The organism is Streptomyces sp. NPDC026515 (assembly GCF_055567595.1).
The window spans coordinates 1-55634 of sequence record NZ_JBVHQD010000018.1; the positions used below are offsets into that span (position 1 = coordinate 1).

Below are 55634 nucleotides of genomic sequence, written 5' to 3' on the forward strand. Positions count from 1 at the left end.
CGTGAGGGAAACGCCCGGTTACATTCCGAACCCGGAAGCTAAGCCTCACAGCGCCGATGGTACTGCAGGGGGGACCCTGTGGGAGAGTAGGACACCGCCGAACAAATTTTGGGAAAGGCCCACGCCATATGGCGTGGGCCTTTTCGCGTTTATGCTCGACCTTATGCGCTACGACCTGGTCATCTTCGACAACGACGGCGTCCTCGTGGACAGCGAGCCCATCTCCAACCGGCTGCTCGCCGCCTATCTGACCGAGCTGGGACACCCCACCTCCTACGAGGACTCCATACGGGACTACATGGGCTCCGCGATGCACCGCGTCCACGAACTCGTCGAGGCGCGCACCGGGCAGCGACTGCCGGACGACTTCGACGATGTCTTCCATGCGCGGGTGTTCGCGGCCTTCGAAAGGGAGTTGAAGCCCATCGCCGGGGTCGCGGAGGTCCTGGAGCGGCTGGCGGCGGACGGGGTGCCGTACTGCGTGGCATCGTCCGGGAGTCATGAGCGGATCCGGGTGGGGCACCGCACGACCGGCCTGGACCGCTGGTTCGACGTGTCGCGGGTGTTCAGTTCGCAGGACGTGGGGCGGGGGAAGCCGGCGCCGGATCTCTTCCTCTACGCGGCCGAGCGGATGGGGGTCGCGCCGGAGCGTTGTGCCGTCGTGGAGGACAGCCCCCTGGGGGTCCAGGCCGCCGTCGCGGCGGGGATGGACGTGTACGGCTTCACGGCCATGACGCCGGCCGAGCGGCTGCAGGGTGCCACCCAGCTCTTCTCCGAACCTGGACAGCTGGCTGACCTGCTGGAATGACGGGGGGCATCGGCACGGCGCTGACAATTGTCATACCCAGCTCCGGACGTTCGTTTCTACTGGGAGACCCGTCCGGACGCGAAGCTGAGGGCATGACGAAGACGACGAACACCGGGTCCCGGAACAGGCAGCGGGTCGGCATGGTGGAGAACCTCCGGCCGCTGATCGTGGACGTGGCGGTGCCCCTCGGGTCGTACTACTTCTTCAAGGGGGCCTTCGGGATGAGCACCTTCGCGGCGCTCGCCTGGAGCAGCGTGGTGCCGGCCGTGCGGACGGTCTGGAGTGTGGCCAGGGAACGCCGGGTCAACGGGCTCGCGGCGCTGATCCTGGCCGTGAACGTGGTCGGGCTGGCGCTGAGTTTCGTCGCCGGTGACCCGCGGCTGATGCTCGCCAAGGACGGCGCGGTCAGCAGCACGGTCGGCATCGGGATCCTGGTGTCGGTGGCACTGGGCAGGCCGATGATGACGGCGGGGCTGAAGCCCTTCCTGGTCAAGGGGGACACGGCCCGGGAAGCCGCCTGGGAACGGCTGGCCGCCGGGAGCGCGGTCCGGTCGGCGGAGTTTCTGCGCAAGGAGCGGGTCTTCTCCCTGATCTGGGGAGTGGTGCTGGTGGTGGAGTGCGTCGTCCGGGTCGTCGGCGCCTACACGATCCCCGTGGACACCATGGTCTGGCTGAGCTCGCTCCTCCTGGTCGTCGCGATCACCCTCGGCATGGTTGTCTGCGGTGGAGCGGCGGCCGAGCCGATGGCGTGCCTGATCACCGACGAGGCGCAGCGCCGGGAAGCCGGGCAGGAGCAGGAACGACAGCTGGTGGGCGCCGCCTGAGCGGCGCGAGGGTAAAGCTGAAGGAAATTCATCTTTGGCTGGATCTACCCACGAGTACGCCGGGGCCCTACGCTCGCCGCCATGACAGATGTGCTGCGGCGCGGCAGGGCCTCGTTGGCGTTCAGCTTCTTCACGCAGGGCGCCACCTTTGCGCTGCTCGTGACGCGCATCCCCGCCATCCAGGACCGGTACGGCGTATCCGACGCGCTGCTGCCGGTCTTTCTCGCCGCCGTGCCGATCCTGGCCGGCGTGGGCAGTGTGACCACCGAGCAGTTGGTGAAGCGCATACCGCCCAGCCGGCTGCTGCGCTGGTCCCAGCCCGTGGTGATGCTGGCGCTGCTCGGGGTAGGGGCCGGCGACGAGGTGGCGGAGCTGGCGGTCGCGCTGGCCGTGTTCGGGCTGGCGGTCGGGGCGCTGGACGCCTCGATGAACATGCTCGGGGTGAGTCTGCAGCGGACGTACGGACGCAGCATCATGCTCAGCTTCCACGCCGCCTACAGCCTGGGCGGGATTCTGGGGGCCTCGCTGGCGTGGGCGGGGGCGCACTGGCATCTCGCGCTGTGGGTGTCGTACCTGCCGGTCGTCGCGGTGCTGTTGCCGGCCGCGCTGGCGGGCAGCCGCTGGTACGTGGACGGACGGCCGGCGGAGGCCGCGGAGGACGGTGCGGGCGCCGGTGCGGGCGGTGGTGTGGTCTTCAAGCTGCTGCTGCCGCTGTGTCTGGTGATGACGTTCGCCTACATCGGGGACTCCACCGTCTCCAACTGGAGTGCGAAGTATCTGAAGGACGTGCTGGGGAGCAGTGAGCAGCTGGCCACCGTGCCCTACAACGTGTACATGGTGACCACGCTGGTCGGGCGGGCCATCGGGGACTTCGGGGTTCGGCGGTTCGGGGCCGTGGCGGTCGTACGGCTGGGCGCGCTGGTGGCGGCGGTCGGGTTCGCGGTGGTGGCGGGTGCGTCCGGGGCGTGGGTCGGGATGGCCGGGTTCACTCTGCTGGGGCTGGGACTGTGTGTGCTGGTGCCGCAGACCTTCGCGGCGGCGGGGCGGTTGTTCCCGGGGGATTCGGACGCGGCCATCGCCCGGCTGAACATCTTCAACTACGTCGGTTTCCTCGTCGGTTCGCCGTTGGTGGGTGCGCTGGGCGACGCGTGGAGCTACCGCGGGGCGATGCTGGTGCCGATGGTGTTGGTGCTGGTGACGTTGGTGTATGCCCGTTCGTTCGCGGTGCGCGCGGACCGATACGGTGGCGGGCATGAGCGGCCGCGCACAGCTGATGTGGGACGAGGCAGTAACGGGCTATGACTTCGGTCCGGGTCATCCGATGGATCCGGTCCGGCTGGCGCTGACCCGGAAACTGGTCGATGCCTTCGAGCTCGACCGGGCGGTGAAGGTCGTCGCGGCGAAGCCGGCCGGGGAGTCGACGCTGCGGCTGGTGCACCGGGAGGACTACGTCGAGGCGGTCAAGGCGGCTTCGGCGGATCCCGCGGCGGCCGATCAGTCCTACGGACTGGGGACGGTGGACGATCCCGCGTTCGCCGGGATGCACGAGGCGTCCGCGTTGATCGCCGGGCAGTCGGTCGGGGCGGCCGAGGCGGTGTGGCGCGGCGACGCCGACCACGCCGTGAACTTCGCGGGCGGGTTGCATCACGCGATGCCGGGGGCGGCTTCCGGGTTCTGCATCTACAACGACGCCTCGCTCGCCATCGCGCGGCTGCTGGAGCTGGGGGCCGAGCGGGTCGCCTACGTGGACGTCGACGTGCATCACGGCGACGGCGTGCAGGCCGCGTTCTGGGAGGACCCGCGGGTCCTGACGATCTCGCTGCATGAGCATCCTCGTACGCTGTTCCCGCAGACCGGCTGGCCGGAGGAGGTCGGGGCCGGTGCGGGGGAGGGCTCCGCGGTGAATGTGGCGCTGCCGGCCGGCACCGGGGACGCGGGGTGGCTGCGGGCGTTCCACTCGGTGGTGCCGGAGCTGGTCGCCGGCTTCCGGCCGCAGGTGCTGGTGACTCAGCACGGTGCCGACACGCATTTCGAGGATCCGCTGGCGCACCTCGCCGTCTCGCTGGACGCGCAGCGGGCCGTGCAGGTGGCCTGCCATGAACTGGCGCACGAGTGCGCCGGGGGCAAATGGGTCGCGTTGGGAGGCGGCGGGTACGAGGTGGTGGATGTCGTGCCCCGGTCGTGGACGCATCTGGTGGCGATCGCCGCGGGGCGGGAGATCGCGCCGGAGACGCTGGTCCCCGAGGCGTGGCGGCAGGAGGTGTACGCCCGGACCCGGCAGTTGGGGCCGGGGCGGATGACGGACGGGCGGTGGCCGGTCGGATGGGCCGAGTGGGAGGCGGGGTACGACCCCGCCGACCGTCTGGACCAGGCGGTGCTGGCGACCCGGCGGGCCGTGTATCCGCTGCGGGGGCTGCTGGCGTAGGAGGTTCAGGTTCCCGCCCCCGCCGCCCCGGGACCGCCGCATCGGCCTGAACGGCCTCGCCCTCAACGCCGGACGGGCTGACGGGGCTGGGCCGTTAGGCCGGACGTGGGGTGTTGAGGGGGTTCCGGGGGGTTCGGTGGTTCGGGTCCGTCACTATCTCTGGCGTGGCGAGTGGTGCTGGACTTCGGGATTATCTGGTGGCTGCCGGGCTGGCGGGGGTGGTGGGTTCCGCCCGCGAGCGGAGTCTTCGGCGCTATCGGCTGTTCGCGGCCCGGGATCCACGGGTGTTGATCGGTATTGATCCACAAGGAGACTGGACCGAGCGGGAGTTGGTTCGGTTGATGGCGGGCAGGTGTGGGGTTTCGGACGATCCGCGATGCGTTTCAGGGCATGATGTGATCGATCCCGAGTTGACGGTGGCCGCGCTGGACGCCTTCGCGGAGCGGGTGGGGGACGCGGCCGGACGGCGGGCTCCGGTGTTGTTCGGGACCGGTCATCCGCACCGGCTGATCGGGTTCTACGCCGGTCTCGCGGACGCGTTGTCGGCGGCGGGGTGTGAGATTCTCACCCCCGCGCAGGGTCGCTGTGTCGACATAACGACCCGGTTCGGTCTACGTACGTGCAACCTCGATTACGTACAAGGTGTCGGGTTGGTGCGGGAATCGGAAGGTGAACGCCCCGGTTGTGCGCCGGGTACGCACACGCACTCGCCGCTGCCGGTTCGGGTGGCACTGGATGCGGCGGCGGGGGGTGGCGGGCCGCTGCCCGAGTTGGTGGTGGGAGACCACGGGTGGGTCTGCGGTGCAGGTCAGCTAGGGTTTGAGGCCATTGGTCTCGCGGATACGGATGACCCCGCGCTCTTCGTGGGCGAGGCCGAGGGGGTCGTGTCGGTCGCCGTTCCGGTTGATGACGGCGTGCGGTCCGACTGCTACATGCCGCTTACCCGCTACGTACTCAATCGAGCGTGTCTGTCACAGTAGGCCGCCGATGGGTGCACCTCTTCCCCACTCGCATCACACGCCCCTACATTGGGGAGTGAGCACGCAACGACGAAGAGTCACCGGAAGGGGAAGCCGGTGGCCCGTCGAGTGCGGAAGGTTCAGGTGTGTCATGGCAGCTGGCGAGAGGCCTCTCAACGAGGTCGTGTTCCTGACCGTGGCGGAGGTCGCCGCGGTGATGCGAGTGTCGAAGATGACCGTGTACCGGCTGGTGCACAGCGGTCATCTGCCCGCGATCCGGGTGGGGCGGTCCTTCCGCGTCCCCGAGCAAGCGGTGCACGAGTACCTTCGCGAGAGCTATGTGGGGGTGGAGACCGCCTGACGGCCGCTCCGGAATTCGTGCCGGAGCACCTCGATTACGACCTCAGCGCTCGGGCGGGTAGGCTAGCCCCTCGTAGGTCGTATGGGCCCATGGCGCCCAGCACCGAGTGATGAGAAGTGAGCGAGGGTAGTCGTGGGCTCTGTTATCAAGAAGCGGCGCAAGCGGATGGCCAAGAAGAAGCACCGCAAGCTGCTCAAGCGCACGCGCGTTCAGCGCCGTAACAAGAAGTAAGTACGGCGCCGAGCCGCGAGAGCTTGTGTGTGGCCCCCCACCAGTACGGTGGGGGGCCACCGCATTTTCCGGCCGCGACGGCTCACCCCGGCCTGTCGGGGGTCATGCCGGCGCAACATCAACCCGCTAAGTTGGCCCGATACGGGAACACGGAAGAAAGGCGCTGATCTTGTCAAAGGTCGTGCTCGTGACCGGAGTGGCCCGTCAACTCGGGGGCCGGTTCGTACGACGGATCCAGCGTGACCCCGATGTCGAACGGGTCGTCGCCGTGGACGCGGTGCCCCCGGAGCACCATCTGGGCGGGGCCGACTTCATCCAGACCGACATCCGCCAGCCCACCATCGCCCGCATCCTCGCGGAGACCGGCGCCGACACCGTCGTCCACATGGACGTGACCGGTACGCCGCTCGGCAGCGGGAGCCGGGCCACCGTAAAAGAGACCAACGTCATCGGGACCATGCAGCTGCTCGGCGCCTGCCAGAAGTCGCCGAACGTCAAGCGGCTGGTGATCAAGTCCAGTACGAACGTGTACGGGTCCGCGCCGAAGGATCCCGCCGTCTTCACCGAGACGACTCCGCCGAAGTCCCTGCCGAGCGGCGGGTTCGCTAAGGACACGGTGGAGGTGGAGGGGTATGTGCGGGGGTTCGCCAGGCGGCGGCCCGATGTCGCGGTGTGCGTGCTGCGGTTCGCCAACATCCTCGGGCCGACCGCCGACACCCCGCTCGCCTCCTACTTCGCCCTCCCCGTGCTGCCCACCGTCTTCGGATACGACCCCCGGCTGCAGTTCGTGCACGAGGACGATGTGATCGAGGTCCTGCGGATCGCCTCGCGGGAGCCGGCACGGGGGACCCTGAACAGCGGCACCTTCAACATCGCGGGCGACGGGGTGCTGTTGCTCTCGCAGTGCTCACGGCGGCTGGGACGGCCCACCGTGCCGCTGCTGCTGCCGGCGGTCACCTGGGCCGGATCCCTGGTGCGGACCCTCGGCATGAGCGACTTCTCGCCCGAGCAGATCCGGCTGCTGACGCACGGCCGGGTGGTCGCCACCGGCCAGATGCGCGAAACGCTGGGATTCCAGCCGAAGTACACGACGGCGGAGACGTTCGCGGACTTCGTGCGCGCCCAGGCCACGGGGCTGCTGCCGCCGCAGGCGGTGGCCGCCGCCGTTGACCGGATCGCCGCCCTGCCCGTCCTGAGCGGCGGGAAGACACCGACGCAGAGCGCCAACTGAGGAGCGCAACACGATGGCGGACGCCAAGGTCATTCCGTTCGACGACGACCGGTCCCGCGGGGCTTCCGTGCAGCGGCCCGCCCGGCGCCGGGGGCCGGGAAACCGGCGCAAGGGCGGCGGCGAGCAGGCGGTGGTGCGGGAGGTCCAGCCTCTCGCGGGGCGGATCCCCGCGCAGGAAGATGTGCATGTGAACCGGGAGAACGCTGAGACGGATGTGACGGAGCCGCACGACGACGCCGGCCTGGAGCGGCGCGTCGCACGCGGTCTCGCGTTCCTGCGCCGGCGGCTGACCGGGGACTACGAGGTCGACGACTTCGGGTACGACGAGGAGCTGACCGACCAGGTCCTGATGTCCATGCTGCGGCCGGTGTACGAGAAGTACTTCCGTGTCGAGGTGAAGGGCATCGAGAACATCCCGGCCGAGGGCGGTGCGTTGATCGTCGCCAACCACTCCGGGACGCTGCCGATGGACGGTCTGATGATGCAGGTCGCCGTGCACGACCATCATCAGGCGAATCGTCACCTCAGGCTGCTGGCGGCCGATCTGGTCTTCGTGCTGCCGGTGGTGAACGAGCTGGCGCGCAAGCTCGGGCACACGCTCGCGTGTGCGGAGGACGCCGAGCGGCTGCTGGAACAGGGCGAGCTGGTCGGGGTGATGCCGGAGGGGTTCAAGGGCATCGGGAAGCCGTTCAGCGAGCGCTACAAGCTCCAGCGGTTCGGGCGGGGCGGGTTCGTCTCGACCGCGCTGCGGCAGGGGGCGCCGATCATTCCCTGCTCGATCGTGGGGGCCGAGGAGATCTACCCGATGCTCGGCAACGCCAAGACGCTGGCCCGGGTGCTGGGGATTCCGTACTTTCCGCTGACGCCGACGTTCCCGTGGCTCGGGCCGCTCGGGGCGGTGCCGCTGCCGACGAAGTGGACGATCCAGTTCGGGGAGCCGATCCCCACGGACGGCTATCCGCCGGAGGCGGCCGAGGACCCGATGCTGATGTTCAACCTGACCGATCAGGTGCGGGAGCAGATCCAGCACACGCTGTACAAGCTGCTCGTGCAGCGGCGGTCGGTGTTTTTCTGAGGTGCGAGGCGTCGAGTCTCGGGTGCGTGGGGGCTGGTCGCGCCCACGCGGCCAAGCCGCATATCGGAAGACAGCCCCGCGCCCCTGATGAGACGGGGTGCCCCTCGACCGAGAGGCACCCCGAATCGGTCAGCCGTTGGCGTCCTCGCTGTCGATGCCCAGTCCCGGGAGGAGGCCGGGGAGGAGCGGCGGCAGGGTGACGTCCGGTGCGCTGGTCGGGCTCTTCGACGGGGCCGCGCTGCTGCCGCCCGAACTCCCGGTCTTCGGGGGGTCCAGGAGGCCGCCCGTGGTGCCGCCGATCAGACCCTCGTCGGCGCTGCCGGAGGCCGAGCCGCTGGGGCTGCCGGTGCCGGACTCGTGGCCCGAGGCGGAGCCTCCCGAGGACGACGGAGCCGTCGACCGGTGGCTGCCGGAGGAACCGGTCGACGCCGTGCCGGTGCCCTGCTCGCCGGTGCCGCTCCCGTTGCTCTGGGAGGGCGGCTGGGGCAGCAGGGACTGCAGCGGGGCGACCTCTTCGTCTATGGCGTCGAAGACCGACGACACCTGCTGGCTGACGTCCCCGAGCTGGACCGGGAGCTTGTCGCGCAGTGCGCCCCAGGCCTCGCGGTGGGACTGGGCGAAGGCGGACAGCGCCTGCATCGGGCCCAGCGAGTTCGGATCGCGCTCGTAGGCCTCGTGCAGCAGCCGGTGGCCCTCGGTGACGTCGTGCTGCATCCCGGAGAGCGTGCGGCGGATCTCACCGATGGACTCGTGGTCGAGGTGGCCGCCACGGCCGCGGTCCATCAGCCGGCGGGCCTCCATCAGCCGGGTGGAGGCCTGGTCGAGGTAGGTCTGGCCGCGCTGGTCCTCGCCGTCGGACAGATAGTTGAGCTTGAAGTCCTCGATGCCGCGCTTCAGGCCGTACAGCGAGTCGCCGGGCAGGGCGTCGGAGCTGGCGGCGGCGACACCGCCGAAGGCTCCGGCGGCCACGCCGACGCTCAGACCGCCCGCGGCCAGCCCCTTGGTGAGCCGGGAACGCGGTCGTAGTTTGCCCAGCGCGCCGGCCCGGTGTGCGCCCTTGGACCGGTGGGAGCGCTGCTCCGGAAGCGACGCGTCCGCCGCCCCGCCCAGGGTGCCCTCCGCCAGCATGGCCTCCATCGCGGCCACCAGCTGGGCCCGGTGGACGACCTTGACCTCCGGGTCGAGCACCGGCTTGGGCAGTGCGGCGAGCCCTGTCGCCAGGGCCAGCAGCTCGCCCTGCTCGGTCCGCTCGGCCCGGTCCGCGGTGACCGGCGGGTCGCCCGCCGGCACCTCGGACCGCTCGGCCGCCGGGTCCCGGTCGGGCTGCTCCTCCAGGGCCTGGGCGAAGGCGTTCGCCCGCCGGTGTGCCGATACGTTCGCGATCACTGGCGGCACCTCCTCTCGTCATGACGATCGACTCCCCAGGGGGTCCTGAGGGTTGCACGCCCTCGACCGAACCACACGATCGTGTGATCAGGGTCTTGCTGGACGTGACCACAGGGAGCCTGTATCCCGCACAACGAGCGGCTCGGCACTTGGGTTACGGACGAACGACGATCGGCTGAGAAAGGCAACGGGCTTTCACCGAACGTGAGTTGGATGTCGCCGAGGGTGCCCGCCTCAGCGCACGTCGTCCGGGAGGAGCCGGGCGAGCGTGCGCACGGCCCGGTACTGGAGGGTCTTGATGGCACCCTCGTTCTTGCCCATCACGCGGGCCGTCTCGGCGACCGAGAGGCCCTGGAGGAAGCGGAGCGTCACGCACTCCTGCTGCTGGGGGTTGAGCCGGCGTACGGCGTCCAGGAGGGCGGCGTTCGACAGGGACTCCAGGACGGAGTCCTCCGGGGAGCGTTCGACCTCGTTGGCGTCGAGCATCTCGCCGGTGGTGACCTCCAGCCGGAACCGGCTCGACTTGAAGTGGTCGGCGACCAGGTTGCGGGCGATGGTGACCAGCCAGGCGCCGAAGTCACGGCCCTGCCAGGTGAAGGTGCCGATCCTTCTGAGGGCGCGCAGGAACGTCTCACTGGTGAGGTCCTCGGCGGTCGCCTTGCCGCCGACGCGGTAGTAGATGTAGCGGTACACGGTGTCGCTGTACTGGTCGTAGAGGCGTCCGAAGGCGTCGGACTCGCCGGCCTGGGCGCGCTCCACGAGATCCATCATGCGGGCGCTGTCGCTGTCCGCGGCCGGACGGCGGGCGGTGGGCGCGGCGGTGCCGGAGGCACGGCCGCGTCTGCTCACGGCCGCACTGCCGTCGGCCAGTGCGTAGCACGGGCCGATCGGTGCGGCCGTGGCGAAGGCGGGGACGGCGTACGCGGTCGGGACAAGGCCGCGCAGCGTCTCTTTGACCGTTGCGACAGTTGCGCGCAGCGTAGCCAGGCCCGAGGCGTCAACCCCGACGTGTGGGTACACGGGACTCCCAGAGGCAGAGCTTCCATCACGTGCAGTGCGGAACCTTTCACCCGTCGTAGCGACGGAGGGGTACCGGTTTGCGTCTGAGGAGAATAACGCTTCGTGCAGGCACTGCTACACCGAGTTGCTCAAATCACCGATTGCGTCGCTTCTGTAACCGGTTTGGGATGGTTCAAGTGTCGCAAGGTGATCGGTTGTTGATCAGAAACATGCGTGTTGAGGCGGAGTCGAGGGCGTGTTGGGATGGCGCCGCGATAATTCGGGCGCGTGAGGTTTGAGGCGTCCCGTCAGGGGCGGGGGAAACCGCGCGGGCGACCACGGGTCACCCGCGGCCGGGGCACCCCCCGCGGTCCTGCGGCGATGTCGCGCCCCGCGCTACCGGCGCCGTCGGCTCAGCGCGATCGCCGCCGCCGTGCCGCCGGCCACCGCTCCCACCCCGGCCGCCGCCGGGATGCCCACCTTCGCCGCCTTGCGGCCCGTCCGGTAGTCGCGCAGGCGCCAGTCCATCTCGCGGGCGTGCCTGCGCAGCTTCGTGTCCGGGTTGATGGCGTACGGGTGACCGACCAGGGAGAGCATCGGGATGTCGTTGTGGGAGTCGCTGTACGCCGCGCAGCGGGAGAGGTCCAGTCCCTCGGCGGCGGCGAGGGCGCGTACCGCCTCGGCCTTCGCCGGGCCGTGCAGCGGCTCGCCGACCAGCTTGCCCGTGTAGATGCCGCCCACCGACTCGGCGACCGTGCCGAGCGCTCCGGTCAGGCCCAGGCGGCGGGCGATCACACCGGCGATCTCCACCGGCGCCGCCGTGACGAGCCACACCTTCTGGCCCGCGTCCAGGTGGGCCTGGGCGAGGGCCCGGGTGCCGGGCCAGATGCGCTCGGCCATGTACTCGTCGTAGATCTCCTCGCCGATGGTCTGGAGCTCGGCGACGCGGTGGCCCTTGACGATGGACAGGGCGGAGTCCCGCGCGTCCTGGATGTGCTGCGGGTCCTCGACGCCGGCCAGCCGGAACCATGCCTGCTGCCAGGCGAACCTGGCCAGGTCACGGGTCTCGAAGAACTTCCGCTTGTACAGGCCTCGGCCGAAGTGGAAGATCGCGGCGCCCTGCATGACCGTGTTGTCGAGGTCGAAGAACGCGGCGGCCCGGGTGTCGCCGAGCACGGGGAAGTCCGGTTCCGCGGCGTCCGTGGACAGGGCGCCGTCGGCCGGGGCCGACGCGTCCTCGGCCAGGGCTTCCTGGCTCTTGCGCGCGGCCTCCGCCGAGGCCTCGCCTGCCAACACGCTCCGCGCCGTGGCGGAGCGCCTACGGGGAGTGAGCCATCCGAGAGCGGCCATGTCGTGAGCATAGCCAGTCTGTTCGGTGGTCCCGGAGTCGCGGGAGTTGGGCGGGTGTGAACTCTCTGCGACCGCTCCGTTAAACAGGGCGTCGAACAGGGCGTGGCAGGGCGGGAGAATGGACCGCATGAGTCCTCTCTTCAGCCGGAAGGCACCTGCGTCTCGTGCGCGTTTGGTCACTCTGATCCGTAAGCCGGGTTGTCATTTGTGCGATGACGCACAGGTCGTGGTCGAGAAGGTGTGCGGCGAGCTGGGGGTGGAGTGGGAGGAGAGGGACATCACCCAGGATTCGCAACTGCACGATCTGTACTGGGAGCAGATCCCGGTCGTACTCGTCGACGGTGAACAGCACACCTTCTGGCGTGTGAACGAAGAGCGCCTCCGCAAGGCACTGACCGACTAGTCCAAACGGGACGCAAAGTCGCTTAGGATCGACGGCGGCTTGGTCTCGGGGGCGGGATGAGTGAGGAGTGTGTACCGTTTTGCCCCCAATCGAGATGGAGCGCGACCACCTCTGCGCCGGTTCCCCGTCACCGCGCCGGGGGCGCGTGACCCCGGTCACGTTGGCCGGGCAAATCGGACACCATCTTTGTGCACGCGTTCACAAAGACATAGCCTGCTGTCGACGGGGCGGTCTGGGAACGTGTGACCGTCCGCAGCCCCGCTCTACCCGCAGGAGCACCGTGGCAACTGGCCGAACTCACCGACCGGCGACTCGCAGCCGAGGGATCCCCGAGGCCACCGTCGCCAGGCTTCCGCTGTACCTCCGGGCGCTGACCGCACTGTCGGAACGCTCGGTGCCCACGGTCTCCTCCGAGGAGCTGGCGGCCGCCGCGGGGGTCAACTCCGCGAAGCTGCGCAAGGACTTCTCCTACCTGGGTTCGTACGGAACGCGCGGTGTCGGCTACGACGTCGAGTACCTCGTCTACCAGATCTCCCGTGAGCTGGGCCTGACCCAGGACTGGCCGGTCGTGATCGTCGGTATCGGCAACCTCGGCGCCGCCCTGGCCAACTACGGCGGCTTCGCCTCCCGTGGCTTCCGGGTCGCGGCCCTCATCGACGCCGACCCGGCGATGGCCGGAAAGCCGGTCGCGGGCATTCCGGTGCAGCACACGGACGACCTGGAGAAGATCATCACCGACAACGGTGTGTCGATCGGGGTCATCGCCACGCCCGCGGGTGCCGCCCAGCCGGTCTGCGACCGGCTCGTGGCCGCCGGTGTCACCTCCATCCTCAACTTCGCGCCGACCGTGCTGACCGTCCCGGACGGCGTCGACGTGCGCAAGGTCGACCTCTCCATCGAGCTGCAGATCCTCGCCTTCCACGAGCAGCGCAAGGCCGGCGAGGAACACGAGGCGACCGCTGCGCCCGCCGTCGCCCACCAGGAGTCCACCGAGCAGGGACCCGACGGGGACGTACCCGCCGTGATGCCGGCATGAGTCTCCTCGTCGTCGGGCTGAGCCACCGCAGCGCGCCGGTCAGCGTCCTGGAACGGGCCGCGCTCACCACGGACGCCCAGGTCAAGCTGGTCCAGGACACGGTCGCCGCCGAACCGGCGGCCGAGGCCGCGGTGCTCGCCACCTGCAACCGCATCGAGCTCTACGCCGACGTGGACAAGTTCCACGCCGGAGTCGCCGAGCTGTCCACGCTGCTCGCCCAGCACAGCGGGGTCGGTCTCGACGAGCTCACCCCTTATCTCTACGTGCACTACGAGGACCGGGCCGTCCACCATCTGTTCTCGGTGGCCTGCGGCCTGGACTCGATGGTCGTGGGCGAGGGCCAGATCCTCGGGCAGATCAAGGACTCGCTCGCCCTGGCGCAGGACCTGCACAGCGCCGGCCGGCTGATGAACGACCTCTTCCAGCAGGGGCTCAGGGTCGGCAAGCGCGCCCACTCCGAGACCGGCATCGACCGGGCCGGACAGTCGCTGGTCACCTTCGGCCTGGCACAGCTGGCCGCCGGCAGCGACGTCGAGACCTGGGCCAAGGGCCGCAAGGCGCTGGTCATCGGCGCCGGTTCGATGTCCTCGCTGGCCGCCGCCACGCTGGCCCGGGCCGGCGTCGCGGAGATCGTCGTGGCGAACCGGACGTACGACCGCGCCGCGCGCCTGGCCCAGATCCTGAACGAGAGCGGCGACACGGACGTGGTGGCCCGCGCGGTACCGATGGGCGCGGTGCCGGCCGAGCTGACACGTGCCGACGTGGTCGTCTCCTGCACGGGGGCGACCGGTCTGGTGCTGACGGCCGAGGCGGTCGCCGCGGCGGTCGAGGGACGGACCGGCGCGCCGGTCGCCGAGATCGCGGACGACCGGCCGGCGCAGGGCGCCCCCAAGCCGGCCGCCGCCGGCCCCGGCAACGACGAGAACTGCCCGCTCGACCTCACCGCCGAGCAGAGCGGCTTCTCCGTGATGGGCGAGGCCGCCGTCGCCGGGATGGCCGCCGCCGAGCTGGAGCAGCACGCGGCCTGGGTGGACAACGCCACCGTCGACATCCGGGAGGCCGGGCGCCGTACCCCCGAGACCGACGCGGAGCTGATCGGCGCGCTCGCCGCGGCCGTCGCCCGGGTGGGACGCATTCCCGAGCTGCGCAGGCCCGAGCCGGTCGCCGGCTTCGACCGGCCCGCCCCCGAGCTGTTCCTCCTCGACCTCGCCATGCCCCGCGACATCGACGCGGCCGCGCACCGGCTGGCCGGGGTGCGGCTGGTGGACATCGAGTCGCTGGCGGGAGCGTCCGCGGACGCCCCCATGGCGGCCGACGTGGACCAGGTGCGGGAGATCGTCGCCGACGAGGTGACCGCCTTCGGGGCGGCACAGCGAGCCGCGCACATCACGCCGACCGTGGTCGCGCTGCGCACCATGGCCGCCGACGTGGTGGCCGGTGAGATCGCGCGGCTCGACGGACGCCTGCCCGGCCTGGACGAACGGCAGCGCGGGGAGATCCGCCAAGCCGTGCACCGGGTCGTCGACAAGCTCCTGCACGCGCCGACCGTACGGGTCAAGCAGCTCGCGGCCGAGCCCGGCGGCGCCGGGTACGCGGACGCGCTGCGGACCCTGTTCGACCTCGACCCCGAGACGGTGGCTGCCGTCTCCCGGGCCGTGGAAAGCACAGACAAGAAGGACCGACCGGCATGAGTGACAACCCACTGAGACTGGGGACCAGGCGATCCAGACTCGCCATGGCCCAGTCCGGGCAGGTGGCGGAAGCCGTGGGCCGGGTGACCGGACGGCCCGTCGAGCTCGTCGAGATCACCACCTACGGTGACACCTCCCGCGAGCACCTCGCACAGATCGGCGGCACGGGGGTCTTCGTGACCGCCCTGCGGGACGCGCTGCTGCGCGGGGAGGTCGACTTCGCGGTTCACTCGCTGAAGGACCTGCCGACCACGCAGCCCGAGAACCTGGTCCTGGCCGCCGTACCGGTACGCGAGGACCCGCGTGACGTGATCGTCGCCCGGGACGCGCTGAAGTTCACCGACCTGCCCCGCGGGGCCCGCATCGGCACCGGTTCGCCACGCCGGGCGGCGCAACTGAACGCGTACGCGCGCACCCACGGGCTCGACGTCGAGACCGTCCCGGTCCGCGGCAACGTCGACACGCGGATCGGATACATATACGACGGCGAGCTGGACGCGGTGGTGCTGGCCGCGGCCGGACTCAGCCGCATCGGCCGGCTCGACGAGGTGACCGACTTCCTGTCGGTCGACACGGTTCTGCCCGCCCCCGGCCAGGGGGCACTGGCGGTCGAATGCGCCGCGGACAACGCGTCGCTGATCGCCGCGCTCGGGGAACTCGACGACCCGTTCACGCGGGTCGCCGTGACCGCCGAGCGATCACTGCTCGCCGCCCTGGAGGCCGGCTGCTCCGCCCCTGTGGGCGCGCTGGCCGACCTTCTGGCCGACGGGCAGACTGTCAAGGAAATGCGCCTGCGTGGCGTCGTCGGTACGACCGACGGCACACGGATGGTGCAGATGTCCACCACCGGTCCCGTGCCCGAGACAATCGACCAGGCGACGGCGCTCGGTCGCGAACTCGCCATCGAGATGCTTGCCCAGGGCGCGGCCGGTCTGATGGGGGAGCGAGCACAGTGAGCCCCACCAACCTTCCCGCCGGCCTTGAACACGGGCACGTCACCTTCCTGGGTGCCGGACCCGGGGATCCGGGGCTGCTGACCTTGCGTGCCGTGGAGGCACTGTCCAGCGCGGACGTCCTGGTCGCCGAGCACGAGGTGCTCGACGTGATCAGAGCCCACGCCAGGCAGGGCGTCTCCGTCGTACCCATGAATCCGGGTTCCTCGGCGGACCCGTATCAGGGCACAGGCACGCCTCAACTCAAGGTTGTTGACGGAGCGTCAACAACCGCCGCGCTCCCGCCCGCGCGGGATGCCGCTCATCTTGTCATGGAGGCCGCGCGGGGCGGCAGGCGGGTCGTCCGTGCGGTGTCCGGGGACCCGGGACTTGATACGTACGCGACCGAGGAAATGCTCGCCTGCGCCGCCGCCGGTGTGCCCTTCGAGGTCGTCCCGGGTGTCGCGACGGCGGTCGGCGTGCCCGCCTACGCCGGCGTACCGCTGCGGGACGCGCAGGGTGCGGACGTGCGTTTCGTCGACGCCCGTACCGCCTCCGACCGGTGCTGGACCGAGGTCGGTGCCTCCGACGGCACGGTCGTGGTGTCGACGACCCTCGACTCGGTGGCCGCGGCCGCCGGGGAACTGGTCGCCGCCGGCCGCAAGCCGGACACCCCGATGACGGTCACCGTCGCCGGCACCACCACCCGGCAGCGGACCTGGACCGCCACCCTCGGCACGGTCGCCCAGACCCTGAAGCAGGCGAAGGCGCTGCCCTCCCCGGAGGGCGGCCGGCCGGTGATAGCCGTGGTCGGTGAGCGGTCCTCCGCCGCCCAGCGCGACCAGTTGTCGTGGTTCGAGTCCAAGCCGCTGTTCGGCTGGAAGGTGCTCGTGCCACGGACGAAGGAGCAGGCGGCGACCCTCTCCGACCAACTGCGCTCGTACGGCGCCGTGCCGCACGAGGTGCCGACCATCGCCGTCGAGCCGCCGCGCACGCCCCAGCAGATGGAGCGCGCGGTCAAGGGCCTGGTCACCGGCCGGTACGAGTGGATCGCCTTCACCTCGGTGAACGCGGTCAAGGCCGTACGGGAGAAGTTCGAGGAGTACGGGCTCGACGCACGCGCCTTCGCCGGCATCAAGGTCGCGGCGGTCGGCGAGCAGACCGCGAAGGCCCTGGTCGCCTTCGGCGTGAAGCCGGACCTGGTGCCCTCGGGCGAGCAGTCCGCCGCCGGACTCCTTGAGGACTGGCCGCCCTACGACCCGGTCTTCGACCCGATCGACCGGGTGTTCCTGCCGCGCGCCGACATCGCCACGGAGACGCTGGTCGCCGGGCTGATCGAGCTGGGCTGGGAGGTGGACGACGTCACGGCCTACCGGACCGTGCGGGCGTCGCCGCCGCCGGCCGACACCCGCGAGGCGATCAAGGGCGGCGGCTTCGACGCGGTGCTCTTCACGTCGTCGTCCACAGTGCGGAACCTGGTCGGCATCGCGGGCAAGCCGCACAACGTGACCGTTATCGCGTGCATCGGCCCGGCCACGGCCAAGACGGCCGAGGAGCACGGGCTGCGGGTGGACGTGATGGCTCCGGAGCCGTCGGCCGGCAAGCTGGCGGAGGCGCTGGCGGAGTTCGGGCTGCGGCGGCGTGCGGCCGCGCTGGAGGCCGGCGATCCGGTGACCCGGCCCAGTGAGCGGCGGCCGGGGGCGCGGCGGCGCCGCAGCACTACGTGAGGTAGGCCGCGAGGGGCCTGGGGGCTGCGCCCCTCAGGCCCCCTTCGCCTTTTCGAGCCGGTGGAGATCTGCGGGCCGGCGGGGGCCTGTCGCGCGGTACCTCGCGCCCCTGCCGGGCGCTATGGCTGACCGGGGCATCGGTCGTGGTCCAGGACCTTCTTCAGGTCCTCGATCACCGTCGGGATCTCCTGGTCGAAGGCCGGGCCGTCCAGGCCCTCGTCGGCGACCACGGCCAGCAGGGCCCGGGTGCCCACCGCGGTCACGATGACGTGGCCCGAGCTGCACTGGACGGTCAGCCGGCGCTGCCCTGTTCGGCCAGGCGGTGGCCGAGGGAGATGGCGGCCGCCGCGAGGGCGGCCATGGACTCGGGGTGGGTCCGGTCGGCGTCGCTCGCGACCACCAGGCCGTCGACGGTGGCCAGGGTGGTTCCGGAGACGCCCATCACCCGGTCGCGCAACGAGACGAGGATGTCATGCACGGAGTCGTTCATGGTGACTTCTTCCTGTCCTGTCCTGTCGTGCGGGCGGTGCGTGGGCATCCGTCCCCCCCCTCGCGCTGGACCGGACCCGCGGCAACCTCGCCCTGGCCCGCCACAAGCTCAAGGGGCTGGAGAGCGAACTGGAGGTCTGACCTCCGAGGACGCCACCGGACGCTCCGGCCCGCGCCGGGCCGGAGCGCCGACGCCGCGTCGGCAAGCGCGCCCGGGTCGCGGGCGTAGCGTAGGCGGCATGACGAAGTACGGCTCCTTCCCCGGCACGCGGCCGCGGCGGCTGCGGACCACCCCCGTCATGCGCCGCATGGTCGCCGAGACCCGGCTGCATCCCGCGGACTTCATCCTCCCGGCGTTCGTGCGCGAGGGCGTCACCGAACCGGTGCCGATCGCCAGCATGCCCGGCGTCGTCCAGCACACCCGGGACACCCTGAAGAAGGCGGCCCTGGAGGCCGTCGAGGCGGGCATCTCCGCGATCATGCTGTTCGGGGTGCCGGAGGAGGGCAAGAAGGACGCCCTCGGTACGCCCGGCACCGACCCGGACGGCATTCTCCAGGTCGCGCTGCGGGACGTACGGGCGGAGGTCGGCGACGACCTGCTCGTGATGTCCGACCTCTGCCTCGACGAGACGACCGACCACGGACACTGCGGGGTGCTGGACGCCGAGGGACGCGTCGACAACGACGCCACCCTGGAGCGGTACGCCGAGATGGCCCAGGTGCAGGCCGACGCGGGCGCCCATGTGGTCGGGCCCAGCGGGATGATGGACGGGCAGATCGGCGTCGTCCGCGACGCCCTCGACCAGATCGGGCGGGAGGACGTCGCCGTCCTCGCCTACACCGCGAAGTACGCCTCCGCCTTCTACGGGCCCTTCCGGGAGGCCGTCGGGTCCTCGCTGCAGGGAGACCGCAAGACCTACCAGCAGGACCCGGCCAACGCGCGGGAGTCCCTGCGGGAGCTGGCCCTGGACCTGGAGGAGGGGGCCGACATGGTGATGGTCAAGCCGGCCGGACCCTACCTCGACATCCTCGCCCGGGTCGCCGACGCCGTCGACGTGCCGGTCGCCGCCTACCAGATCTCCGGCGAGTACTCGATGATCGAGGCCGCCGCCGAGAAGGGCTGGATCGACCGGGACCGGGCCATCCTGGAGACCCTGACCGGCATCAAGCGGGCCGGTGCCCAGAACATCCTCACCTACTGGGCCGTGGAGGCCGCCCGGATGCTCGGCTGAGTCTCCGGATCACCAGTCGAGGGCGTCGTTCCGGTCCTGCTGCCAGTAGGTCACCCGCAGCGAGCTGTCGTAGTACACGCCCTTCGCCGGCAGCGACGGTGTCGCCGGGGCACCGCCGCTGCTGTGGGGCGTCATGCCCTGGAAGGCCACGGCCAGCCTGCGTCCGGTCGTACCGCCGTCGCCGCTGCCGTCGGCGGCGGACAGCAGCACGCCCGCGTACCCGGACTCGCCCGGGGCCAGGGTGGTGACCGCCTGTGGGTGGGTCTCCTCGGCGGGCTGCGGCACCCACTGCATCTCGTCGAAGCGGAGCACGGGGTAGTAGGTCAGGCAGCAGGTCCTGCTGCCGGTGTTCCTGACCGTGATCAGCATGTGGTTCAGGGGGCGGGAGAGCGGCTGGACGGTGACGGCGGTGTCGGAGCCGTCGCACAGGACCTGGGCGGAGCCGCTGCCGCCGCTCGGCTTCTTCGTGGCCGTGTCGCCCACGGGTGCGGACGTGGACCCACCGGTGCCGGTGCCGGTGCCGGTTCCCGTACCCGCGCCGGTGCCGCCGTCGGCGGTCTCCGAGGGCTTCGGCGTGGCTGTCGTCGCCGTCGTCTGCGTCGACGTGGTGGTCGGCGGGCGGGACGCTCCCTCGTCCCGCGTGCCCGTGCCGTTGTCACAGGCCGTGAGGGCGAGGGCGGCGACGGCGGCACCGGCGGCGGCGAGCAGGCGGACACGGCGGGCGGTACGCATGTCGAATCCTCTTTCGAGTGGTGGCGTGCTTGGATGGCCACAGCCTGTGGGCCACTGCGTCCCGTCCGCCACAGTTGCCGGACGATCAGGGACGCTGGAACGGCCGCACCGGCTCTGAACTGGGAGAACATCCCTTTCCTGGAACGCGGGACGGGGGTGCGGGGGACGGAGGAACCGTGTCGGACGGCGCTGCGGGAAGCGACTTCGCGGAGCTGTTGCGGGAGTTGAAGGACCGCTCGGGACTGAGTTACGGCACGCTCGCCAAGCGGCTGCACATGAGCACCTCGACCCTGCACCGCTACTGCAACGGGGATGCCGTACCGGCGGACTACGCGCCCGTGGAACGCCTCGCCCGGCTCTGCAAGGCCGGTCCGGCGGAGCTCGTCGAACTGCACCGGCGGTGGGTGCTGGCGGATGCGGGGCGGGGGCGGAAGGCGGACGCCCCGGCCAAGGCGGGGAAGCGCGGGCAGCCCGAAGAGCCCGAAGAGCCCGAAGAGCCCGGGAAGCCCGAGGAGCCGGCGCCCGAGCCCGGGTCCGAGCCCGGCGCTGATGCCATGCCGGTGCCGGAGGTGGTGGTCGGACCCGGGGCCGCCGGGCGGCGCGGACGCCGTGTCCCGCGGCCCGCCGTCCTGGCCGGGGTCGCGGTCGTCGTGCTGCTCGGCGCCGCGGCCCTCGCCGTTCAGCTCCCTTCCGGCGGGACGGACGAGAGGGACACGGGGTCCGCGGGCGCCGCCACCGTCGCCGGTGCCGCTCCGCACCGCACGGGGCGCTCCTCGACGGCGCCGACACCTCGTTCGTCCGCGGCCTCGCCGTCGTCCTCCGCCCCGACCTCGGCACCGGCCGCCGGTCCGGCCGGGGCCACCGCCTCGTCAGGTTCCACGGCCACCGCGGACGGCGGCACGGCCGCGCCCCCACTGACCGTCAACACCCAGCCCTACAGCTGGGAGAGCCCCTGCTCCCAGCACTACCTGATCGACCGGGGCCCGGCCGACGTGGCACCGCCACCGCTGGAGACCGACGCGACCGCGTGGGTGACCGCGCACCAGGCGGTCTCCTCGGGGGAGCAGTACGTCACGCTGACCGTGCAGGGTACCGGCGCGCGGTCCGTGGTGCTGGAGGGGCTCACGGTCCGTACGGCGGAGCGGAGTTCGCCGCTCGCCTGGAACGACTACGCGATGGGATACCCGGGCGTCGGCTGCGGCGGGAACGTGCCCACCCGCTCCTTCACCGTCGCCCTGGACGCGATGCGGCCGGCGGTCGTGCCGGAGGCCGGGCACCGGGACTTCCCCTTCAAGGTCAGCGACTCGGACCCCGAGGTGTTCTACATCAGGGCCGACGCCTCGGCGTACTCCGTGGGCTGGTACCTGGAGCTGTCCTGGTCCAGCGGGTCGCGGCACGGGACGCTGCGGATCGACGACAAGGGGCGGCCGTTCCGCACGAGCGGGAACAACGCGCGTCCGGCCTACGAGTTCCCGCTGGGCGGCGAGGCCTGGCGGTCCGCGTCGTCGGCGGGGTGAGGCATCGACGCGGCGGAGGGGCCTTCGTCGCGTACGCCCTCGCCGTCCCGGCAGCCGCCGAGGGCGGCCGCGGCGACCAGCGCCAGGGCTGCCGCCGCCAGGAGACGGCGGTGGCCGGCGGCCGGGGCGGGGTGCTTGGCGGACATGCGAGGGCTCCTTCGACGTCGTCTGCGTGTTCGGCACGGCGGGCGTGCCCGGCACGGCGGGCGTGATCGGCATGGCGGGCGTGATCGGCATGGCCGGCGCGGCCGCCGATCGCGAGGTGCCCTCAGCCTGTGGGGCGGGGCGTCCCCACGCCAGACCTCCTGGACGATTCGGGACGTGTGAGCCCGGTCCACGGCTGTGACGTGCGCGGATCCCATCTCGTGGGATGCCGGGACGGGACGCCCGGGTGACCGGAACGGGCTGCCGGGCGCCGTTCGTCCGTATCGCGGAATCACAGGTGTAGACAGCATCCACCTCTCTAGGCTCCGGCCAAGACGAGGATCAGCCGGAGGAGCCGTCCATGTCCGTCACCCGTGCCCCAGCCGCCCTGCCACCGCTCGCGGCCCGTGCCCGTACCGTCGGCGGTTCGCCGGTTCGGGAGATCCTCGCGGTGACCGCCCGTCCCGAGGTGATCAATTTCGCGGGCGGGCTGCCGGCCCCCGAACTCTTCGACCGGGAGGGCATCGCGGCCGCCTTCCGGGCGGTGCTGGAGGAGTCGCCGGAGCGGGCGTTGCAGTACTCGACCACGGAGGGCGAACCGGCTCTGAGATCCGCAGTGGCGGCGCGCGTCACCGCACAGGGCCTGCCCACCGACCCCGACGACCTGCTCGTCACCACCGGCTCGCAGCAGGCACTGTCCCTCCTGGCGAGCGCGCTGACAGACCCCGGCGACACGGTCCTCGTCGAAAGTCCCTGCTATCTGGCGGCACTTCAGGTCTTCGGGCTGGCCGGGGCCCGGATCCTGCCGGTCCCCTGCGATGCGGACGGCGTCGATCCGGCCGCCCTGGAGGAACTGATCCGCGCCGAGCGGCCCAAGCTCCTCTATCTCGTCCCCACCTTCCAGAACCCCACCGGCCGCACCATGCCCGCCGCCCGCCGCGCCGCCCTGGCCACCACCGCCGCCCGGCACGGTCTGTGGATCGTCGAGGACGACCCCTACGGCGAACTCCGCTACGAAGGCGACCGCGTCTCCTGGATCGCGTCCTTCCCCGGCGCCGCGGACCGCACGGTCCTGCTCGGCTCCTTCTCCAAGGTGATGGCCCCCGGCCTGCGCCTGGGCTGGCTCCGCGCCCCCGGCACACTGCGCCGTGCCTGCGCGGTCGCCAAACAGGCGGCCGACCTGCACACCCCGACCCTCAACCAGCTCGCCGCCGCGCGGTACCTGGACGTGCTGGACCGTCATGTCGCCACCGTGCGTGCCGTGTACGGCGCCCGGCGGGACGCCATGCTGGCCGGCCTCGCCGACGCCCTGCCGGCCGGCTCCACCTGGAACCGGCCCGAGGGCGGCATGTTCCTGTGGGCCCGGCTCCCGGAGCCGTACGACACCACCGCCCTGCTGCGCCGGGTGGTGGAGCACGACGTCGCCTACGTCCCCGGTGAGCCCTTCTACGCCGCCCGCCCCGACCGCACCACCCTGCGCCTGTGCTTCGTGACCCAGACACCCGAGGAGATCGGGGAGGGGCTGCGCAGGCTGGCCGCGGGGCTCAGCACCTGAGGCGTGCCGGCCCCCCCGGCTCAGCCCCCCCGGCTCAGTCCCCCGGCTCAGTCCCACCAGAAGTGCCACAGCCGCTCGCCCACCAGTTGTCCGGCGTACGACGAGAGGGTGTCGTCGGCGCCCGGCAGCACGCTGTACGGGCAGAACGCGAAGTGCTCGGCGGCCACCGCCGCCGCCTCGTCGAGGTCCGCGGGCGGGGCGGCCACGGAGACGGCGAGATGGTCCAGGCCGAGGGCCACCACCCGGATTCCGAAGCGGTCCTCCCAGGAGCGCAGCACCGCGCACAGCCGGGCCACGTCCTCCTCGTGGTTCACCGGCCCGCTCCAGCCGATGGCCGCCGGTATGTCCGCGCTGCGCCGGGCCGACACCAGCGCCAGGTGCGGCTCCTTCAGCCAGGGCCGCCCCTGGCTGAGCACGTCGGCGACGTCGGCGGCCCGCAGGTCCGGGTCGGCGACCAGCGCCGGGGCGGGGGCGAGCCCCGGCCACTCCTCGCCGTCCGGCGGGTCCTCCTCCCAGTAGTCCTCCAGCACCTCGTCGGCGTCGTGGTCCCCGGGGTACGACGTCTCCTCGGGCGCGAACTCCCAGTCGTCCACCTCGGAGACGTCGATCAGCACCGGCAGCAGCCCCGCCCGGCCGGCCGGCGCGCCCAGCGCCGTCCACGTCCCGGGACCGGCGGGCTGGCCCGCGTACCACAGCAGCGGCTGGTGCCACGGGCCGTCCAGGGTCTCGTCCAGCAGTGTCCCGGGCGGGAGTTGGAGCCCCAGGGACCGGCCGCTCGGGTCGGTCGCCAGCTTGGGCAGCGGGTTGGGAAGAGTCGCCATGGACAGACTGTAAGGGCGCCCACTGACAACGGCGGTTGCGCCCCTGGGAAGCGATCCCGTCACTCCCCGCCGAGTCCCTGCGCCGCCACCACCTCCCGCAACGCCAGGCAGCGTCCGGCCGGTTCACCCGCCAGGGCGCAGAGCTGTTCCACGGCCGCGCGCGGCGGCAGGGTGCGGCCGCCCAGATAGCGCTGCCAGGACGACTTGCTGAACGTCGTTCTCGCCGCCAGCCCCGCCAGGCTCAGCCCGGTGCGGTCCCGTACCGCGCGCAGGGCGGCGGGCACCGCCTCCGTGCCGCCGCCCCGGGCCGCGACCTCGTGCAGGGCGAGCAGTCCCACCGGATCGCCGCCGCCGAGCCGGGCCAGCGCCGCCACCGCCTCCGGGGGCGGCAGTGAACGGCCGGCCAGATAGCGCTCCCAGGACTTCGGGCTGTACCCGGTGTGCGACGCCAGCCGGTGCAGACTCAGCCCGCTGTGCTCCTTCAGCCGCCGCAGCCGCACGATCAACTGCCGTGAACACGGCTCCAGCTCGGCAGGCAGCGCCTTCCGGTGACGCGACATGGTCCCCCGATCGTCGTCCCCACCCGAAGGACGCCGCGGGGCCGCATCCCGTATGACCGGGGCGGTTCCCGTTCCGCCGTACCGGCGTGTCGCCGACACGCCCGGCGTATGCGCAGGCCGGCGCATGCGGTGTCCCGTCCGGCCGTCACCTGTGGGGGAGCCGTGGCCTGTGCCGCGCTCCGGCCCGCACGCTCGGATCGATCTGTTCTCACGACCGGAAAGAGGAACGCATGCGATCGAACCTTCTGGCCAGGACCCTGGTCGGTGCCGTCGCCGTGGCGGGGCTCGCCGCCGGCGGCCTGGCGGCCGCCGGCACGGGTTACGCCGCCCCGCAGTCGGCCAGGACCGCGGTGAGTGCCCGGACCGCCGGCATCCAGGCCGTGAACAACCTCGGCCTGGACACCGCGCACGCCGCGAACTGGCAGTGCTGGATGGCGCGGTGGGGCTACAACCCCGGCGCGATCGACGGACAGCTGGGCACCAGCAGCTGGAAGGCGGCCCAGCGGATGTTCAACGACCAGGGCCTGGGCGCCGGCACCGTCGACGGGGTCGTCGGACCGAACACGATCAGGGCGCTGCAGGGCTACCTGAACCAGTACGGCTACAACCTCGACGTCGACGGTGTCGCGGGACCGGCGACCAGGGCCGCGTTCTGGGACTTCAACGCCTACTGCTGAGCCGCCCGGACGGTCCGGGCGGCTTCGGGCCTCAGAGCCGCTCGGGCGTCCGGATGCCCAGCAGGGCCATGCCCTGGTGAAGGGTGCGGGCCGTCATGTCGCACAGGAGGAGACGGTTCTCCACCTGGGCGGGGGTGTCGGCCTTCAGGACCGGGCACTTGTCGTAGAACGACGTGTAGAGAGAGGCGAGTTGGTACAGGTACGCGGCCAGCTTGTGCGGGGCGTACTCCGCGGCGGCCTCGAAGACCGTGCCGCCGAACACGTCCAGGTGCAGGCCCAGCGCCCGCTCCGCCGCGTGCAGTTCCAGCTCGGGGTGGGCGGCGGGCCGGACCTCCCCGGCCTTGCGCAGGATGGACTGGATCCGGGCGTACGCGTACTGGAGGTAGACGGAGGTGTCGCCGTTGAGCGAGACCATCTGGTCCAGGTCGAACTTGTAGTCCCGGTTGGGCGACGTCGACAGGTCCGCGTACTTCACGGCACCGATGCCGACCTGGGCCGCCCGCTCCTGGATCTCGGCCTCGGTGAGGTCCCGCGCCTTCTCCCGGACCACCTCGGCGGCCCGCTGCACCGCCTCGTCCAGCAGGTCCTCCAGCCGTACGGTCTCGCCCGCACGCGTCTTGAAGGGCTTGCCGTCCGCACCCAGCACCGTGCCGTAGCCCATGTTGTGCGCGGTGACGTCGTCGGTGAGCCAGCCCGCCCGCCGGGCCGTCTCGAACACCATCTTGAAGTGCAGCGACTGACGGACGTCCACGACGTAGAGCAGCGAGGTGGCGTGCAGGCCGGTGACCCTGTTGCGGATCGCCGTCAGGTCGGAGGCCGCGTAGCCGAACCCGCCGTCGGCCTTCTGCACGATCAGCGGGACCGGCTGGTCGTCCTTGCCCCGGATCTCGTCGAAGAAGACGACGAGCGCGCCCTCGGAACGGACCGCGACGCCCGTCTCCTCCAGGATCCGGGCGGTCTCGGGCATGCCGTCGTTGTACGCCGACTCGCCGACGATCTCGTCGTCCCGGATCTCCATGTCGAGCTTCTCGAAGACCGAGTAGAAGTAGACCTTCGACTCGTCCACGAACCGCTGCCACAGGTCGAGGGTCTCCTTGTCGCCGGACTGCAGGGCGACCACCCGCTTGCGGGCCCGCTCCTTGAAGTCCTCGTCCGCGTCGAAGACCGCCCGGGAGGCCTTGTAGACCCGGTTCAGGTTCGACATGGCCTGCTCGCCGTCCGTGTCGGTCTCCGTGGACAGCTGGTCCGGGTTCTCGATCAGGTACTGGATGAGCATGCCGAACTGGGTGCCCCAGTCGCCGATGTGGTGCCGGCCGATGGTCCGCTCGCCGGTGAAGTCGAGCATGCCGCGCAGCGCGTCGCCGATCACCGCGGAGCGCAGGTGGCCGACGTGCATCTCCTTGGCCACGTTCGGCTGGGCGTAGTCGATGACCGTGACGCCCGGGTGCTCCTTGGCCGCCACGCCGAGCCGGTCGCCGTCCGCGTACCGCGCGGCCAGGTTCTCGGTGATCGCCCGGTCGGAGAGGGTGATGTTGAGGAAGCCGGGGCCGGAGACCTCGACGTCCTGGATCAGGTCCGCGCCGGTGACGACGTGGGAGACGACCTGCGCCGCCAGCTCCCGGGGGTTGGCCTTCGCCTTCTTGGCGGCGGCGAGGATGCCGTTCGCCTGGAAGTCGGCCCGGTCGCTACGTCGCAGCAGCGGGTCGACGGCGGCCTCCGGCAGGGTGGCCGAGAGGGCGTCGGTGAGCTGCTTGTTCACGGCGTCGCTGAGGGACGTGACCGGGGCCATGGGGTGGGAGCCGTTCTCCTCGGGGGTTCTGACAGACGGCTCCAGTATTTCACGCGGGGTAAAGGGGTTTTCGCGGCCACGAGCTCGGGGGTGGGTGTGCGTCGCCGGATGCGGGGTGCGGCGTGGCGTGTCGCGCGGTTCCTGCCCCCGGCCTTCGGCCAGGGGCGCCCCCAGCGCCCCTGGGAGTGCGGCCGTGCCGCCGGGCCGAGGGGCGCGCCGGTAACCCGCTTTCGTGGATTCGGGGTCGGCTGGGAGAATGGAGCGGTCAGCCGTGCGACCGTACCGGCTGCCCCGTGCCAGAAAGAAGGACGTGCCGATCGTGGCTCAGAGCACCGAGACCACCGACTGGGTCTCCCGTTTCGCGGATGAGGTCATCGAGGAGTCGGAGCGTCGGGCCCCGGGCAAACCGGTCGTCGTCGCGTCCGGGCTCTCCCCGTCCGGACCCATCCACCTGGGGAACCTGCGCGAGGTCATGACCCCGCACCTGGTCGCGGACGAGGTCCGGCGGCGCGGGTACCAGGTCCGGCACCTGGTCTCCTGGGACGACTACGACCGGTACCGCAAGGTGCCGGCCGGCATCGCGGGCGTCGACGGGTCCTGGGCCGAGCACATCGGCAAGCCGCTCACCTCGGTGCCCGCCCCGCAGGGCTCCGCGTACCCGAACTGGGCCGAGCACTTCAAGGCCGCGATGGTCGAGGCGCTGGCCGAGCTGGGCGTGGAGTTCGACGGGATCAGCCAGACCGCCCAGTACACCTCCGGGGTGTACCGGGAGCAGATCCTGCACGCCATGAAGCACCGCGGTGACATCGACGCGATCCTCGACCAGTACCGGACCAAGAAGGCCCCCGCGAAGAAGCAGCAGCAGAAGGCCGTCGACGAGGCCGAGCTGGAGGCCGCGGAGGGCTCGGGCGCGGCGAGCGAGGACGACGGTTCCGCGGGCTCCGCCGGCTACTTCCCCTACAAGCCGTACTGCGGCGGCTGCGGCAAGGACCTGACGACCGTCACCGCCTACGACGACGACACCACCGAGCTGACCTACGTCTGCACCGAGTGCGCCTTCACCGAGACCGTCCGGCTGAGCGAGTTCAACCGGGGCAAGCTGGTCTGGAAGGTCGACTGGCCGATGCGCTGGGCGTACGAGGGCGTCGTCTTCGAGCCGAGCGGGGTCGACCACTCGTCGCCGGGTTCGAGCTTCCAGGTGGGCGGGCAGATCGTCGGGATCTTCGGCGGGCAGCAGCCCATCGGACCGATGTACGCGTTCGTGGGCATCAGCGGGATGGCGAAGATGTCGTCCTCGCGCGGTGGCGTGCCCACGCCTGCCGACGCGTTGAAGATCATGGAGCCGCAGCTGCTGCGCTGGCTCTACGCCCGCCGCCGGCCCAACCAGTCCTTCAAGATCGCCTTCGACCAGGAGATCCAGCGGCTCTACGACGAGTGGGACAAGCTGGACGCCAAGGTGGCCGAGGGCGCCGCGCTGCCCGCCGACGTCGCCGCGCACGCGCGTGCGGTGGGCACGGCCGCCGGTGAGCTGCCGCGGACCGCGCGGCCGCTGCCGTACCGGACGCTGGCGTCGGTCGCCGACATCACCGCCGGGCACGAGGACCAGGCGCTGCGCATCCTCAGCGAGCTGGACCCGTCCAACCCGCTGACGTCGGTGGACGAGGCCCGGCCGCGCTACGACAAGGCCGAGGCCTGGATCAACACCCAGGTACCGGCCGACCAGCGCACCATCGTGCGGGACGAGCCGGACGCCGAGCTGCTGAAGTCCCTCGACGAGGCGTCCCAGCAGTCCGTACGGCTGCTGCTCGACGGCCTCGCCGAGCACTGGTCGCTGGACGGGCTGACGCACCTCGTCTACGGCGTGCCCAAGGTGCAGGCCGGGTTCCCCGCCGACGCCACGCCCAAGGAGCTGCCGGCGGAGATCAAGACGGCCCAGCGGACGTTCTTCGCGTTGCTCTACCACCTGCTGGTGGGCCGTGACACCGGGCCCAGGCTGCCCACGCTGCTGCTCGCCGTGGGGCAGGAGCGGGTGCGGGCCCTGCTCGGAGCCTAAGGCCGGCACGACGGAAGGGGCCCTCCTCGGTGGAGGGCCCCTTCCTCATGTCATGCCGTCGCGTCGCCTACGCGATGTGGTCTTCCTGCAGTTCCGCCGTGTGGCGGTTGGTGAAGCGGTTGACCATGCGCTCCGCGTCACGCTGCGCGAGCGTGATGCCGTAGGTCGCCTCCACGTCGCCCTTGAACTGGCCCGAACTGGGGTAGCCGCCGTCTATCGACTTCTTGAAGACCAGGTAGAAGTCCTCCTCGGTCGGCTCCGGGGGGCCGCCGCCCTCGCCGAGCTCACGGGTGCGGCCCGGACCGGAGGGGATGGGGAAGCTGCCCGTCGTCTCCGACTCCGACTCCTCCGGCAGGAGCTGCTGCTCCGGCGGGAACTGCCGTTGGAGCTGCTCCTGCTCGTACTGCTGCTGGAGCAGCTGGCGCTGGTACTGCTCCTGCTGGTACTGCCAGGCCGCGTACTGCTCCTCGGTGTACTGCGGCTCGAACGTCGGGTCGTAGTCGCCGTGGTACTCGATCTGCTGGGGGTCCCTCGCGTGCAGCCAGGGGTTCAGCGTCGGGTCGAGTTCCGGCGCCGGAACCGGTGCGGCCACGGGCTGCCCGGCGCCGGCGGCCGGCTCGGGACGCTGCTCGCCGGCCGGTGCCGACTGCTGCGCAACGGGAGCGGCGACGGCCGCCGGAGCGGGCTCGGGGACGGCCGTGGGCGCCGGAGCCGGCAGGAGCGCCGGCAGGTCTATGCCCGCCGCCGCCAGACCCTCCGGGGCCGTCTGTGCCAGGGGGACGCCGTAGCGGGCCAGCCGCAGCGGCATCAGGGACTCCACCGGGGCCTTGCGGCGCCATGCCCGGCCGAAGCGGGAGCGCAGTCTCGCCTGGTAGACGAGACGTTCCTGCTCCAGCTTGATGACCTGGTCGTAGGAGCGCAGCTCCCACAGCTTCATCCGGCGCCACAGCAGGAACGTGGGCACCGGGGAGAGCAGCCAGCGGGTGAGGCGGACGCCCTCCATGTGCTTGTCGGCCGTGATGTCCGCGATCCGGCCGATCGCGTGCCGGGCGGCCTCGACGGCGACCACGAACAGGATCGGGATCACCGCGTGCATGCCCACGCCCAGCGGGTCCGGCCAGGCCGCCGCGCCGTTGAAGGCGATCGTCGCCACGGTCAGCAGCCAGGCCGTCTGCCGCAGCAGCGGGAAGGGGATGCGGATCCAGGTCAGCAGCAGGTCGAGGGCGAGCAGGACGCAGATGCCCGCGTCGATGCCGATCGGGAACACATAGGCGAAGTTCCCGAAGCCCTTCTTGATGGCCAGCTCACGGACGGCCGCGTACGAGCCGGCGAAGCCGATTCCGGCGATGATCATCGCGCCGGTCACGACCACACCGATGAGAACGCGGTGCATCCGGGTCAGCTGTATTGGCGCGGCCACCCGTACTCCCCTCCCCTTGCATGTTGTTGCGCGCAACAGGGTGGCACATCAGTGCGGCTCGCGTGTGGCCGGTCAGTCCTTCTTGGCTGACGACTTGGAGGCCGAGGCGCTCGCGGAGGGCGATGTGGAGGCCTTCTTCGAGGGCGTCGTCGCAGGTGAACTCGGGGCGGGGGCCGAGCCGTTGGCCGTCGCGACCGAGGCCACGGCCTCCTTGGCGGCCTTCGACGCGGACTTCGTGAGGGTGTCCGCGTCCGGCGTCTTCTCGCCCGCCAGACCCGCACCGTTGTAGTCGACGGTGACGACCACGTTCGCGACCCGGGCCACGACCGTCTGCTGCCGGAAGGCGCCTTCCTTCTTCTTCAGGTCGTAGCGCACCACGGTCGCCTGGTCGCCGGTGTCGGCCACCGGCTGCGACTTGGTGTTCTTGGCGCCGGTCACGGACTGCGCCTCCTGCAGCTGGCTCCCGTAGTACGCCTCGGCCTGCTTCTCGCCGGAGCCGCGGCTCGCGTCCGAGTCGAAGCGGAGGAAGGAGATGTTGAGCCAGCGGAACTGGGAGCCCTTGACGCCGTTGTTGTCCAGGCTGCTCCAGGAGCAACTGCCTCGCGTGGCCACATCGTCCGAAGAGCCCTCCTTGCCCGACTTCGCACCCTTCGGTACGAGTGCGGTGAGGGTCTTCTTCGACAGCACCGCACACGGCTCCGGCAGCTTCCGGTACTTGGCCGCCTGGACGGTGGGTGAAGCGGCGGCGCCCCCGCCGGAGCCGCCGTCGGTGGGGGCGGTGGCCGGGTTGGAGCCGCCGCCCGTCTCCTTCGCGGCGTCGTCGGAGCCGGAGGAGCAGGCCGCCGCGAACAGCGCCACGGCGGGGACGGCGGCCGCGCAGACGAGGCCGCGGCGCAGGCGCCCTGCCCGTCGCTGCGCGTTCCGCTCGTTCCGGTCGTCTTGCTGGACTGCTACTCGCTGCATGGTTCCTTCACTCATACGTTCGGGGTTCCTGCGGTCGGATCGGGTCCGAGGGGCCACGGTACGCGGTGAGGGAGCTGTGCGGTTTCGGTTCGCGGGCTTTGCGGACGGGGTGCGCGGGGCGTGCCCGGGCGCTCAGCCGTTGAGGGCCTCGGCCAGCTGGGCGGCCAGATTCTGGGCCCTGTCCTGCAGTTCCTTGCTGTCCGGGACGGTGCCCATGGCCATCGGCTGCTCCTCGTACTCGATGGTCACCACGACGTTGGACGTGCGGAACACCACAGTGACCGTGCGTTGTTCGGCCGTCGAACCGGAGCCGCTGGGCTGGTCGTCGAGATACGCCTCGTCGCCGAGGTCGGCGAGGGTCCGGGGCTGGAGGTCGGCCGCGGCGGTCGAGGCGGAGGCCGAGCCGGACGCCGAGGTGGAGGGGCTGGTGGAGTCCGAGGGGGAGTCGGACTCCGAGGAGGAAACGGACGGGGACGGTGTCCCGGAGGCCGGCCCGGACGGCGACTGCGACTCGGTGGCGCTCGGGGGCGCGGACTGGGGGATCCCGGCCGCCGACTCCCGCTGCGTGTAGATGGTCTGCGCCTCGTTGTCGTCGCTGACCGCGTTGTCGTAGGAGACCACGCGCTCGAAGTCGACGGACAGCCGGTCGGTGGCGTCGGCCGACTCGACCTTCCAGCGGCAGCCGACCTTGCGGTCCGTGTCGTAGGTGAGCGAGGCCTCGCCGGCGTAGGCCTTGTCGCGCTGCTCCTCGTCGGTGATCTGGGCGATGCCCGGGAGGAGGGAGTCGAGGGTGTCCTGGCTGACCGCGCCGCAGGGCTCGGGGAGGGTGCGGTACTTGCCGGGCTGGGCGGCGACGGTGGAGGTGCCCGCGTCGGCGTTCTTGTCGCTGATGTCGTCGCCGCCGCTGGAACCGCTCGTGCAGCCGGCCAGCAGGGCCGCGAGGAGGGCGGCGATGCCGGTTACGTACGCCTTCCGCTGCACGGTCAGGCCCCTTTCCGTTCACTGGGTCGCTCGGTCCTGCTCCAGTGTCCCCGCTGGTTAATCGCTTGCCGCAGCGGGGCGTCCCCTGGAGACAATGTGTACCGCACGCACTGCCGTGAACGCCGGTCCCAAGTCTGTTTTCGGGTGCCCTGGCGACGCATTTGCGCTATGCCTTTATTGAGCCTTTTGTCCTTTTTGTTAGGTTGTTCGCGGGGGAATGAGGAAGTCATGTCGTACGTGGAGATACCGGGCGCGAAGGTGCCCATCCGGATGTGGACCGACCCGGCCGGCGTCGAGGAGGGGGCGCTCCAGCAACTGCGCAACGTCTCGTCCCTGCCGTGGATCAAGGGCCTCGCGGTCATGCCGGACGTCCACTACGGCAAGGGCGCCACGGTCGGTTCCGTCATCGCCATGCAGGGTGCCGTGTGCCCGGCGGCGGTCGGCGTCGACATCGGCTGCGGGATGTCGGCGGTGAAAACGTCCCTGACGGCCAACGACCTCCCGGGCGACCTGTCGCGACTGCGGTCGAAGGTCGAGCAGGCGATTCCGGTGGGGCGGGGGATGCACGCGGACCCGGTGGAACCGGGAGACTTCCACGGACTGGCGACGGCCGGGTGGGGGGAGTTCTGGGGACGCTTCGACGGGGTTGCCGACGCGGTCAAGTTCCGCCAGGAGCGGGCGCACCAGCAGATGGGAACGCTGGGAAGCGGCAACCACATGATCGAATTGTGTCTCGACCAGTCCGATTCCGTCTGGCTCATGCTGCACTCCGGTTCCCGGAACATTGGCAAGGAACTCGCCGAGCACCACATCGGCGTGGCCCAGAAGCTCCCGCACAACCAGGGCCTGGTCGACCGCGACCTCGCCGTCTTCGTCTCGGACACCCCGCAGATGGCGGCCTACAGGAATGATCTCTACTGGGCGCAGGAGTACGCGAAGTACAACCGCACCCTGATGATGGCGCTCCTGAAGGACGTGGTTCGCAAGGAGTTCAAGAAGGCCAAGCCGGCCTTCGAACCGGAGATCTCCTGTCACCACAACTACGTGGCCCAGGAGCGGTACGACGGTATGGACCTGCTGGTGACCCGAAAGGGCGCGATCCGGGCCGGCTCCGGCGAGTTCGGGATCATCCCCGGCTCGATGGGCACCAGCTCGTACATCGTGAAGGGACTCGGTAACGAGAAGGCCTTCAACTCGGCGTCCCATGGTGCGGGTCGGCGCATGAGCCGCAACGCGGCGAAGCGTCGCTTCACGACCAGGGATCTGGAGGAGCAGACGCGGGGTGTGGAGTGCCGCAAGGACTCCGGGGTGCTGGACGAGATTCCGGGGGCCTACAAGAACATCGACCAGGTCATGGACCAGCAGCGCGACCTCGTGGAGGTTGTGGCGAAGCTGAAGCAGTTCATCTGCGTGAAGGGCTGATGCGGAGGGCCCCGGTCGACGCCGGTGCCCTCCGTCACCATGTCACCGATGGCTGTTCGCGGACGCCGTCCCGTCACGCAGGCACCAGAGGCGGAGACTGCAACTCCTGGTCGGCCTGCCGAGCACTTCTGCCGCTGCCATGGGGCTGTTGAGGTTCAGCAGGATCTGGTCCTCTGACCCCAGACGGTTCGGGTAGTACAGGTCGGCGGCCAGGCGCTGAGCCGGCTCCATCATGTAGAGCACGTTGTAGATGTCGTCGCGGGTGTTGCGCCGTGGGTTGCGTGCGACCCCCACCACGTCCAGTCCGTAGTCGGCCAGGTGCGACGCGATGGAACTCTGGCCGTGGTGAGGGAGACGAAGGGGAATCCCCTGCCGGTGAAGCCGATCGACCCGTCCGCGTCGAGCAGGCCGCGCAGATAGTCGCGGCGCGAGAATTCGACGGGGGTGGTTTGATCGTCTTGGACTTGGGGCCGTAAGGAAGGCCGAGTCCGTTGACCGTTGTCCTGGCTTCCGGAGAACACAGAGTCCAGACGGCCGCGGTGTGGGTCTCGGCGAAGTCGGGCACCGTGAGGTCCATGAACCGGTGCGCGTCAGGCTCGCATTCAGCCACAGGAAGGCTCCACTTCCATGCTGGTCAGGACCTCGGCCGGGACTGCCATCCCTGCCGAGGGCCGTCGAAATGATCGCGTGGCGCGAGCCTGGGGCGGACGTTCGGGTGGTGATCGGGTGATCGGCGAGGTTCGCCCGTGTGGGTTACCTGCCCCTACTTCGCGTGGTGGACCGCGTAGATCATCACGAAGGCCAGGAAGTGGATGCCGAAGAGGAAGTAGGCCAGGAAGTACCAGACCTGGCGTTCGTTCCTGGTCTCCTGTTTCAGGCGGACCTCTTCGAGCTGCCGTTCCAGCGCCGAGGCGGGATCGTCGTCCGGCATCACAGGTCCCGGTGGACCTTGGAGTTGGAGGCCTGGGCGCGGGGGCGTACCACCAGGAGGTCGATGTTGACGTGGCTGGGGCGGGTCACCGTCCAGGTGATCGTGTCCGCCACGTCCTCGGCCGTCAGGGGCTCCGCGACGCCCTGGTAGACCTTCGCCGCCTTCTCCTCGTCGCCGCCGAAGCGGGTCAGCGCGAACTCGTCCGTCTTCACCATGCCGGGGGCGATCTCGATCACCCGCACCGGCCTGCCGACGATCTCCAGGCGGAGCGTCTCGGCGAGGACGTGCGCGCCGTGCTTGGCGGCGACGTAGCCGCCGCCGCCCTCGTAGGTGCCGTGGCCGGCGGTGGAGGAGACGACGACCACCGTGCCGTCGCCGCTCGCCTCCAGGCGGGGGAGCAGGGCCTGGGTGAGGTTGAGGGTGCCGATGACGTTCGTCTCGTACATCGTGCGCCAGTCGGCCGGGTCGCCGGTGGCCACCGGGTCGGCGCCGAGGGCGCCGCCGGCGTTGTTCACGAGGACGGCGACGGTCCTGAAGGCGGTCGCGAACTCGTCCACGGCCGCGCGGTCCGTCACGTCCAGCGGGTAGGCGGTCGCCTGGTGGCCGGCCTCGTTGATCTCCTTGGCCAGCGCCTCGATGCGGTCCTCCCGGCGGGCGGTGAGGACCACGCGGTAGCCGGCCTCGGCGAGCCTGCGCGCGGTGGCGGCGCCGATTCCGCTGCTGGCGCCGGTGACGACCGCGATGGGGGAGGGGGCCATGGGGTGCTCCTCGGCGGGGTGAGACAGGTGTGCGGGTGCCCTGGTGAGTCTAGGCGCCGCGGGAGTGGGGAGATCGGCCGGCGGCCCGGCGTCAGTTCCTGGGCGCCCACATGATCAGTGCCATGCCCGCCAGGCACACCGCCGCTCCCGTGAGGTCCCAGCGGTCCGGGCGGTAGCCGTCGGCGACCACGCCCCACAGGATCGAGCCCGCGACGAAGATTCCGCCGTATGCCGCCAGGATGCGTCCGAAGTGCGCGTCCGGCTGGAACGTGGCGACGAAGCCGTAGGCGCCGAGCGAGAGGATGCCGCCCGCCACCCAGACCCAGCCCCGGTGCTCCCGTACACCCTGCCAGACCAGCCAGGCCCCGCCGATCTCGAAGAAGGCGGCGACGACGAAGAGCGCGGCGGAGCGGAGGATCACCATGCCCGCAGCCTGCCACGGCGTCGGACTGTCACCTGTTGGAGGGCGCCTGCGCCTGGGCTCAAGTGGCATGTATACGTACGGACGCCGGAGACTTACGGGACGGACGGCACGGACGGGACGGGTGGCATGGCGATGCGTCGTTACGGGCTTGCGTTGGTCGGAGCGGTGGCGGTGAGTGCGCTGGTGGTCGGCGCGGGCGGTACCGCGTGGGCCGAAGACGCCGATCTGGAGGTGCACGGGTCGGCCGTGATGAACGGGGACGTGGTCGTGGTCCGGGTGATCCCGCGCAACCTCGGGCCGGGCATCGTGTCGGACGCGACCGTACGGCTGCGCTGGTCGGCGGCGCTGGCGGACACGCAGCAGCTGCCGCCCGCCTGCACCCGTTCCGGGGACCGGGAGGTGGTGTGCGGCACCGGGCCGCTCGCCGTCGACCTGCCCGGCGGGCAGCTGGTGGTCCCGGTACGGCTGCGGGAGCGGTCGGCGGAGGTGACGATGGAGGCCGACATGGCGTGGAGCGGGGGCGCGGTGGACCGCGACCGTACGAACGACATGCAGCGCGTGCTGGTGCTGGCCACCGGGGACCCGTACGCCTTCTGACCCGCAGTACTGCCGGTACTCCCCGTACTCCCGGCAGTCCCGGGACTCCCCGCGGGCGGCACGGGCATCCGGGCCGGGGTGCCCGGCGGGCCGGGCGGGGGATGCGCGGGCACGTCGTCGTCGGCGGCTCGGCGGCCATCGTGTTCGTCGCGGTGGCCGCGCTGGTCGCGGCCCGGCTGGCGGCGGGCCCGTCGGCCCCGGTGGCCAGGACGGCTCCGTCACCGGCGGCGGTGGCGGCCGGATCCCCGAGCCCCACGCACGCGCCCTCGCCGTCGCCTTCCCGCTCCTCCGCCGAGCCGAGCGCGTCCCCGAGCCGGTCGGTCCGGCCCACGCCGTCGCCGCGCACCGTGCCTGCGGTGCGGGTCGCCTCCAGCGCCCGCAAGGGCGTCGGCGTGTGGTCGTTCGACGGGGTGAGCCGGGTGCTGGCCGCGAGCGGGGCGAGCTGGTACTACACCTGGAACACCCAGCACCAGGGCGTGACCACCCCGGGTTCGGCCTCCTTCGTGCCGATGATCTGGGGCGCCGCCTCCGTCACCGACGCGTCGCTGGCCCAGGCGCGGGCGGCGGGGCCGTACCTCCTGGGCTTCAACGAGCCCGACATGGCGCAGCAGTCGAACATGCCGGTCGACCAGGCGCTGAGCTGTGGCCGCGGCTGATGGCGGCGGGCAAGGTGCTGGGCAGCCCGGCCGTGGCGTACGGCGGGGACACGGCCGGCGGCTGGCTGGACCGGTTCATGACCGGGGCACGGGCGAAGGGGTACCGGGTCGACTTCATCACCCTGCACTGGTACGGCGGCGACTTCCGCACCCCGCAGGCCGTGCAGCAGCTGACGTCGTATCTGGCCTCGGTGTACGAGCGGTACCACGAGCCGGTCTGGCTCACCGAGTACGCGCTGATCGACTTCTCGCAGGGGACGCGGTTCCCGTCCGCGCGGCAGCAGGCGGACTTCGTCACGGCGTCCGCCAAGGCGCTGGACGCGTTGCCGTACGTCCAGCGGTACGCGTGGTTCGGGCTCGGCGCGGACCCGAAGCCGAGCAGCGGGCTGTTCACGGACGGTACGACGGCCACGGCGGCGGGCCGGGCCTTCCGGGCGGCGCGCTGAGCCGTCTCGGTGCCGCCGGCCGCGTGAGCCGCCGGCGGTACCGGTGGGGGGAATACCGGTGGGTGGGGTCTCGTTCTGCAGGTATAGTTGAACCGTAAACAACCTGGAGGGTGAGCGAGCATGCAGTTCGGGATCTTCACGGTCGGCGACGTCACGCCGGACCCCACGACGGGCCGGACGCCGAGCGAGCGGGAGCGCATCAAGGCGATGGTCGCGATCGCGCTGAAGGCCGAGGAGGTCGGCCTGGACGTCTTCGCGACCGGCGAGCACCACAACCCGCCGTTCGTGCCGTCGTCGCCGACCACCATGCTCGGCTACGTCGCCGCGCGCACCGAGAAGCTGATCCTCTCCACCTCCACCACCCTGATCACCACCAACGACCCGGTGAAGATCGCCGAGGACTTCGCGATGCTCCAGCACCTGGCCGACGGCCGGGTGGACCTGATGATGGGCCGCGGCAACACCGGCCCGGTCTACCCGTGGTTCGGGCAGGACATCCGGCAGGGCATCAACCTCGCCATCGAGAACTACGCCCTGCTGCACCGGCTGTGGCGCGAGGACGTGGTGAACTGGGAAGGCAAGTTCCGCACGCCGTTGCAGGGCTTCACCTCCACCCCGAGGCCGCTGGACGGGATCGCCCCGTTCGTCTGGCACGGCTCGATCCGCTCGCCGGAGATAGCCGAGCAGGCCGCCTACTACGGTGACGGCTTCTTCCACAACAACATCTTCTGGCCCGCCGACCACACCAAGCAGATGGTGGAGCTGTACCGGACCAGGTACGCGCACTACGGGCACGGCACCCCCGAGCAGGCCATCGTCGGCCTCGGCGGCCAGGTGTTCATGCGGCACAACTCGCAGGACGCGGTGCGCGAGTTCCGGCCGTACTTCGACAACGCGCCGGTCTACGGCCACGGGCCCTCCCTGGAGGACTTCACCGACCAGACCCCGCTGACCGTCGGCACGCCCGAGCAGGTCATCGAGAAGACGCTGGCCTTCCGGGAGTACGCCGGTGACTACCAGCGCCAGCTGTTCCTGGTCGACCACGCGGGGCTGCCGCTGAAGACGGTCCTGGAGCAGATCGACATGCTGGGCGAGGAGGTCGTACCGGTGCTGCGCAAGGAGTTCGCCAACGGCCGTCCGGCGAACGTTCCGGAGGCGCCCACGCACGCCTCGCTGCTCGCCGCGGCCGCTTCGCAGGGTTCGGAACCGGAGAAGCCGGAGAAGAAGGAGGCCGGAGCATGAAGCTGGTCGTCGTCTCGGCGGGGCTGAGCGTGCCGTCGTCCACCCGGCTGCTGGCCGACCGGCTGGCCGCCGCGGTGGGCCGGCAGGCCGCCGGTGCCGAGGTCGAGGTCGTGGAGCTGCGCGACCTCGCGGTCGAGATCGCGCACAACTTCACCAACGGCTTCCCCGGGCGCAGGCTCGCGGCCGCACTGGAGGCGGTGGCGGAGGCGGACGGCGTGATCGCGGTCACGCCGGTGTTCACGGCCTCGTACAGCGGCCTGTTCAAGTCGTTCTTCGACGTGCTGGACAAGGAAGCGCTGGTGGGCAAGCCGGTGCTGATCGCGGCGACCGGGGGCACGGCCCGGCACTCGCTGGTCCTGGAACACGCGCTGCGGCCGATGTTCGCGTACCTGCGGGCGGTGGTCGTACCGACCGGCGTGTACGCGGCGTCGGAGGACTGGGGCGCGGAGGGCCTGGAGGCCCGGATCGAGCGGGCGGCGGGGGAGCTGGCGGCCCTGATGACGGGGCTGAGCAGCGCGAAGCGGCAGGACGCGCCGGTGGTGGTGCCGTTCGAGGAACAGCTGGCGCGGCTGGCGGCGGGCTGAGAGGGATTCGCACGACCGCCCGCGGCCGTGCGCGCCACGGCTGCGGAAGCGCCCCTTCGGGGGCGCGGGGAACCGTGCGGCCAGCCCCCGCCGCCCGCACCCGGAACGCGCCGCGCCCGGTTGCCTCTGTGACGGTGAGAGCCCGGTAAAAAGGGTGATCGTAGACCCGCTCACCCCGGCCTGGTGCCGGAGGCCTTGGCAGACTGGGTCTGTGTCCCAGACTGTGCTGCTCGCCGAAGACGACCGCGCCATCCGCCACGCCCTGGAGCGGGCGCTCACCCTGGAGGGTTATGAGGTGACGGCGGTCGCGGACGGTGTGGAAGCCCTGGCGCACGCCCACCGCGACCGGCCCGACGTCCTCGTCCTCGACGTGATGATGCCGGGCATCGACGGCCTGCAGGTCTGCCGGGTCCTGCGCGCCGAGGGCGACCGCACCCCCATCCTGATGCTGACCGCGCTGGTCGAGACCGCCGACCGGATCGCGGGACTGGACGCCGGCGCCGACGACTACGTCGTCAAGCCCTTCGACGTGGAGGAGGTCTTCGCGCGGCTGCGTGCCCTGCTGCGGCGCACCTCCCCGGTGACCACCGGCGGCGGCCCGGGCGCCGTCGCCTCCGACCCCGGCCGGGAACCGCAGATCTCCGACCGGCAGATCGACGCGGCCGGCCTGCGGATGGACCTCCAGGCCCGCCGGGCCTGGCGCGGCCGGCGCGAGCTGGAGCTGACCCGCACCGAGTTCGAGCTGCTGGAACTGCTCGCCCGCAACGCCGGGATCGTCCTGGACCACTCCACCATCTACGACCGGATCTGGGGCTACGACTTCGGGCCCGGCTCCAAGAACCTCGCCGTCTACGTCGGCTACCTGCGCCGCAAGCTCGACGAGCCCGGCGCCCCCCAGCTGATCCACACCGTCCGGGGCGTGGGTTACGTGCTGCGGGAGGACTGAGTGGGCCGTCTCCGGCGGCTCCGGCGGGTGCTGGTCGGACGCCGGCCCGGACTCGTCTCCCTGCGCACCACCTTCGTCGTCTCCTTCGCGGCCGTCACCGCCGCCGTCACCATCGTCGTCGGCATCCTGTCGTACAACGCCGCCGCCCGGCTGGTCCGCGTCGACGAGCAGTCGGTGTTCACCCAGGTCGTCTCCGACGTCCAGGACGAGGTCAAGCAGGACCGGATGGTCCCGGAGGACTTCTTCTCCTCCTCCCGCCCGGGACACGACCTGGTCCGGCCGGTCCGCACCGACGTCCAGGTGCTCGGCGCGCGGGGCGAGGTCGTCGACCGGGGCAGCCCGGCGCTGCCCGTCACCGACGCGGACCGGGCGGCCGCCATGGCCGTGGCGGCCGGGACGACGGCCCAGCACAAGGACGTCCGGGTCGGCGACGACCTGTTCCGGATCGCCACGGTGGCGCTCGGCGACGGCCGGGGCGCGGTCCAGGTGGCGCAGGAGTTCAGCGACACGGAGGACCTGCTGCGGGCGCTCCAGCAGCGGACGCTGGCGCTGATGGCGGCGGTGGTCGTGGCCGCGGGGCTGTTCGGCTGGTGGCTGGCCCGCCGGATCACCCGCCGGCTGGTGATCCTCACCTCCGCGGCGGAGGACGTCGCCCGCACCCGGCAGCTCGGCATCCAGGTCCCGGTGACCGGGCTCGACGAGGTGGGCCGGCTGGGCAGGGCCTTCGACCGGATGCTGGGCCGCCTCGCGCAGTCCGAGGAGGACCAGCGGCGTCTGGTCCAGGACGCCGGCCACGAACTCCGCACCCCCCTCACCTCCCTCCGGACCAACATCTCCCTGCTCCGCCGCATCGACGAACTGCCGCCCGCCACCCGCGACGAACTCGTCGCCGACCTCGGCCAGGAGGCGCGCGAGCTGACCGACCTGGTCAACGAACTGGTCGACCTCGCGGCCGGGCAGTCCGACATGGAACCGCCGCAGCGCGTGGACCTGGCCGACGTCGCGGAGGACGTCGCCGGGCTGGCCCGCCGCCGTACCGGCCGCGAGATCCTGCTGCGCGCCGTCGGCGACACGACCACCGACGGCCGCCCCGGCACGCTCCAGCGGGCCGTCTCCAATCTCGTCGAGAACGCGGCCAAGTTCGACCGGGACGGCAAGGCGCCCATCGAGATCAGCGTCACCGGGCCCGCCCGGCCGGGCACGGTCCGCGTCGAGGTCCTCGACCGCGGTCCCGGAATCGCCGAGGGCGACCTGATCCGGATCTTCGACCGTTTCTACCGTGCCGCCGACGCCCGCTCCCTGCCCGGCTCCGGCCTCGGCCTGTCCATCGTGCGCGAGGTGGCGATGGCCCACGGCGGCGCCCCCTTCGCGTTCCGCCGGGCGGGCGGCGGCGCGGTGATCGGCTTCACGGTGGGCGGGGGGCTGGCGGGGGGCGGGGCGCAGCGCGCCTGAACCGGTCACGACCCCCAGGGAACCGTGAGGAAGCCCTCCGCGCGGGCGCTGGCCAGGCCGATCCTCGGGATGTCGCTGCTGCGGGCGAAGAGGAGGTAGCGGGGTTCCCATATCGGGCGGTACTTGGCGTTCGCGCGGTACAGGGACTCGATCTGCCACCAGCGGGAGAAGAAGGTGAGGGTGGCGTGCCAGAGGCGCAGGACCGGGCCCGCGCCGAGGCGGGAGCCGCGTTCGAAGACCGAGCGGAACATCGCGAAGTTCAGGGAGACCCGGTCCACCTTCAGCTCGGGTGCCTTGAGGAGGAGTTCCACGATCATGAACTCCATCAGGCCGTTCTCCGCGTCGCGGTCGCGGCGCATCAGGTCCAGGGAGAGGCCGTGTTCGCCCCAGGGGACGAAGTTGAGCAGGGCGCGGGGCACGTCGTCGGCGTCCCGGCACTCCAGCATCACGCAGCGCCCGTCCGCCGGGTCGCCGAGGCGGCCGAGCGCCATCGAGAAGCCGCGTTCCGTGGTGCCGTCGCGCCAGCGGTCCGCCCGTTCCGTCAGGAGGGACATCTCGGCGGGCGGGATGTCCTCGTGGCGGCGGACGCGGACCGTGTAGCCGGCCCGGCGGACCCGGTTGTGGGCCTGGCGGACCACCCGCATCGCGCGCCCTTCGAGGGTGAAGTCGGCGATGTCGACGATCGCCTCGTCGCCCAGTTCCAGGGCGTCCAGGCCGTGCCGGGCGTAGATGGTGCCCGCCTCCTCGCTCGCACCCATGACGGCGGGCGTCCACGCGTGCTGCCGGGCCTCCGTCAGCCACGCGTCGATCGCGCCGGGCCACGCCTCCGGGTCGCCGATCGGGTCGCCCGAGGCCAGGCTGACGCCGCCGACGACGCGGTAGGTGACCGCCGCCTTGCCGGTGGGCGAGAAGATCGCCATCTTGTCGCGGCGCAGGGCGAAGTAGCCGAGGGAGTCGCGGGCGCCGTGCCGGTCCAGCAGACCCCGCAGCCTCGTCTCGTCCTCCGCGCTGAGCAGGCGGCGGCCGCGCGGGGAGCGGAAGCCGGCGTACAGGACCAGGCAGAAGGCGGCGGCGAGGAGGACGTTGATGACGATGTCGGTCCAGCGGGAGGCGTGCACCGCGGTGACCTGGTCGGCGAGCGGGCCGACGCTGATGCCGCGCAGGAGCGTGTAGGCGATCTCGTCGGAGAGGGTGGCGCCGTGGAACCTGTTCGTGACATGGACCAGGAGCGTGCCCAGGACGCCCGTGACGGCGACGCCGCCGACGCCGACCGCCAGCGCCAGCCTCGGGTTCGAGGGGTCGCCGACCGCGTCGAACTCCCGGCGGCCGATCAGCAGCGCGGCCACGAAGAGACCGGTGAGCGCGGCGGAGACCCAGTTGAAGGCGTGAGCGCGGTACTCGTGCTGGGTGAGGGCGAGGACGTAGAGGACGAACAGGGGGGTGGACAGGACGACGTTGACCACCCAGGCGGCGCGCTTGCGGCGGCGCATCACCAGCACGAAGAAGATGGCGAGGGCCGCCGAGACCAGGCCCGCCGTGGCCAGGTACGGCGTGAAGAACTGGCCGGAGTGGTGGGCGTGCTGCCGGTGCAGGTGCAGGGTGAGGCGCCCGTTGTTGTGCTCGTCGACCTCGTGCCGGAACGGCAGGGACATGACCGCCGCTATGTTCAGTACGGCGATCAGCCGCAGGTACCAGACGGTGGCGTCGGCGGCCCGCCTGCGGAGGGCGCCGCCGGGGGTGGCGGCGGGACCGCGGCGGTCGGCGGACGCGCGCGCGGGGGTCAGGGTCGACTGCTGTGCGGGCATGGGGACCGGTCACCTTGGGGGACGGGGACGATGACAGAGAGGGCTGACCCTACAGTCCGTAGGGTAACGGCGGGAGGCGGTGAAGCGACCGGTCCTGGTGCGGAAGCGGTGCGGAATACGGTGTGAATGTGCGGAGGGTCCTCTTACGGACACTCCCGCTCGGCCCGCCGCCGGGCCGCCAGCACCCACGCGAGGTTCCCGATCGCCGCCCCGGCCGCCACCGCCGCGACGATCACTCCGCCGGTGGCCAGCCCGTCGCTGAACAGGTGCGGGCGCCGGTCGAGGCTGTGCAGGCCGAAGCCGGACAGCTCGTACACACCCACCGCCGCGATCAGCAGGCTCGCCACCAGCATCGCCACCGTGGGAGCGAGGCTGCGCCGCGTCTCCGTTGCGTCCGTGCCCTGCATGAGTACCCCCGATGAGCTGACGAGCCGCCGTGACCGATGGGGAACCTACAATACGTAGGGTCCGGATAGCCTCAGGACGTGCGTATCTACATCAGCGTGGACATGGAAGGCATCACCGGGCTCGTCGACCGGGACGATGTGCAGCCCGACGGCCGGGACTACGAGCGCGGCCGTTCGATGATGGCGCAGGACGTGAACGCCGCCGTACGCGGCGCGGTCGCCGCCGGGGCGACCGAGGTGCTCGTCAACGACGCCCACGGCCCCATGCGCAACCTGCTCCCCGAGGCCCTGCACCCCGCCGCGCGGCTGGTCCGCGGCAAGCCGAAGAAGATGACCATGCTGGAGGGGCTCACCGCACAGGACGACGCGGCGGTGCTCGTCGGCTACCACGCCCGGGCCGGCGCCCTCGGCGTCCTCAGCCACAGCTTCATGGGGCACGAGATCGAGGACATCTGGCTGGACGGGAGGCCGGTCGGAGAGATCGGGCTCGCGCATGCCACCGCCGGGGCGCTCGGCGTGCCCGTCGTGGCACTCACGGGTGACGACACGGCGTGCGCCGAGATGACGGCATGGGACGAATCGGTCGCCACCGTCCCCGTGAAGTACGCCCGGGACCGGTTCGCCGCCGAGCTGCGCCCGGCCGAGGAGGCCCGCCGGGCGATCGAGGAGACCGTCGCCGAGGCCCTGTCGCCCGCGCCGAAGCGGCCCGCCGCGCCCGAAGGGGAGTCGGCCCTCTCCGTGCGCTGGCAGTCCGCCTCGGTGCCCGCCGTGCTGCTCGGCATCCCGGGAGTCACGGCCACGGACAGCCGTACCGTCCAGGCCCGTGGCCGGCTCCCGGCGCTCTACCGGCAGTTCGGCGTCTGGATGCGGGTGGCCGCCTCGCTCACCAGCCAGCCGCCGTACTGCTGAGCCGGCTCAGCCGAACCGGCCCGCCACGTAGTCGGCCGTGCGCTGGTCCTGCGGGGAGCTGAACACGGCGTCCGTGGCGCCGTGTTCGACGATGCCGCCCGGGGTGCCCTGCTCGGCGAGGAAGAACGCGCACTGCTGGGAGACCCGGGCCGCCTGCTGCATGTTGTGCGTGACGATCACGATCGTGACCTGGCCGGCCAGGTCCTGGATGGTCTCCTCCACACGGCGGGTGGAGGTGGGGTCCAGGGCCGAGCACGGCTCGTCCATCAGCAGCACCCGCGGGCGGACCGCCAGCGCACGCGCGATGCACAGGCGCTGCTGCTGGCCGCCGGAGAGGGCGCCACCGGGCTGACGGAGCCGGTCGCGGACCTCCTTCCACAGGCCCGCGCGGGTCAGGGACTCCTCGACCAGCTGGTCCTTGTCCCGGCGGTTCACCTTCGTGCCGGTCAGCTTCAGGCCCGCCACCACGTTGTCGTAGATCGACATCGCCGGGAACGGGTTCGGCTTCTGGAAGACCATTCCGATCCTGCGGCGCGCGTCGGTCAGACGCCAGGACGGGTCGTAGATGTCCTCGCCCTCGAAGAGCACCTCGCCGCCGAACTGCGCCGAGGGGATCATCTCGTGCATCCGGTTGAGGGTGCGCAGAAACGTCGACTTGCCGCAGCCGGACGGCCCGATGAGCGCGCTGACCTCGCCCGCGGGCATGGTCAGCGACACCTGGCTGAGTACCTGGTGGGAGCCGAACCAGGCGGAGACGGCACGGGCTTCGAGGGTGGCGGGAGCGGGGCCGTCCACCAGCGGGACGGCGGGCAGTACGGCGGTGTCGGTCACGGCGGTGTGGGTCACGGCGGACTCGGTCGTCGCGGTCTCGGTCATCTCATTCACCTGGTTCACAGCAGATTCGGCAGCAGTTCGGTGGTCCGCGTCGCGACCTGGAGGCCGAGTACCGCGACGACCGGGGCGAAGACGATCCATGTCTGGTGGCGGCCCCAGCGGTGCCAGGTCCAGACGGCGGCCACGGCGGTGAGCAGCAGCGCCTGCAGCCACATCACCAGCGGCCAGGGCACCCCGGAGGGGCGGGCGAGGGGTTCCTCGGAGGACGGCAGGGTGCCGGCGCGGATCACGGCCGAGGGGGTCTGGAACGCCTCGGAGACCAGATCGGCGTCGACGCGCAGGATGCCCGAGGGGGCGAACCTCGGGCCCGTCGCCGTGATCAGCACCAGGCGGCCCTTCCCGGCGGCGAGCGCGGTCGGCGCCGGGTCCCCGGCCCGTCGTACGTCGATGACCTGGAAGTTCGCCTTGCCCTGGCCGGTGATCACGGTGAAGGTGTCACCGCTGGTCAGCTCGGAGAGCCTGCCGAACGGGCCGCCGTACGCCCCCGCCCGGCCCATCAGCACGCTGGTGCCGGCCTGGCCGGGCATCGGGGTGTCCCGGCGGTGCCCGGGGCCGTCGGTCAGCACGGAGGAGTCGGTGCCCTCCAGGACGACCTGGCTCAGTCCCAGCTTCGGAATCTTCACGAGGGCGAGCGGGGTGCCCGGTGCCAGCAGCTTGCCGTCCTGCCCGGTCTGGGCCACCGGGGCGGTACCGAGGGCGAGTTGCTCCCTCAACTGGTCGAAGTCGGCGTGCTGTGCGGCGTGTTGCTGGGCCCCGCTGACCACCAGCAGCTGCACGGTGATGCCGAGCAGCAGGGCGGCGAGGCTGAGCAGTCCGCCGCGCGAGAGGTGACGGACGAAGGTGACGCTGCGGACGGGCGTGCGCGGCACGGCCGCGGCCAGAGCTTTGGGTGTCGGTACGGCGACGGTCACGGGGCCCGCCTCCTTCAGAAGACGCGTGCGGGGCCGCCGGGAGCGCTGAGGCTCCCGGCGGGCCCGTCAGAGGGTTACTTGGAGGTGATGCTGAAGTTGGCGCCGGTCTTCGAGTTCACGGTCGAGGAACCGACGTAGAACGCGTGCAGGGTGTGCTTGCCCTTGGACAGCTTCGGCAGGGTGATGGTGACGTGGCCGCCGCTCAGGGTGCCGGTCGCGATGACCTTGGTGCCCTGGTAGATGCGGACGGTGCCGCCCGGGGTGGTGCCGGTCGCGGTGACCTTGACGGTGACCTTGCCCTTGGCGGTGTGGCTCACCGAGGTCGGGTGCGAGGTGGAGACCGCCGCCGACGCCTTGGTGATCTTCAGGGAGACGAGCGAGGAGGACGCGTTGAGCTTGGAGGTGCCCGGGTAGGACACCGACAGCGAGTGCGTGGCGACCTTGAGGTGGTTCGACAGGCCGATGGAGACCTTGCCGGACGAGTCCAGGGTGCCGGTGCCGACGACCGTGGTGCCGTCCTTGACGGTGACCTTGCCGGTCGGCTTGACGCCGTGCGAGCCGGTGACCGTGACGGCGACCTTCGGGGTCTTGCCGTAGGCGGTCGTGGCGGTGGTGGCCTTGGTGGTGCTGGCGTACTTGACGGCGCCCTTCCACGTGGCGTCCGAGCCGGCACCGATGATGTTGTAGCCGGTGACCGTGGCGGTGTAGGTGCCGCTGGCCAGGCCGGTGAAGGAGTACGTCTTGGTGGTGGCCGGGACGTCCTTGGTGGCGACGACCCCGCCGTCCGCGTCCGTCAGTGTCACCCGGTAGTCGGTCAGCGCCAGCGGGGTGGCGGCCGGGGCGGTCCAGGACAGCTTCAGGCCGGCGTCGCCCACGGTGGTCTTCAGGACGGGCGCGGCCGGCACCGTGTTGCTGGCGGAAAGGCCCTCCAGGCCACCCTGCAGGGCGTGCTTGGCCTGCAGGTTGACGGAGCCGTTGTACGCCTCGTTGACGAAGCCGAAGGCCGAGATGACCTTCTCCGCGCTCTCCGACGCCAGCTGGGCGGTGTGGCTGCCGCTGGTGACGAAGATGTCGTACAGGTCCTTGTCGAAGAAGACGCTGGTCGGGTCGATCGCGCGGCTCGGGACGACGTTGTAGACGTCACGGCCGAACGTCGAGTTCTCGTAGTAGGCCTGGACCGGGGCCAGCTTGCCGTTCACCGTGGTGACCGGGCTGGTGGCACCGTCGTCGCCCGGCAGCGTGATGGAGGCCAGGTGGCCGCCGGCCGCGGCGGCGGCCTTGCTGTAGTCGGGGGAGACGCCGTTGTTCTGGGCGATCCAGGAGCCCACGGAGAACGGGACGAGCGCGCCGTCCTCGGTGAGGGCCGCGTTGGCCTGGTTCTCCTGGACGACCTGGACGTTCGCGCCGAGCGGCGTGGTGGACATGCCGATCGCCGCGAGGAAGAACTTGCGGGTGCCCGAGCCGTCCTGCGGGATCTTCGGGTGCAGGGTCTGGCCGTTCAGCTCCTTGAGCGAGCCGGAGTAGATCTCGAACAGCTGCTGCTTGGTCAGCGAGTCCAGGCCCGAGCCCCTGACCGCGACACCGACGGCGTCGCGGGCCATCGGAACGTAGGTGAGAGCGGTTCCGGTGGCGGACGGACCGCCGGAGGAGCGGGCGAAGTCGACCTGGCCCTTGATGACGGTACCGGTGTTGGCCGGGAACTTGTCGCCGGTCAGCGACGCGGACAGCGCCTTCTGGCCGTTGCCGGAGCCGTTCGGGCGGGCGAACGGCGCGCCGCCGGAGCGGGTGACGATGGTGGACGTGGTGGAGCCGGTGCCGGGCTCGATCGCGTCGTACGAGGCGACGCCCGCGCCGTTCGCCGACTTCACGGCGGTGGCGGAGTAGCTGGTGCCGTTGACGGTGTCGCCGGCCAGGGCGTTGACCACGTCCTGGGTGGTGTCCGAGCCCACGCCGACCAGCTGGCGGAAGGTGCCCGCGGGGGCGGGGTCGGCGATCGCCGGGGTGGCGAGGGCCAGGCCGCCGGCCACCACGGCCGCGGCGACGAGCGCCGCCGAGGAGCGCAGATTGCGCATCGAGAGTCTCCTGACGAGAGCTAGCTGGGGTGTTGCTGAGGGATCTGGCAGGGTGGTGCAGACCGTCCGCCCCGACTGCCTTTCGGGGCGGGCGGTCGTCTGTGGGGAGCGCGCGGGGCGCTCGGGGGCTACGGGAGCAGGCGGCGCAGTCGCCGCGACAGCTCCGGTAGTCCGGGTACGAGGGTCACGGCCCGTCCGCCGGGCAGCGGCAGGCGCAGCGGCAGCCGCAGCCGGTTGCCGCCCGCGAAGGGCGCTCCGACACCGGCGGCCGCCCCTAGCGCGGCCCCCGCCGGAACGGCGTACCGCAGCGGGTTGGCCGGGTCGGCCGGGGTGTTGCCGGCCGCGGTGGTCTCCAGCGACCTGCCGCCGTCGAACGACGCCGCCGGGCTCGGCGAAGCACCGCCGACGGGGTCCCCGGTGCCGGTGCCGCCGACCGCGCCCGCGCCCGCGGTGTCCCCGGCGGAGCCGGACGCGACGTCACCGGAGGTGTCCGTGCCGCCGCCGTCGGCCGAGCCGTCGTCGGCGGGGCTCGGGCCGGTGTAGCGGATCAGCGCGTCCGCCGCCTTGACGGCCTGGGCCCGCAGTTTCCGGGAGAGCGGGGCGTAGCCGACGGGCAGCTTGCCCGGGTCGGAGCCCGAGGTCTGTCCGGTGGCCGCCGCGTACCGCAGCAGGGCGGCGTAGTCCTCGCGGGCGGCCTTGGTCACCTTGCCGGGACGGACCGCCGCGTAGACCAGCTGGGCCAGCGGATAGGCGCCCTTCGCCGTGGCGTTCGCCGGGGTGATCTCGGCGACGCCGGTGCCTGAGGCGGTCGCGGCGGCCGCGGTCAGGCTCGCCGCGGTCGGGGCGACGAACCTGCCCGCGCTGTTCTCCAGTTCGGCGGTCTGCAGACCGTAGCGGGCGGCGGAGGCCACGTCCGTCACCGTGATCACGAAGCGTGAGCCGACCGTCTGCGGACCGACGCTCTTGTACGCCGGCGGGGTGGCCAGCGGGTCCCAGCTGGACTTCCAGAGGGTGTCCGCGCGCCGGGTGTGCAGGGCGCCGGCGTGCATGTCGTCCACGTAGGGGTGGAAGTCGGTCATGCACTGCTTGTCGTCGTCGGGGGCGCCGGAACCGGGCGGGATCGTGCACCAGGGGTCGTTCTTCGGGTACTCGTCGGTGTTCGACGGGTCGAAGGCGGCGCCGGACGGGTTCAGGTCCGCGTTGGTGCTGTAGTACGGGTTGACCCGCATCCCGTCGTCGTCGGGGACACCGGAGAGGAACTGCCGGGCGGCCTTGTCGGCGACGATCCACTGCCAGAGCGCGCGGGCGGTGTCGGTGTGGCCCAGGGAGGTCATCAGGTCGGTGTCGGTGGCCGGCGTCTCGGCGACCGAGAGGTCGGCGAACTCGGGGTTCAGGGAGATGAACTCGGGGTCGGAGGCGAGTCCCGCCGGGTTGTTCTCCGCCCAGCCGTACCCCTTGGCCACTCCGCTGTCGAGCACCGAACCCCAGGTGGAGTTGCGGTAGGACTCGGTCAGCAGCTTGGCCAGCAGACGGGGGTTGAGCTTGATCGACTCGACCTTGGTGCCGGCGAGTTTCTGCACGCTCTCCGGCGCCGTGGACCTGGGTCTGCGTTCGATCGTGAACCCGATGACGGCCCCGCTCAGTGCGACCGGGGCGTAGGCCGTCGTACCCGATGGCGCGCTGGTGCCCGGGTCGGCGCCGAGTCTGCGGGTGGTGAAGGCGAGACCGCTGGAGCCGTCCGAGATGAGCCGGGCCCGGGTGTTGGGCTCGCCGTACTCGGTGTAGCTGTAGACCTTGCCCTCCGTGCACAGCTTGGCCTGCCAGCTGGTCATCGCGTCGGCTGCCAGCTCGCTGCCCGTGGTCGGGCGCTCGTCGGAGCCGAGGGCGCAGTTGGTGCCCACGCTGTTGAAGTCCAGCTTGACGGCGACGCGGTTCTTCCAGTTGGTCGAGGAGACCGGGGAGCCCGCGTTGACGTGGCTCTGGTCCGCGTACGGCTTGCCGTCCAGGTCGAGGCTGCCCTGCGGGACGATCACCAGCCAGCAGGAGCGGGGCCGGGTGACACCGTCGGTGGTGACGGGGACGCCGCAGCCCAGGTGCGGCGCCTCGTTGGCGGTCTGGACCTCGAAGTACTCCTGGCCGGTGCCGTCGGCGCTGGTACGGGCGAAGTCGACCTCGTTGGTGGTGTTGTAGTTGAAGAGCGGGTTGTTCTGGGTGTTCCTGGTGATCGTGGTGCCGTCCACCGACTTGAAGGGGACCTCGCCGGGGGCGTTGGGGTTGGTGGCGCCGTACCGGTCGTCCTGGCCGTAGTTGGCGGGGTCGGCGCTGTAGAAGATCTGCCGGGTGTCGTCCTGCCCGTTGCCCGGCCAGCCACCGCGGTTGGTGGTGGGGGAGGCGCCGAACTGGCACTGGGTGCGTGACGGGCCGGGGTTGGACGGGACCGTCCCGTCGTCGTCGCCCCAGCACTGCATGATCTGCACGAAACCGGTGTTGAACTGCGAGCCCGCGAAGGTGGTCGGCGCGCCGCCGGACCAGCTCACCGAGATGGCCTGGCTGGTGAGGTGCGTGGTCTGGCTGACCGTGAACTTCATGTCCTCGAACTCGCCGCGTCCGGACACCGTCACGGCGGATCCGGCGCCGCCCGCCGCGGTGGCGGACGGGGCCGCCTGGGCCACGGCGAGACCGGCGAGGGCTCCGACGGTGGCGCCGGCCAGCAACCGGACGAGGACGTTCCTGATCCGCCGTCTCATCGCGAACCCCCCTCGTCCGAGCGGCCGTTGCCCTTGCCGCCGACCAGGCGGGAGACCAGTGACGGCAGCAGGAGCAGACCGAGGACCAGGACCGCGGCCAGCAGCATCAGCGTCTGGGTGGCGGTCCAGCCGTGCGCGGTGGCCACGGCGACGGGCTGGGCCAGGGCGACCGTGCCGTCGGCGGCCGTACCACCGCCGGAGCCGGAGCCGCCCGAACCGGTGCCGTCCGGGGAGACGGTCTGGCCGGTGTCGGGGTCGACGGAGGGCGTGGCGCTGCTTCCGCCGGTACCGCCGCCGTCGCCGCCCGTGCCGGTCGCGCCGCCGGACGTGGAGCCGCCGCTGCCGCCGGAGGTGCCGCTGCTGCTGCCCGAGCTCGTCTTGGTGCCGCCGGTGCCCGTGGTGCAGGGCGCGGCACCCTTCTTGTCACAGGCCGCGGGGTAGGGCGCGGTCTGGGCGAGCCGGTTCTGGCCGTTGGCGGTGAAGGTCGGGTTGTTGCAGTTCTTGATGTTGATGTTCTGCGTCTCCACGCCCGGGATCCGGCGGATCTGGTCGAAGCCGGCCTGGACGAGGTTGATCGGCAGTGGCGAGTAGCCGAGCTTCGGTGCCTGCTGCTGTCCCTGGCACATGAAGTAGTAGGAGAAGGCGCCCAGCGTCTTGCCCTTCTCCTTGGTGAAGGTGCCCTGCACCTTCAGCGGCAGGATCATGTACGAGTAGCTGGACAGCGGGTAGTTGCGCTTGTCGGTGTCGTTGTAGACGCCGTCGAGCTGCTGGGTGAGGTAGTCCGCGGAGCTCTTGTCGGTGTTGATCTTCGCCTTGAGCAGGGAGACCGCCACGTTCGACGGAGTCGGTTCGGTGTAGTAACCGGCGTGGTTCAGCACCTTCGCCACGGGATACCGGGCGTTGACGGCGTACGAGTAGTTGACGTACCCGATCGCGCCCTCGCCGTAGTTCTGGGCGACGTAACCGGCGACACCGAGGTCACCGGACTGGGCGATCATGCCGGAGACGGTGGGGTAGTACGAGGTCTGGCCGCAGGAGCCCGAGCGGCCGACCTTCGCGCAGTAGGCGTTCCACAGCGACCTGTGCTGGTTCGCCATCCACATCGTGAACTGGGCCGTGGAGCCGGAGCCGTCCGAGCGGACCACCGGGACGATGGTGCGGTGCGGCAGCTGGAGCCCGGGGTTGTCGGCCTTGATCACCGGGTCGTCCCAGGTCTTGATCGCCCCGGTGAAGATCTTGGTGACCACGTCGCCGGAGAGGCGGAGGTTGGTGACCCGCTTGCCGTTGACGGTGAGGTGGTACATGAAGACGGTGCCGCCCGCCACGATCGGCATGTAGGCGTAGGAGCCGCTCGCGGGGCGTTCGGCCGCGCTGCCGTCGGTGGGGTTCGTCTGGAACGGGATGTCGGAGACGGCGAAGTCGACGGTGCCGGAGAGGAACTGGCGGCGGCCGTCCGACGAACCGGTGCCGGCGTAGCTGATCCGCATGCCGTACTGGTTGACGGCACGGCGCCATTCGTCGACGGCGTTCTCGGCCCAGGTGGAGCCGGCGCCCGCGATGGGGGTGTAGCTGTCGGCGGACGCGTTCTGGGCGATGCCGATGACGGTGAGAGGGCTCAGGATGCTGAGAAGCGCGGCAAGGATGCCCAGCCGTCTCAGGATGTTGATGACAGGGCTGGACATCAGTGACGGTCTCCGTCCGTGGGGCCGTGTTCGGTCTCGTTGTCGGGTGCGGGTGGGGTGGGGTTCGTCGAGCCGTTCCCCGTGTCCCTTGGCGCGCTGCTCCCGCCCGAGCCGTCGGGGCTGTCGGTCTCGAACAACTCCGGTTGCGGCGCGTGGAGGTCGGTGAATCTCCGCGCGTCCCGGCGGGACGCCCTCGCCGCCCTCTTCGCCTGGCGCCTGTTCTGGTGGCCGGGGCCGCGGCCACCGATCACGCGGGCGATCGCGAAGAGGACCAGGACCAGTGCCATCAGGACAGCCGCCGAACCGAAACCGCGGGCGATCATCGTGGGCTCGGGGGACTTGACGAAGTTGAAGACGGCGAGCGGGAGGGAGACCATCGGGCCGCTCGTCGGGTCGGCGTTGAGCGCCGCCGTGTACCCCGCCGTCAGCAGGACCGGGGAGGTCTCGCCGATGCCGCGGGCCGTGCCGAGGATGACGGCGGTGGCGAGGCCGGAGCGGGCCGTGGGCAGGACCACGTGCCAGACCGTCCGCCAGCGCGGGGCGCCGAGCGCCTCGGACGCCTCCGTCAGCGTGCCCGGCACCAGGCGCAGCACCACGTCCGCCGCGCGGATCACGATCGGCAGCATCATCACGCTGATCGCGAAGCCCGCCGCCAGACCCGACTTCTGCATGCCGAGGCCGAGGATCCAGACCGCGTACACCATCAGGCCCGCCACGATCGAGGGCAGCGCGGTCATCGCCTCGACGATCGTCCGGACGAACCGCGAGAAACGGCCGCGGATCTGGTTGAGGTACACCGCGCAGGCCAGGCCCAGCGGGACCGTGATCGCCAGTGCGATGGTGATCATGATGAGGGTGCCGAGCATGGCGTGCGCGATGCCGCCGTGGGTCAGCGGGTCGAGCGGGCCTGCCGCCTGCATGTCCTGGGTGAAGAAGTTGCCGTGCGGCAGGGCCTCCCGGCCACGCCACGCGGTGAAGCCGACGACCATGGCGAGCGCGCAGAACATCAGCCCGCCCGCGGTCCACAGGACGACGGTCATCACCCGGTCCCGTACCGCCTGGCCGTCCTCCTCAAGGCCTGTCAACACCGCGTAGACACCGAGGAATGAAAGGTATGCGGTGACGAAGAACCCCAGGGCCCCGGAGAACGGCGCGAGTTCGCCGAAGAGCAGGACGGCGGTGCACAGCCCGGAGGCGGCGGCGCCGAGCAGCGACAGCACCCCGGAGCGGGTGAGCCCGCCGATCCGGCGCGGGACGTCGGGGAGCCCGGCGGCGGAGCCGTCCGCGGCGGCGACCGGGGTGCGGACCGCGGTGCCGTTACGGGGGGCGTCCCGCGGAACGTTCTTCTCAAGGTCTGCGACGGTCATCGTCACGCCTCGCTCTGCGCGCCGGACCGTGACCGCGCCACGATCGAGGAGGCGGTGAAGTTGACCGCCAGGGTGAGCAGGAACAGCGCCAGGCCCGCGGCCATCAGCGCCGACATGCCGAAGGTGGAGGCATCGCCGTAGTGCAGGGCGATGAGGGAGGAGACCGAGTTCGCACCGGTCTGCAGGATGTGCGGCTGGATCGCGAAGACCGGGGAGATGATCAGGTAGACCGCGATGGTCTCGCCGAGCGCCCGGCCCAGGCCCAGCATGGTGCCGCCGATGATCCCGCCCATGCCGTACGGCAGTACGACCGCGCGGATCATGCCCCAGCGGGTGGCGCCGAGCGCGTAGGCGCCCTCGCGTTCACCGGCCGGTGCCTGGGCGAACACCTCGCGCATCACCGAGCACTGGATCGGCGCGACCATCAGGGCGACGACGATCCCGGCGACGAAGGTGGAGGCGGTGTAGACGCTCTGGGAGGCCAGGGGTTCGCCCGGCTGGACGCCGTCGACGTGCAGGAACGGGATCCACCCGAGCCAGTCCGACAGCCAGCGGGACAGCCCGATCACATGCTCCTGGAGGAAGAACAGCCCCCACAGGCCGTAGACCACGGACGGCACGGCGGCCATCAGGTCCACCATCGTGACGAGCGTGCGGCGCAGGGGCCGGGGCGCCACGTCCGAGATGAACAGGGCGGTGCCGATGGCCAGCGGCACGCTGATGGTGACGGCGACGGCGGCGATGAGCAGCGTGCCGGTGAGCACGGCCGCGATGCCGAACCTGTGCACGTCCGGCTGCCATTCGGCGGTCGTGAGGAAGGCCCAGACGCCTCTGGCCCGCAGCGCCTGCCCGGCTCGGAGCAGCAGGAACAGTCCTACGGCGGCCATGATGGCGAGGACGATGCCGCCCGTGGCCGTCAACTGGTACCGGAACGCCCGGTCCCCGAGCCCTCGGGCGGCGGACAGCCGCCTGGGCACGGGTCTTTCGGATTCCGCCCCGGCGGAACCCTCG

52 protein-coding genes, 1 rRNA gene and 1 pseudogene are annotated in these 55634 nt (G+C 71.4%); 28 read left to right on the forward strand and 26 right to left on the reverse strand.

Annotated features, from left to right (window positions below; genetic code table 11):
- From rrf to ACZ4O3_RS31865, 10 genes are all read left to right on the forward strand, one after another.
- Positions 1 to 103: ribosomal RNA gene (rrf, locus tag ACZ4O3_RS31820) — 5S ribosomal RNA — on the forward strand; the annotation flags it as partial.
- 60 nt (positions 104 to 163) lie between these two features.
- A complete protein-coding gene (locus ACZ4O3_RS31825; RefSeq protein WP_362724180.1) occupies positions 164 to 808 on the forward strand; it encodes an HAD family hydrolase in 645 nt (214 codons plus the stop codon).
- Between the two features lie 92 nt (positions 809 to 900).
- On the forward strand, positions 901 to 1632 hold the full coding sequence (locus ACZ4O3_RS31830) for a VC0807 family protein (protein WP_362724183.1): 732 nt from the start codon (positions 901 to 903) through the stop codon (positions 1630 to 1632).
- 81 nt (positions 1633 to 1713) lie between these two features.
- The gene (locus ACZ4O3_RS31835) at positions 1714 to 2934 is read left to right on the forward strand and encodes an MFS transporter (RefSeq protein WP_362724186.1); all 1221 of its coding nucleotides are present in this window, start codon (positions 1714 to 1716) and stop codon (positions 2932 to 2934) included.
- Positions 2885 to 4057, forward strand: a complete 1173-nt coding sequence (locus tag ACZ4O3_RS31840; RefSeq protein ID WP_362724189.1) for an acetoin utilization protein AcuC — start codon at positions 2885 to 2887, stop codon at positions 4055 to 4057. The genes ACZ4O3_RS31835 and ACZ4O3_RS31840 overlap by 50 nt, the downstream gene beginning before the upstream one ends.
- Positions 4058 to 4221: 164 nt before the next feature.
- Positions 4222 to 5037 (forward strand): phosphatase, encoded by an 816-nt coding sequence (locus ACZ4O3_RS31845; protein ID WP_467725513.1) that lies wholly within the window; start codon positions 4222 to 4224, stop codon positions 5035 to 5037.
- 130 nt (positions 5038 to 5167) lie between these two features.
- Positions 5168 to 5377 (forward strand): helix-turn-helix domain-containing protein, encoded by a 210-nt coding sequence (locus ACZ4O3_RS31850; RefSeq protein ID WP_067299677.1) that lies wholly within the window; start codon positions 5168 to 5170, stop codon positions 5375 to 5377.
- Between the two features lie 132 nt (positions 5378 to 5509).
- Positions 5510 to 5608 carry a 30S ribosomal protein bS22 gene (locus ACZ4O3_RS31855; RefSeq protein WP_003948845.1) on the forward strand — a complete coding sequence of 33 codons (99 nt, stop codon included), beginning with the start codon at positions 5510 to 5512 and terminating at the stop codon, positions 5606 to 5608.
- 169 nt (positions 5609 to 5777) lie between these two features.
- Positions 5778 to 6839, forward strand: a complete 1062-nt coding sequence (locus ACZ4O3_RS31860; RefSeq protein WP_362724195.1) for an NAD-dependent epimerase/dehydratase family protein — start codon at positions 5778 to 5780, stop codon at positions 6837 to 6839.
- Positions 6840 to 6852: 13 nt separating this feature from the next.
- Positions 6853 to 7914, forward strand: coding sequence for a lysophospholipid acyltransferase family protein (locus tag ACZ4O3_RS31865; RefSeq protein WP_385002474.1), 1062 nt, complete (start codon positions 6853 to 6855; stop codon positions 7912 to 7914).
- A 129-nt stretch (positions 7915 to 8043) separates the two neighbouring features.
- On the opposite strand, the gene ACZ4O3_RS31870 is transcribed toward ACZ4O3_RS31865, so the two are convergent.
- The 3 genes from ACZ4O3_RS31870 to ACZ4O3_RS31880 form a co-directional block, all read right to left on the reverse strand.
- Positions 8044 to 9300 (reverse strand): DUF5667 domain-containing protein, encoded by a 1257-nt coding sequence (locus ACZ4O3_RS31870; protein WP_467725514.1) that lies wholly within the window; start codon positions 9298 to 9300, stop codon positions 8044 to 8046.
- Positions 9301 to 9534: 234 nt separating this feature from the next.
- Positions 9535 to 10320, reverse strand: coding sequence for an ECF subfamily RNA polymerase sigma factor, BldN family (locus ACZ4O3_RS31875; protein WP_362724202.1), 786 nt, complete (start codon positions 10318 to 10320; stop codon positions 9535 to 9537).
- A 375-nt stretch (positions 10321 to 10695) separates the two neighbouring features.
- Positions 10696 to 11649, reverse strand: a complete 954-nt coding sequence (locus tag ACZ4O3_RS31880) for an HAD family hydrolase (protein WP_362724205.1) — start codon at positions 11647 to 11649, stop codon at positions 10696 to 10698.
- 118 nt (positions 11650 to 11767) lie between these two features.
- Here ACZ4O3_RS31880 and ACZ4O3_RS31885 point away from each other — a divergent pair, with 118 nt between their 5' ends.
- The 5 genes from ACZ4O3_RS31885 (at position 11768) to ACZ4O3_RS31905 (ending at position 17438) form a co-directional block, all read left to right on the forward strand.
- Positions 11768 to 12052, forward strand: a complete 285-nt coding sequence (locus tag ACZ4O3_RS31885; RefSeq protein WP_362724207.1) for a glutaredoxin family protein — start codon at positions 11768 to 11770, stop codon at positions 12050 to 12052.
- A gap of 280 nt (positions 12053 to 12332) precedes the next feature.
- Complete coding sequence (locus ACZ4O3_RS31890) at positions 12333 to 13088, forward strand: redox-sensing transcriptional repressor Rex (RefSeq protein WP_362724210.1); 756 nt, start codon at positions 12333 to 12335, stop codon at positions 13086 to 13088.
- Entirely contained in the window at positions 13085 to 14779 is a 1695-nt protein-coding gene (locus ACZ4O3_RS31895; RefSeq protein ID WP_467725517.1) for a glutamyl-tRNA reductase, read from the forward strand. Before ACZ4O3_RS31890 ends, ACZ4O3_RS31895 begins: the two co-directional genes overlap by 4 nt.
- Entirely contained in the window at positions 14776 to 15735 is a 960-nt protein-coding gene (gene hemC / locus ACZ4O3_RS31900; RefSeq protein ID WP_362723430.1) for a hydroxymethylbilane synthase, read from the forward strand. Before ACZ4O3_RS31895 ends, hemC begins: the two co-directional genes overlap by 4 nt.
- Entirely contained in the window at positions 15732 to 17438 is a 1707-nt protein-coding gene (locus tag ACZ4O3_RS31905; RefSeq protein ID WP_467725519.1) for a bifunctional uroporphyrinogen-III C-methyltransferase/uroporphyrinogen-III synthase, read from the forward strand. The genes hemC and ACZ4O3_RS31905 overlap by 4 nt, the downstream gene beginning before the upstream one ends.
- Before the next feature lie 119 nt (positions 17439 to 17557).
- On the opposite strand, the gene ACZ4O3_RS31910 is transcribed toward ACZ4O3_RS31905, so the two are convergent.
- Both ACZ4O3_RS31910 and ACZ4O3_RS31915 read right to left on the reverse strand, forming a co-directional pair.
- Entirely contained in the window at positions 17558 to 17692 is a 135-nt protein-coding gene (locus ACZ4O3_RS31910; RefSeq protein WP_362723425.1) for a hypothetical protein, read from the reverse strand.
- A 38-nt stretch (positions 17693 to 17730) separates the two neighbouring features.
- On the reverse strand, positions 17731 to 17928 hold the full coding sequence (locus ACZ4O3_RS31915) for a roadblock/LC7 domain-containing protein (RefSeq protein WP_362723422.1): 198 nt from the start codon (positions 17926 to 17928) through the stop codon (positions 17731 to 17733).
- Positions 17929 to 18166: 238 nt separating this feature from the next.
- On the opposite strand from ACZ4O3_RS31915, the gene hemB reads away from it, so the two are divergent.
- Complete coding sequence (hemB, locus tag ACZ4O3_RS31920; protein ID WP_362731341.1) at positions 18167 to 19159, forward strand: porphobilinogen synthase; 993 nt, start codon at positions 18167 to 18169, stop codon at positions 19157 to 19159.
- Between the two features lie 9 nt (positions 19160 to 19168).
- Here hemB and ACZ4O3_RS31925 read toward each other — a convergent pair whose 3' ends face one another.
- Positions 19169 to 19891, reverse strand: a complete 723-nt coding sequence (locus ACZ4O3_RS31925; RefSeq protein WP_467725522.1) for a DUF4232 domain-containing protein — start codon at positions 19889 to 19891, stop codon at positions 19169 to 19171.
- Between the two features lie 176 nt (positions 19892 to 20067).
- On the opposite strand from ACZ4O3_RS31925, the gene ACZ4O3_RS31930 reads away from it, so the two are divergent.
- The gene (locus ACZ4O3_RS31930; RefSeq protein WP_467725524.1) at positions 20068 to 21408 is read left to right on the forward strand and encodes a helix-turn-helix domain-containing protein; all 1341 of its coding nucleotides are present in this window, start codon (positions 20068 to 20070) and stop codon (positions 21406 to 21408) included.
- Here ACZ4O3_RS31930 and ACZ4O3_RS31935 read toward each other — a convergent pair.
- Positions 21354 to 21554, reverse strand: a complete 201-nt coding sequence (locus ACZ4O3_RS31935; protein WP_467725525.1) for a hypothetical protein — start codon at positions 21552 to 21554, stop codon at positions 21354 to 21356. The two genes, ACZ4O3_RS31930 and ACZ4O3_RS31935, sit on opposite strands and share 55 nt — an antisense overlap.
- Positions 21555 to 21913: 359 nt before the next feature.
- On the opposite strand from ACZ4O3_RS31935, the gene ACZ4O3_RS31940 reads away from it, so the two are divergent.
- Positions 21914 to 23107, forward strand: a complete 1194-nt coding sequence (locus tag ACZ4O3_RS31940) for an aminotransferase-like domain-containing protein (RefSeq protein WP_467725526.1) — start codon at positions 21914 to 21916, stop codon at positions 23105 to 23107.
- A 47-nt stretch (positions 23108 to 23154) separates the two neighbouring features.
- Here ACZ4O3_RS31940 and ACZ4O3_RS31945 read toward each other — a convergent pair whose 3' ends face one another.
- Positions 23155 to 23928 (reverse strand): DUF4253 domain-containing protein, encoded by a 774-nt coding sequence (locus tag ACZ4O3_RS31945; RefSeq protein ID WP_362731263.1) that lies wholly within the window; start codon positions 23926 to 23928, stop codon positions 23155 to 23157.
- Positions 23929 to 23987: 59 nt separating this feature from the next.
- Positions 23988 to 24488, reverse strand: coding sequence for a helix-turn-helix domain-containing protein (locus ACZ4O3_RS31950; RefSeq protein WP_385002429.1), 501 nt, complete (start codon positions 24486 to 24488; stop codon positions 23988 to 23990).
- Positions 24489 to 24718: 230 nt separating this feature from the next.
- On the opposite strand from ACZ4O3_RS31950, the gene ACZ4O3_RS31955 reads away from it, so the two are divergent.
- Positions 24719 to 25165, forward strand: a complete 447-nt coding sequence (locus ACZ4O3_RS31955; RefSeq protein WP_467725528.1) for a peptidoglycan-binding domain-containing protein — start codon at positions 24719 to 24721, stop codon at positions 25163 to 25165.
- 31 nt (positions 25166 to 25196) lie between these two features.
- On the opposite strand, the gene argS is transcribed toward ACZ4O3_RS31955, so the two are convergent.
- Positions 25197 to 26954: an arginine--tRNA ligase gene (gene argS, locus ACZ4O3_RS31960; RefSeq protein ID WP_362726672.1), complete on the reverse strand. Its 1758-nt coding sequence runs from the start codon at positions 26952 to 26954 to the stop codon at positions 25197 to 25199.
- Positions 26955 to 27264: 310 nt separating this feature from the next.
- On the opposite strand from argS, the gene lysS reads away from it, so the two are divergent.
- On the forward strand, positions 27265 to 29007 hold the full coding sequence (gene lysS / locus ACZ4O3_RS31965; protein ID WP_467725530.1) for a lysine--tRNA ligase: 1743 nt from the start codon (positions 27265 to 27267) through the stop codon (positions 29005 to 29007).
- 67 nt (positions 29008 to 29074) lie between these two features.
- Here lysS and ACZ4O3_RS31970 read toward each other — a convergent pair whose 3' ends face one another.
- The 3 genes from ACZ4O3_RS31970 to ACZ4O3_RS31980 all read right to left on the reverse strand — a co-directional run bounded on the left by ACZ4O3_RS31970 (position 29075) and on the right by ACZ4O3_RS31980 (position 32371).
- Positions 29075 to 30400: a DUF2637 domain-containing protein gene (locus ACZ4O3_RS31970; protein WP_467725696.1), complete on the reverse strand. Its 1326-nt coding sequence runs from the start codon at positions 30398 to 30400 to the stop codon at positions 29075 to 29077.
- A gap of 99 nt (positions 30401 to 30499) precedes the next feature.
- The gene (locus ACZ4O3_RS31975) at positions 30500 to 31390 is read right to left on the reverse strand and encodes a DUF3558 domain-containing protein (protein WP_467725532.1); all 891 of its coding nucleotides are present in this window, start codon (positions 31388 to 31390) and stop codon (positions 30500 to 30502) included.
- Positions 31391 to 31522: 132 nt separating this feature from the next.
- On the reverse strand, positions 31523 to 32371 hold the full coding sequence (locus ACZ4O3_RS31980) for a DUF3558 domain-containing protein (protein WP_362724106.1): 849 nt from the start codon (positions 32369 to 32371) through the stop codon (positions 31523 to 31525).
- A gap of 228 nt (positions 32372 to 32599) precedes the next feature.
- Here ACZ4O3_RS31980 and ACZ4O3_RS31985 point away from each other — a divergent pair, with 228 nt between their 5' ends.
- Positions 32600 to 33793, forward strand: a complete 1194-nt coding sequence (locus tag ACZ4O3_RS31985) for an RtcB family protein (RefSeq protein WP_362724109.1) — start codon at positions 32600 to 32602, stop codon at positions 33791 to 33793.
- A gap of 42 nt (positions 33794 to 33835) precedes the next feature.
- On the opposite strand, the gene ACZ4O3_RS31990 is transcribed toward ACZ4O3_RS31985, so the two are convergent.
- The 4 genes from ACZ4O3_RS31990 to ACZ4O3_RS32005 all read right to left on the reverse strand — a co-directional run bounded on the left by ACZ4O3_RS31990 (position 33836) and on the right by ACZ4O3_RS32005 (position 35906).
- On the reverse strand, positions 33836 to 34090 hold the full coding sequence (locus ACZ4O3_RS31990) for a hypothetical protein (RefSeq protein WP_467725534.1): 255 nt from the start codon (positions 34088 to 34090) through the stop codon (positions 33836 to 33838).
- Between the two features lie 466 nt (positions 34091 to 34556).
- Entirely contained in the window at positions 34557 to 34724 is a 168-nt protein-coding gene (locus ACZ4O3_RS31995) for a hypothetical protein (protein WP_362724111.1), read from the reverse strand.
- Positions 34724 to 35482 carry an SDR family NAD(P)-dependent oxidoreductase gene (locus ACZ4O3_RS32000; RefSeq protein WP_362724114.1) on the reverse strand — a complete coding sequence of 253 codons (759 nt, stop codon included), beginning with the start codon at positions 35480 to 35482 and terminating at the stop codon, positions 34724 to 34726. Before ACZ4O3_RS32000 ends, ACZ4O3_RS31995 begins: the two co-directional genes overlap by 1 nt.
- Positions 35483 to 35573: 91 nt before the next feature.
- Complete coding sequence (locus tag ACZ4O3_RS32005; protein ID WP_362724117.1) at positions 35574 to 35906, reverse strand: YnfA family protein; 333 nt, start codon at positions 35904 to 35906, stop codon at positions 35574 to 35576.
- 126 nt (positions 35907 to 36032) lie between these two features.
- Between ACZ4O3_RS32005 and ACZ4O3_RS32010 the strand changes: the two genes are divergently transcribed.
- From ACZ4O3_RS32010 to ACZ4O3_RS32035, 6 genes and pseudogenes are all read left to right on the forward strand, one after another.
- Positions 36033 to 36503 (forward strand): hypothetical protein, encoded by a 471-nt coding sequence (locus ACZ4O3_RS32010; RefSeq protein ID WP_467725536.1) that lies wholly within the window; start codon positions 36033 to 36035, stop codon positions 36501 to 36503.
- 101 nt (positions 36504 to 36604) lie between these two features.
- Positions 36605 to 37605 (forward strand): annotated as a pseudogene (locus ACZ4O3_RS32015) (glycoside hydrolase family protein).
- Between the two features lie 120 nt (positions 37606 to 37725).
- Positions 37726 to 38847 carry an LLM class flavin-dependent oxidoreductase gene (locus ACZ4O3_RS32020; protein WP_362728543.1) on the forward strand — a complete coding sequence of 374 codons (1122 nt, stop codon included), beginning with the start codon at positions 37726 to 37728 and terminating at the stop codon, positions 38845 to 38847.
- The gene (locus ACZ4O3_RS32025) at positions 38844 to 39431 is read left to right on the forward strand and encodes an FMN reductase (protein WP_362728545.1); all 588 of its coding nucleotides are present in this window, start codon (positions 38844 to 38846) and stop codon (positions 39429 to 39431) included. The genes ACZ4O3_RS32020 and ACZ4O3_RS32025 overlap by 4 nt, the downstream gene beginning before the upstream one ends.
- A gap of 223 nt (positions 39432 to 39654) precedes the next feature.
- On the forward strand, positions 39655 to 40377 hold the full coding sequence (locus tag ACZ4O3_RS32030) for a response regulator transcription factor (protein ID WP_362728547.1): 723 nt from the start codon (positions 39655 to 39657) through the stop codon (positions 40375 to 40377).
- Positions 40378 to 41829, forward strand: a complete 1452-nt coding sequence (locus ACZ4O3_RS32035) for a sensor histidine kinase (RefSeq protein WP_467725539.1) — start codon at positions 40378 to 40380, stop codon at positions 41827 to 41829.
- A gap of 5 nt (positions 41830 to 41834) precedes the next feature.
- Here ACZ4O3_RS32035 and ACZ4O3_RS32040 read toward each other — a convergent pair whose 3' ends face one another.
- Both ACZ4O3_RS32040 and ACZ4O3_RS32045 read right to left on the reverse strand, forming a co-directional pair.
- Positions 41835 to 43634, reverse strand: a complete 1800-nt coding sequence (locus tag ACZ4O3_RS32040; RefSeq protein ID WP_362723476.1) for a phosphatidylglycerol lysyltransferase domain-containing protein — start codon at positions 43632 to 43634, stop codon at positions 41835 to 41837.
- Positions 43635 to 43777: 143 nt separating this feature from the next.
- Positions 43778 to 44041, reverse strand: a complete 264-nt coding sequence (locus ACZ4O3_RS32045) for a hypothetical protein (RefSeq protein WP_362723472.1) — start codon at positions 44039 to 44041, stop codon at positions 43778 to 43780.
- Between the two features lie 78 nt (positions 44042 to 44119).
- On the opposite strand from ACZ4O3_RS32045, the gene ACZ4O3_RS32050 reads away from it, so the two are divergent.
- Positions 44120 to 44950: a M55 family metallopeptidase gene (locus ACZ4O3_RS32050; RefSeq protein ID WP_467725542.1), complete on the forward strand. Its 831-nt coding sequence runs from the start codon at positions 44120 to 44122 to the stop codon at positions 44948 to 44950.
- Between the two features lie 6 nt (positions 44951 to 44956).
- On the opposite strand, the gene pstB is transcribed toward ACZ4O3_RS32050, so the two are convergent.
- The 7 genes from pstB to pstC all read right to left on the reverse strand — a co-directional run bounded on the left by pstB (position 44957) and on the right by pstC (position 55600).
- Complete coding sequence (pstB, locus tag ACZ4O3_RS32055) at positions 44957 to 45826, reverse strand: phosphate ABC transporter ATP-binding protein PstB (RefSeq protein WP_362723469.1); 870 nt, start codon at positions 45824 to 45826, stop codon at positions 44957 to 44959.
- Between the two features lie 14 nt (positions 45827 to 45840).
- Positions 45841 to 46755 (reverse strand): sortase, encoded by a 915-nt coding sequence (locus ACZ4O3_RS32060; protein ID WP_362723466.1) that lies wholly within the window; start codon positions 46753 to 46755, stop codon positions 45841 to 45843.
- A gap of 74 nt (positions 46756 to 46829) precedes the next feature.
- Positions 46830 to 48827 carry an Ig-like domain repeat protein gene (locus ACZ4O3_RS32065; RefSeq protein WP_362723463.1) on the reverse strand — a complete coding sequence of 666 codons (1998 nt, stop codon included), beginning with the start codon at positions 48825 to 48827 and terminating at the stop codon, positions 46830 to 46832.
- A gap of 128 nt (positions 48828 to 48955) precedes the next feature.
- A complete protein-coding gene (locus ACZ4O3_RS32070) occupies positions 48956 to 51574 on the reverse strand; it encodes a hypothetical protein (RefSeq protein WP_467725545.1) in 2619 nt (872 codons plus the stop codon).
- Positions 51571 to 53256, reverse strand: coding sequence for a phosphate ABC transporter substrate-binding protein PstS (locus tag ACZ4O3_RS32075; RefSeq protein WP_467725547.1), 1686 nt, complete (start codon positions 53254 to 53256; stop codon positions 51571 to 51573). Before ACZ4O3_RS32075 ends, ACZ4O3_RS32070 begins: the two co-directional genes overlap by 4 nt.
- Complete coding sequence (pstA, locus tag ACZ4O3_RS32080) at positions 53256 to 54623, reverse strand: phosphate ABC transporter permease PstA (protein WP_467725549.1); 1368 nt, start codon at positions 54621 to 54623, stop codon at positions 53256 to 53258. The genes ACZ4O3_RS32075 and pstA overlap by 1 nt, the downstream gene beginning before the upstream one ends.
- A gap of 2 nt (positions 54624 to 54625) precedes the next feature.
- Positions 54626 to 55600, reverse strand: a complete 975-nt coding sequence (pstC, locus tag ACZ4O3_RS32085; RefSeq protein ID WP_467725551.1) for a phosphate ABC transporter permease subunit PstC — start codon at positions 55598 to 55600, stop codon at positions 54626 to 54628.
- Positions 55601 to 55634: the final 34 nt, after the last annotated feature.

Coding starts and splice junctions, on each gene's coding strand:
- ACZ4O3_RS31955 (WP_467725528.1), top strand. CDS start 24,719: ATGCGATCGAACCTTCTGGCCAGGACCCTGGTCGGTGCCGTCGCCGTG.
- ACZ4O3_RS31885 (WP_362724207.1), top strand. CDS start 11,768: ATGGACCGCATGAGTCCTCTCTTCAGCCGGAAGGCACCTGCGTCTCGT.
- hemB (WP_362731341.1), top strand. CDS start 18,167: ATGACGAAGTACGGCTCCTTCCCCGGCACGCGGCCGCGGCGGCTGCGG.
- hemC (WP_362723430.1), top strand. CDS start 14,776: ATGAGTGACAACCCACTGAGACTGGGGACCAGGCGATCCAGACTCGCC.
- ACZ4O3_RS31995 (WP_362724111.1), bottom strand. CDS start 34,724: ATGCCGGACGACGATCCCGCCTCGGCGCTGGAACGGCAGCTCGAAGAG.
- ACZ4O3_RS32075 (WP_467725547.1), bottom strand. CDS start 53,256: ATGTCCAGCCCTGTCATCAACATCCTGAGACGGCTGGGCATCCTTGCC.
- ACZ4O3_RS31825 (WP_362724180.1), top strand. CDS start 164: ATGCGCTACGACCTGGTCATCTTCGACAACGACGGCGTCCTCGTGGAC.
- ACZ4O3_RS32070 (WP_467725545.1), bottom strand. CDS start 51,574: ATGAGACGGCGGATCAGGAACGTCCTCGTCCGGTTGCTGGCCGGCGCC.
- ACZ4O3_RS31835 (WP_362724186.1), top strand. CDS start 1,714: ATGACAGATGTGCTGCGGCGCGGCAGGGCCTCGTTGGCGTTCAGCTTC.
- argS (WP_362726672.1), bottom strand. CDS start 26,954: ATGGCCCCGGTCACGTCCCTCAGCGACGCCGTGAACAAGCAGCTCACC.
- ACZ4O3_RS31880 (WP_362724205.1), bottom strand. CDS start 11,649: ATGGCCGCTCTCGGATGGCTCACTCCCCGTAGGCGCTCCGCCACGGCG.
- ACZ4O3_RS31950 (WP_385002429.1), bottom strand. CDS start 24,488: ATGTCGCGTCACCGGAAGGCGCTGCCTGCCGAGCTGGAGCCGTGTTCA.
- ACZ4O3_RS32000 (WP_362724114.1), bottom strand. CDS start 35,482: ATGGCCCCCTCCCCCATCGCGGTCGTCACCGGCGCCAGCAGCGGAATC.
- ACZ4O3_RS31865 (WP_385002474.1), top strand. CDS start 6,853: ATGGCGGACGCCAAGGTCATTCCGTTCGACGACGACCGGTCCCGCGGG.
- ACZ4O3_RS31940 (WP_467725526.1), top strand. CDS start 21,914: ATGTCCGTCACCCGTGCCCCAGCCGCCCTGCCACCGCTCGCGGCCCGT.
- ACZ4O3_RS31945 (WP_362731263.1), bottom strand. CDS start 23,928: ATGGCGACTCTTCCCAACCCGCTGCCCAAGCTGGCGACCGACCCGAGC.
- ACZ4O3_RS31850 (WP_067299677.1), top strand. CDS start 5,168: ATGGCAGCTGGCGAGAGGCCTCTCAACGAGGTCGTGTTCCTGACCGTG.
- pstA (WP_467725549.1), bottom strand. CDS start 54,623: ATGACCGTCGCAGACCTTGAGAAGAACGTTCCGCGGGACGCCCCCCGT.
- ACZ4O3_RS32010 (WP_467725536.1), top strand. CDS start 36,033: ATGGCGATGCGTCGTTACGGGCTTGCGTTGGTCGGAGCGGTGGCGGTG.
- ACZ4O3_RS31915 (WP_362723422.1), bottom strand. CDS start 17,928: ATGAACGACTCCGTGCATGACATCCTCGTCTCGTTGCGCGACCGGGTG.
- ACZ4O3_RS32005 (WP_362724117.1), bottom strand. CDS start 35,906: ATGGTGATCCTCCGCTCCGCCGCGCTCTTCGTCGTCGCCGCCTTCTTC.
- ACZ4O3_RS31975 (WP_467725532.1), bottom strand. CDS start 31,390: ATGCAGCGAGTAGCAGTCCAGCAAGACGACCGGAACGAGCGGAACGCG.
- ACZ4O3_RS31970 (WP_467725696.1), bottom strand. CDS start 30,400: ATGCACCGCGTTCTCATCGGTGTGGTCGTGACCGGCGCGATGATCATC.
- ACZ4O3_RS32040 (WP_362723476.1), bottom strand. CDS start 43,634: ATGCCCGCACAGCAGTCGACCCTGACCCCCGCGCGCGCGTCCGCCGAC.
- ACZ4O3_RS31840 (WP_362724189.1), top strand. CDS start 2,885: ATGAGCGGCCGCGCACAGCTGATGTGGGACGAGGCAGTAACGGGCTAT.
- pstB (WP_362723469.1), bottom strand. CDS start 45,826: ATGACCGAGACCGCGACGACCGAGTCCGCCGTGACCCACACCGCCGTG.
- ACZ4O3_RS32025 (WP_362728545.1), top strand. CDS start 38,844: ATGAAGCTGGTCGTCGTCTCGGCGGGGCTGAGCGTGCCGTCGTCCACC.
- ACZ4O3_RS31925 (WP_467725522.1), bottom strand. CDS start 19,891: ATGCGTACCGCCCGCCGTGTCCGCCTGCTCGCCGCCGCCGGTGCCGCC.
- ACZ4O3_RS32045 (WP_362723472.1), bottom strand. CDS start 44,041: ATGCAGGGCACGGACGCAACGGAGACGCGGCGCAGCCTCGCTCCCACG.
- ACZ4O3_RS31935 (WP_467725525.1), bottom strand. CDS start 21,554: ATGTCCGCCAAGCACCCCGCCCCGGCCGCCGGCCACCGCCGTCTCCTG.
- ACZ4O3_RS32020 (WP_362728543.1), top strand. CDS start 37,726: ATGCAGTTCGGGATCTTCACGGTCGGCGACGTCACGCCGGACCCCACG.
- ACZ4O3_RS31830 (WP_362724183.1), top strand. CDS start 901: ATGACGAAGACGACGAACACCGGGTCCCGGAACAGGCAGCGGGTCGGC.
- ACZ4O3_RS31985 (WP_362724109.1), top strand. CDS start 32,600: ATGTCGTACGTGGAGATACCGGGCGCGAAGGTGCCCATCCGGATGTGG.
- ACZ4O3_RS31895 (WP_467725517.1), top strand. CDS start 13,085: ATGAGTCTCCTCGTCGTCGGGCTGAGCCACCGCAGCGCGCCGGTCAGC.
- ACZ4O3_RS32065 (WP_362723463.1), bottom strand. CDS start 48,827: ATGCGCAATCTGCGCTCCTCGGCGGCGCTCGTCGCCGCGGCCGTGGTG.